At 66.5% G+C, this 57136-nt stretch carries 53 protein-coding genes and 2 pseudogenes (2 of these 55 running past the window's edge); 24 read left to right on the top strand and 31 right to left on the bottom strand.

Annotation, left to right across the window (positions count from 1 at the left end):
- Both pe and BTO20_RS34550 read left to right on the top strand, forming a co-directional pair.
- On the top strand, positions 1–725 hold the 3' portion of the coding sequence (gene pe, locus BTO20_RS34555; protein WP_198344175.1) for an acyltransferase PE. 397 nt of this gene lie to the left of the window's left edge; 725 of the gene's 1122 nt are visible here — the last part of the coding sequence; its start codon lies beyond the left edge, outside the window; the stop codon is at positions 723–725.
- 46 nt (positions 726–771) lie between these two features.
- Positions 772–2541: an AMP-binding protein gene (locus BTO20_RS34550; protein WP_087080758.1), complete on the top strand. Its 1770-nt coding sequence runs from the start codon at positions 772–774 to the stop codon at positions 2539–2541.
- A 14-nt stretch (positions 2542–2555) separates the two neighbouring features.
- Here BTO20_RS34550 and BTO20_RS34545 read toward each other — a convergent pair whose 3' ends face one another.
- Entirely contained in the window at positions 2556–3209 is a 654-nt protein-coding gene (locus BTO20_RS34545) for a GAP family protein (RefSeq protein WP_087080756.1), read from the bottom strand.
- 183 nt (positions 3210–3392) lie between these two features.
- Here BTO20_RS34545 and BTO20_RS34540 point away from each other — a divergent pair, with 183 nt between their 5' ends.
- On the top strand, positions 3393–3878 hold the full coding sequence (locus BTO20_RS34540; protein WP_087080754.1) for a flavin reductase family protein: 486 nt from the start codon (positions 3393–3395) through the stop codon (positions 3876–3878).
- Between the two features lie 3 nt (positions 3879–3881).
- Here the strand turns inward: BTO20_RS34540 and BTO20_RS40010 are convergent, their stop codons facing one another.
- The 5 genes from BTO20_RS40010 to BTO20_RS34515 all read right to left on the bottom strand — a co-directional run bounded on the left by BTO20_RS40010 (position 3882) and on the right by BTO20_RS34515 (position 8072).
- On the bottom strand, positions 3882–4043 hold the full coding sequence (locus BTO20_RS40010; protein ID WP_087080752.1) for a hypothetical protein: 162 nt from the start codon (positions 4041–4043) through the stop codon (positions 3882–3884).
- Between the two features lie 150 nt (positions 4044–4193).
- Positions 4194–4943, bottom strand: a complete 750-nt coding sequence (locus BTO20_RS34530; RefSeq protein WP_087080750.1) for a succinate dehydrogenase/fumarate reductase iron-sulfur subunit — start codon at positions 4941–4943, stop codon at positions 4194–4196.
- A 1-nt stretch (position 4944) separates the two neighbouring features.
- On the bottom strand, positions 4945–6855 hold the full coding sequence (locus BTO20_RS34525) for a fumarate reductase/succinate dehydrogenase flavoprotein subunit (protein WP_087080748.1): 1911 nt from the start codon (positions 6853–6855) through the stop codon (positions 4945–4947).
- Between the two features lie 37 nt (positions 6856–6892).
- Positions 6893–7723: a hypothetical protein gene (locus BTO20_RS34520; RefSeq protein ID WP_087080746.1), complete on the bottom strand. Its 831-nt coding sequence runs from the start codon at positions 7721–7723 to the stop codon at positions 6893–6895.
- A 58-nt stretch (positions 7724–7781) separates the two neighbouring features.
- Entirely contained in the window at positions 7782–8072 is a 291-nt protein-coding gene (locus BTO20_RS34515) for a hypothetical protein (RefSeq protein WP_087080744.1), read from the bottom strand.
- Positions 8073–8181: 109 nt separating this feature from the next.
- Between BTO20_RS34515 and BTO20_RS34510 the strand changes: the two genes are divergently transcribed.
- The 3 genes from BTO20_RS34510 (at position 8182) to BTO20_RS34500 (ending at position 10172) form a co-directional block, all read left to right on the top strand.
- Positions 8182–8955, top strand: coding sequence for an isocitrate lyase/PEP mutase family protein (locus BTO20_RS34510; protein WP_087083097.1), 774 nt, complete (start codon positions 8182–8184; stop codon positions 8953–8955).
- A gap of 82 nt (positions 8956–9037) precedes the next feature.
- Positions 9038–9505, top strand: coding sequence for a hypothetical protein (locus BTO20_RS34505; protein WP_232490951.1), 468 nt, complete (start codon positions 9038–9040; stop codon positions 9503–9505).
- 208 nt (positions 9506–9713) lie between these two features.
- Entirely contained in the window at positions 9714–10172 is a 459-nt protein-coding gene (locus BTO20_RS34500; protein ID WP_087080740.1) for a hypothetical protein, read from the top strand.
- A gap of 48 nt (positions 10173–10220) precedes the next feature.
- On the opposite strand, the gene BTO20_RS34495 is transcribed toward BTO20_RS34500, so the two are convergent.
- Entirely contained in the window at positions 10221–11102 is an 882-nt protein-coding gene (locus BTO20_RS34495; protein WP_232490950.1) for a DMT family transporter, read from the bottom strand.
- A gap of 25 nt (positions 11103–11127) precedes the next feature.
- Here BTO20_RS34495 and BTO20_RS34490 point away from each other — a divergent pair, with 25 nt between their 5' ends.
- Complete coding sequence (locus BTO20_RS34490) at positions 11128–12540, top strand: aminotransferase-like domain-containing protein (RefSeq protein ID WP_087080736.1); 1413 nt, start codon at positions 11128–11130, stop codon at positions 12538–12540.
- A 4-nt stretch (positions 12541–12544) separates the two neighbouring features.
- Here the strand turns inward: BTO20_RS34490 and BTO20_RS34485 are convergent, their stop codons facing one another.
- Genes BTO20_RS34485 through BTO20_RS34460 form a run of 6 tightly spaced genes read right to left on the bottom strand, consistent with a single transcriptional unit; the run spans position 12545 to position 19439 of the window.
- A complete protein-coding gene (locus BTO20_RS34485; RefSeq protein ID WP_198344173.1) occupies positions 12545–13117 on the bottom strand; it encodes a HutD/Ves family protein in 573 nt (190 codons plus the stop codon).
- Positions 13114–14307, bottom strand: coding sequence for an imidazolonepropionase (gene hutI / locus BTO20_RS34480; protein WP_087080734.1), 1194 nt, complete (start codon positions 14305–14307; stop codon positions 13114–13116). Before hutI ends, BTO20_RS34485 begins: the two co-directional genes overlap by 4 nt.
- Positions 14304–15635 carry a formimidoylglutamate deiminase gene (locus tag BTO20_RS34475; RefSeq protein WP_087080732.1) on the bottom strand — a complete coding sequence of 444 codons (1332 nt, stop codon included), beginning with the start codon at positions 15633–15635 and terminating at the stop codon, positions 14304–14306. The genes hutI and BTO20_RS34475 overlap by 4 nt, the downstream gene beginning before the upstream one ends.
- Positions 15632–16873, bottom strand: a complete 1242-nt coding sequence (locus BTO20_RS34470; protein WP_087080730.1) for an allantoate amidohydrolase — start codon at positions 16871–16873, stop codon at positions 15632–15634. Before BTO20_RS34470 ends, BTO20_RS34475 begins: the two co-directional genes overlap by 4 nt.
- Positions 16873–18528: a urocanate hydratase gene (gene hutU / locus BTO20_RS34465; protein ID WP_087080728.1), complete on the bottom strand. Its 1656-nt coding sequence runs from the start codon at positions 18526–18528 to the stop codon at positions 16873–16875. Before hutU ends, BTO20_RS34470 begins: the two co-directional genes overlap by 1 nt.
- A 41-nt stretch (positions 18529–18569) precedes the next feature.
- Positions 18570–19439, bottom strand: coding sequence for a MurR/RpiR family transcriptional regulator (locus BTO20_RS34460; protein WP_087080726.1), 870 nt, complete (start codon positions 19437–19439; stop codon positions 18570–18572).
- A 266-nt stretch (positions 19440–19705) separates the two neighbouring features.
- On the opposite strand from BTO20_RS34460, the gene hutH reads away from it, so the two are divergent.
- The 3 genes from hutH to nirD all read left to right on the top strand — a co-directional run bounded on the left by hutH (position 19706) and on the right by nirD (position 24316).
- A complete protein-coding gene (gene hutH / locus BTO20_RS34455; protein ID WP_087080724.1) occupies positions 19706–21277 on the top strand; it encodes a histidine ammonia-lyase in 1572 nt (523 codons plus the stop codon).
- A 103-nt stretch (positions 21278–21380) separates the two neighbouring features.
- The gene (gene nirB / locus BTO20_RS34450) at positions 21381–23948 is read left to right on the top strand and encodes a nitrite reductase large subunit NirB (protein ID WP_087080722.1); all 2568 of its coding nucleotides are present in this window, start codon (positions 21381–21383) and stop codon (positions 23946–23948) included.
- Positions 23945–24316, top strand: coding sequence for a nitrite reductase small subunit NirD (gene nirD, locus BTO20_RS34445; RefSeq protein ID WP_087080720.1), 372 nt, complete (start codon positions 23945–23947; stop codon positions 24314–24316). Before nirB ends, nirD begins: the two co-directional genes overlap by 4 nt.
- Positions 24317–24862: 546 nt before the next feature.
- On the opposite strand, the gene BTO20_RS39640 is transcribed toward nirD, so the two are convergent.
- The 9 genes from BTO20_RS39640 to BTO20_RS34400 all read right to left on the bottom strand — a co-directional run bounded on the left by BTO20_RS39640 (position 24863) and on the right by BTO20_RS34400 (position 32632).
- Positions 24863–25024 carry a hypothetical protein gene (locus tag BTO20_RS39640; protein WP_157680402.1) on the bottom strand — a complete coding sequence of 54 codons (162 nt, stop codon included), beginning with the start codon at positions 25022–25024 and terminating at the stop codon, positions 24863–24865.
- Positions 25025–25235: 211 nt separating this feature from the next.
- Positions 25236–25946: a sirohydrochlorin chelatase gene (locus tag BTO20_RS34435; protein WP_087080718.1), complete on the bottom strand. Its 711-nt coding sequence runs from the start codon at positions 25944–25946 to the stop codon at positions 25236–25238.
- Entirely contained in the window at positions 25943–27112 is a 1170-nt protein-coding gene (locus BTO20_RS34430) for a uroporphyrinogen-III synthase (RefSeq protein WP_087080716.1), read from the bottom strand. Before BTO20_RS34430 ends, BTO20_RS34435 begins: the two co-directional genes overlap by 4 nt.
- Positions 27113–27147: 35 nt before the next feature.
- Positions 27148–28563, bottom strand: coding sequence for a nitrate/nitrite transporter (locus BTO20_RS34425; protein ID WP_087080714.1), 1416 nt, complete (start codon positions 28561–28563; stop codon positions 27148–27150).
- Between the two features lie 98 nt (positions 28564–28661).
- A complete protein-coding gene (locus BTO20_RS34420) occupies positions 28662–29192 on the bottom strand; it encodes a GNAT family N-acetyltransferase (protein ID WP_087083091.1) in 531 nt (176 codons plus the stop codon).
- 131 nt (positions 29193–29323) lie between these two features.
- Positions 29324–30205: a 5-oxoprolinase/urea amidolyase family protein gene (locus tag BTO20_RS34415; protein ID WP_087080711.1), complete on the bottom strand. Its 882-nt coding sequence runs from the start codon at positions 30203–30205 to the stop codon at positions 29324–29326.
- A gap of 16 nt (positions 30206–30221) precedes the next feature.
- Positions 30222–30884: a 5-oxoprolinase subunit B family protein gene (locus tag BTO20_RS34410; RefSeq protein WP_198344171.1), complete on the bottom strand. Its 663-nt coding sequence runs from the start codon at positions 30882–30884 to the stop codon at positions 30222–30224.
- A 74-nt stretch (positions 30885–30958) separates the two neighbouring features.
- The gene (locus BTO20_RS34405; protein WP_087080709.1) at positions 30959–31642 is read right to left on the bottom strand and encodes a queuosine precursor transporter; all 684 of its coding nucleotides are present in this window, start codon (positions 31640–31642) and stop codon (positions 30959–30961) included.
- 36 nt (positions 31643–31678) lie between these two features.
- Positions 31679–32632, bottom strand: coding sequence for an ABC transporter substrate-binding protein (locus BTO20_RS34400; RefSeq protein WP_087080707.1), 954 nt, complete (start codon positions 32630–32632; stop codon positions 31679–31681).
- 126 nt (positions 32633–32758) lie between these two features.
- On the opposite strand from BTO20_RS34400, the gene BTO20_RS34395 reads away from it, so the two are divergent.
- From BTO20_RS34395 to BTO20_RS34385, 3 genes are all read left to right on the top strand, one after another.
- Positions 32759–33043, top strand: coding sequence for a hypothetical protein (locus tag BTO20_RS34395; protein ID WP_064945139.1), 285 nt, complete (start codon positions 32759–32761; stop codon positions 33041–33043).
- A 122-nt stretch (positions 33044–33165) separates the two neighbouring features.
- The gene (locus BTO20_RS34390) at positions 33166–34728 is read left to right on the top strand and encodes an amidohydrolase (protein WP_087083087.1); all 1563 of its coding nucleotides are present in this window, start codon (positions 33166–33168) and stop codon (positions 34726–34728) included.
- A 63-nt stretch (positions 34729–34791) separates the two neighbouring features.
- Positions 34792–36084, top strand: a complete 1293-nt coding sequence (locus BTO20_RS34385) for an APC family permease (RefSeq protein WP_269770311.1) — start codon at positions 34792–34794, stop codon at positions 36082–36084.
- Between the two features lie 81 nt (positions 36085–36165).
- On the opposite strand, the gene BTO20_RS34380 is transcribed toward BTO20_RS34385, so the two are convergent.
- Positions 36166–36585: an organic hydroperoxide resistance protein gene (locus tag BTO20_RS34380; protein ID WP_064945098.1), complete on the bottom strand. Its 420-nt coding sequence runs from the start codon at positions 36583–36585 to the stop codon at positions 36166–36168.
- A gap of 117 nt (positions 36586–36702) precedes the next feature.
- On the opposite strand from BTO20_RS34380, the gene BTO20_RS34375 reads away from it, so the two are divergent.
- Positions 36703–37146 carry a MarR family winged helix-turn-helix transcriptional regulator gene (locus tag BTO20_RS34375; RefSeq protein ID WP_087080705.1) on the top strand — a complete coding sequence of 148 codons (444 nt, stop codon included), beginning with the start codon at positions 36703–36705 and terminating at the stop codon, positions 37144–37146.
- Here BTO20_RS34375 and BTO20_RS34370 read toward each other — a convergent pair.
- From BTO20_RS34370 to BTO20_RS34360, 3 genes are all read right to left on the bottom strand, one after another.
- Positions 37143–39137, bottom strand: coding sequence for an MFS transporter (locus BTO20_RS34370; protein ID WP_087080703.1), 1995 nt, complete (start codon positions 39135–39137; stop codon positions 37143–37145). The two genes, BTO20_RS34375 and BTO20_RS34370, sit on opposite strands and share 4 nt — an antisense overlap.
- A 140-nt stretch (positions 39138–39277) precedes the next feature.
- Complete coding sequence (locus BTO20_RS34365; RefSeq protein WP_087080701.1) at positions 39278–40303, bottom strand: alcohol dehydrogenase catalytic domain-containing protein; 1026 nt, start codon at positions 40301–40303, stop codon at positions 39278–39280.
- A 2-nt stretch (positions 40304–40305) separates the two neighbouring features.
- Entirely contained in the window at positions 40306–42228 is a 1923-nt protein-coding gene (locus BTO20_RS34360) for a flavin-containing monooxygenase (RefSeq protein WP_087080699.1), read from the bottom strand.
- Between the two features lie 68 nt (positions 42229–42296).
- Here BTO20_RS34360 and BTO20_RS40835 point away from each other — a divergent pair, with 68 nt between their 5' ends.
- A complete protein-coding gene (locus tag BTO20_RS40835) occupies positions 42297–42467 on the top strand; it encodes a hypothetical protein (protein WP_232490949.1) in 171 nt (56 codons plus the stop codon).
- Here BTO20_RS40835 and BTO20_RS40830 read toward each other — a convergent pair.
- Positions 42420–42670 (bottom strand): annotated as a pseudogene (locus tag BTO20_RS40830) (MMPL family transporter); the annotation flags it as partial. The gene BTO20_RS40835 and the pseudogene BTO20_RS40830 overlap by 48 nt on opposite strands.
- A gap of 34 nt (positions 42671–42704) precedes the next feature.
- Here BTO20_RS40830 and BTO20_RS34350 point away from each other — a divergent pair.
- Positions 42705–43301 carry a helix-turn-helix domain-containing protein gene (locus BTO20_RS34350; RefSeq protein ID WP_087080697.1) on the top strand — a complete coding sequence of 199 codons (597 nt, stop codon included), beginning with the start codon at positions 42705–42707 and terminating at the stop codon, positions 43299–43301.
- Positions 43302–43425: 124 nt separating this feature from the next.
- The gene (locus tag BTO20_RS34345; RefSeq protein WP_087080695.1) at positions 43426–44280 is read left to right on the top strand and encodes a class I SAM-dependent methyltransferase; all 855 of its coding nucleotides are present in this window, start codon (positions 43426–43428) and stop codon (positions 44278–44280) included.
- Positions 44281–44605: 325 nt separating this feature from the next.
- Here BTO20_RS34345 and BTO20_RS34340 read toward each other — a convergent pair whose 3' ends face one another.
- A complete protein-coding gene (locus BTO20_RS34340; protein WP_087083082.1) occupies positions 44606–46831 on the bottom strand; it encodes a S9 family peptidase in 2226 nt (741 codons plus the stop codon).
- An 82-nt stretch (positions 46832–46913) separates the two neighbouring features.
- Here BTO20_RS34340 and BTO20_RS34335 point away from each other — a divergent pair, with 82 nt between their 5' ends.
- A complete protein-coding gene (locus BTO20_RS34335; RefSeq protein ID WP_087080693.1) occupies positions 46914–48107 on the top strand; it encodes an MFS transporter in 1194 nt (397 codons plus the stop codon).
- Between the two features lie 204 nt (positions 48108–48311).
- Here BTO20_RS34335 and BTO20_RS34330 read toward each other — a convergent pair whose 3' ends face one another.
- Positions 48312–48992, bottom strand: a complete 681-nt coding sequence (locus tag BTO20_RS34330) for a DUF3159 domain-containing protein (RefSeq protein WP_232490948.1) — start codon at positions 48990–48992, stop codon at positions 48312–48314.
- A 63-nt stretch (positions 48993–49055) separates the two neighbouring features.
- Here BTO20_RS34330 and BTO20_RS34325 point away from each other — a divergent pair, with 63 nt between their 5' ends.
- The gene (locus BTO20_RS34325) at positions 49056–49820 is read left to right on the top strand and encodes a helix-turn-helix domain-containing protein (protein ID WP_087083080.1); all 765 of its coding nucleotides are present in this window, start codon (positions 49056–49058) and stop codon (positions 49818–49820) included.
- A gap of 318 nt (positions 49821–50138) precedes the next feature.
- Positions 50139–50306 (top strand): hypothetical protein, encoded by a 168-nt coding sequence (locus tag BTO20_RS40005; RefSeq protein WP_087080689.1) that lies wholly within the window; start codon positions 50139–50141, stop codon positions 50304–50306.
- 57 nt (positions 50307–50363) lie between these two features.
- On the opposite strand, the gene BTO20_RS34315 is transcribed toward BTO20_RS40005, so the two are convergent.
- Both BTO20_RS34315 and lysE read right to left on the bottom strand, forming a co-directional pair.
- On the bottom strand, positions 50364–51242 hold the full coding sequence (locus tag BTO20_RS34315; protein ID WP_087080687.1) for a crotonase/enoyl-CoA hydratase family protein: 879 nt from the start codon (positions 51240–51242) through the stop codon (positions 50364–50366).
- 79 nt (positions 51243–51321) lie between these two features.
- On the bottom strand, positions 51322–51921 hold the full coding sequence (gene lysE, locus BTO20_RS34310) for an L-lysine exporter (protein ID WP_087080685.1): 600 nt from the start codon (positions 51919–51921) through the stop codon (positions 51322–51324).
- Between the two features lie 616 nt (positions 51922–52537).
- Between lysE and BTO20_RS34305 the strand changes: the two genes are divergently transcribed.
- From BTO20_RS34305 to istB, 4 genes and pseudogenes are all read left to right on the top strand, one after another.
- Positions 52538–53566 (top strand): SGNH/GDSL hydrolase family protein, encoded by a 1029-nt coding sequence (locus BTO20_RS34305; protein WP_087080683.1) that lies wholly within the window; start codon positions 52538–52540, stop codon positions 53564–53566.
- A 344-nt stretch (positions 53567–53910) separates the two neighbouring features.
- The gene (locus tag BTO20_RS34300) at positions 53911–54873 is read left to right on the top strand and encodes a GlxA family transcriptional regulator (protein WP_036425205.1); all 963 of its coding nucleotides are present in this window, start codon (positions 53911–53913) and stop codon (positions 54871–54873) included.
- Between the two features lie 597 nt (positions 54874–55470).
- Positions 55471–56833 (top strand): annotated as a pseudogene (locus BTO20_RS41445) (Mu transposase domain-containing protein).
- A 25-nt stretch (positions 56834–56858) separates the two neighbouring features.
- On the top strand, positions 56859–57136 hold the 5' end (the start) of the coding sequence (gene istB / locus BTO20_RS34290; RefSeq protein WP_087072468.1) for an IS21-like element helper ATPase IstB. 511 nt of this gene lie beyond the right edge of the window; the window shows 278 of its 789 coding nt (coding positions 1–278); it begins with the start codon at positions 56859–56861; its stop codon lies off the right edge, out of view.

Here is a 57136-nt window from a genome sequence, read left to right as displayed (position 1 = left end):
GCCAAGGCAAGGGCACCGCGATGGGGCTGTCCGAGGGCGCGCTCGTGCTCAACGCTGTGAAGGCGCGGCTGGCCAACGATCCGACTGCTCCGCCGCCGGACCAGTTGACCTTCGCGACGTTCGGCGACCCGATCGCCAAGCATCCGTTCGGGGAGAGTTTCCTGACCCAGAATTTCCCCGTCGGCAGTGTCGTGCCGTTCATGGACTACCGCATACCGGCTCCGGTGGAGAGCCAGTACCACACCGACCAGTTCATCTCGGCCTACGACAGCATCGCCGACTGGCCGGACCGGCCCGACAACTGGATGAGCGTCATCAATGCGATCGCCGGACTCGCGACCGGTCACACCGCGATCGCGTTCACCAATCCCAGCAATGTTCCGCCGCAGAACATCAGGACGACGGTCAACTCCAAGGGCGCGACGACCACGACGTATCTGGTCCCCGAGGAGCACTTGCCCCTGGTGTTGCCCTTCAAGTACCTGGGGTATGACCAGAACACGCTCAACCAGCTGGACCGGGTTTTGCAGCCCCTGGTGGATGCGGGTTATTCGCGTAACGACGATCCGGCGACCGCTCCGGTCACGGTCGACCCGGTGCACGGCTTCGATCCCGCGAAAGTCACCGCACCGGCCAACGAGGCCACCTTCGGTGGTGGCGCGGACCCCATGTCGGAGATCGTCAACGGCGCGATGTCCGTGCTGAACCCCAAGAGCGCAGGCTGACGGCGATACCGAACCGACGGATTCGACTAGTTATGGACGTGATGTGATGTCGACCCAATCATCCATTCTCTCGATGCTGCATGGGCGCGCCAGCCTGCGTCCTGACGATGTGGCCTTCACGTTCACCGAGTACGACCACGACCCGGCAGGTGTTGCGCACAGCCTGACGTGGGCGCAGCTGTCGCGTCGGACCATGAATGTGGCACGCGAGATCCGGCTCCACGGCGAGGTCGGTGATCGGGCGGTGATCCTCGCTCCCCAGGGCCTCGAATACATCCTGGCTTTTCTGGGCGCCATGCAGGCGGGGCTCATCGCTGTTCCGTTGCCGTTGCCGCACCGCGGTTCCAGTCATGATCGCGTGAGTGCGGTCGTCGCCGATACGCACCCGGCGGTGGTTCTCACGACGTCCGCCGTCGCGCAGGATGTCGGCGATTATGTCGACCAGTCGGTCATGGAGACCGCGCCGAAGATCGTGGCGATCGATGCGCTGAACCTTGATGCCGATGGCGAACCGAGCGTCGAGACGGCCGAGTTCCCCAGCACGGCGTACCTGCAGTACAGCTCCGGTTCGACTCGGCTGCCGGCCGGGGTGATGATCTCGCACCGCAACCTGCAGGCGAATTTCGAGCAGTTGATGCGCGGCCTGTTCTCGGATGCCAACGCCCAGTCCGCAACCGAACGGACGATCGTGTCGTGGTTGCCCTTCTACCATGACATGGGTTTGGTGCTCGGTGTCTGCGCGCCGATCCTCGGTGGTTATCGCGCGGTGCTGACGAGCCCGGTGGCCTTCCTGGAGAAGCCGTCGCGATGGGTGCGGGCACTTGCCGAGAGTCGCGGCGCCTTTTCCGCCGCTCCCAACTTCGCGTTCGATCTGGCCGCCCGCAAGACCAAGGACGCCGACCTCGCGGGACTCGACCTCGGCGGGGTGCAGGGCATCATCAACGGTGCCGAGCGGGTCGAGCCGGCGACCCTGGAACGCTTCGCAGATCGGTTCGCGCACTTCAATTTTCGCGACCACATGCTGCGGCCTTCGTACGGGTTGGCGGAAGCGACCGTGTACGTGACGAGCGGTGTCTGGAACGAGTCCGCGGAGGTCGCCGCGTTCGATGTCGACGAACTGTCGGCGGGCCGTGTGCGGCGGTGCGCACCCGAGGAGCTGCGCAGCGGGCGTGCGGCCGGAACCAGCTCCGCGCTCGTCAGATACCAGCTGCCGCAGTCGCCGGTACTGCGCATCGTCGACGTCGAGACGCACCGGGAATGCGGGCAGGACGTGGTCGGTGAGATCTGGGTGCACGGCGACAACGTCGCGACCGGCTACTGGAACCGGTCACCCGAGGAGCAACAGTGCTTCGGCGCCACCCTTGTCGACCCATCACCGGGGACGGCGGCCGGACCCTGGCTGAAAACCGGTGATCTGGGCTTCGTTTCCGGTGGTGAGCTGTTCATCGTCGGCCGCATCAAGGATCTGCTGATCATCCGCGGGCGCAATCACTATCCCGAGGACATCGAGGCGACGGTCCAGCAGATCACGGGTGGCCGGGTCGCGGCGATATCGGTTCCGGTGAACAGCACCGAGAAGCTCGTCACCGTCATCGAAGTGAAGAAGCGAGGGGAGTCGACGGTCGAGGCCGGACAGTGGCTCACCGCGGTCAAGAGCGACGTCACGTCCGCGATCTCCAATGCCCACGGGCTCAATGTCGGGGACCTCGTGCTCGTTCCACCGGGCTCGATACCGACGACGACGAGCGGCAAGATCAGGCGTGCCGCCTGTGCAGAGCAATACCGGCAGGACGAGTTCATCCGCCTGGATGCCTGACCGGTAGGCGATCGCTACAGCCCGGTACAGCCCGCGACGAGCAGGACACAGCCGACGGTGGCCAGTAGGGCCGCGACCTCGAGGCGGTGCCGGGCCCGTAGCCAGTCGTGCAGCCCCGAGAGGGCCGCGCGGGTGCGGTCAGGGGCGACGAGGTAGCAGATCAGCGGGATCTCGACGAGCCCGAACGCCACCACGTTGAACAACAGCAGGGCGCCGACTTGCGTGGCGGCCGCCGTGCCGGACGCGACGATGAGTGTCAGCGCGGCGAGATAGTCCACGGACGGCAGTGCGATGCCGAGTCCGGCGACGCCTGCTGTCCACAGCGAATGACCGTTGAGGAGCTGCCGGGCGCGCAGCGCGAGCTGACCGGGTTCTCGGTCGGCTTTGGGCCCTACCAAGCCGGAACCGACGGCTGCCGCGACCACCAGCACGATCGCCCCTGCCACCAGCTGCGCCCGGGGCAGGGTGAAGTGCGCTGAACCCATGGCCGGCCGCAGAACGAAGAGCACCACCACACCGACGGCGGAGCCCATCGCGAAACCACCGGTGAGGAAGGTGAGCAGTTGTAGCAGCGGTCGGGGCCGGTTGAGCATCAGGACCGTCATACCGATCCGGAACGGCTCCAGGCTGACTGCGATGGCCATGACCAGCAGCGGCGTGATCCACATGTCGACTGGGCGGTTGTCCGTCTATACGCCCGGACGAACACGTTCACGCAGCGCGGACAGGTTCGGCGTGTTGGGCATGGCGTCAGGCTACTCAAACCGGTGCGCGACGGCGCGGCCAAGTTCTGTTCACGGCGAGCCTGACGGTGGCCGCCGTCGGCGACCCCGTGTGAAGATGGAGGTGATATGAGCGCAACAGAATTGAGCCCGACGTCTCTGCGTGAAGCATTCGGCCATTTCCCCACCGGCGTGGTGGCTATCGCCGCCGAGGTGGAGGGCATTCGCGTGGGCTTGGCTGCCAGCACGTTCGTCCCGGTGTCACTGGATCCTCCGCTGGTGTCCTTCTGCGTGCAGAACAGCTCCACCACGTGGCCCAAGCTCAAGGGTCTTCCGGCTCTGGGCATCAGTGTGCTGGGTGAGTCCCACGACGACGCGGTGCGGGCACTGGCGGCCAAGACCGGCGACCGGTTCGCGGGTCTGGAGACGGAATCGCGCGATTCGGGCGCGGTGTTCATCCACGGCACCAGCGTGTGGCTGGAGAGCGCCATCGCACAACTGGTGCCCGCGGGGGATCACACCATCGTGGTGCTACGGGTCAGCGAGATCACGGTGCACGCCGATATCGCACCGATTGTCTTCCACCGCAGCACTTTTCACCGGCTCGGCGACTGAGGTTCAGGGGCGCTCGGAGAGTTCCTTGCGGTAGCCGTCAACGCGCTGCTCGAGTTCGGCGGCGTCGTCGGGGCGGCCTTCCTTGCGGGCCAGTTCCGCGCGCGCGGAAAGCTCGCGGATTGCCGTGCGAATGTCGTTGACGCTGTGGGTGTGTCCCATTGTCATCGGCTGCCTTTCGTCGCTGATTGGCTGCTTATGCCGAGCCTACGCGTTGACGCTGCGGTCAGGGCAGCGTCTATTCGTACTTTCGCGCCTTACCCGCAGAATCAATGGGTTGTCGTCGCTAGCGCCGCTGTTTGCTCTTCGCGCAAGCGCTCATCGGCGGAACAGCTTGTTGCCCAGCCACACGATCGGGTCGTACTTCCGGTCCACGACGCGCTCCTTCATCGGGATCAGCGCGTTGTCGGTGATCTTGATGTTCTCGGGGCAGACCTCGGTGCAGCACTTGGTGATGTTGCAATAACCCAGGCCGAACTCGTCCTGGGCCATGTCGCGGCGGTCCACGGTGTCAAGCGGATGCATGTCCAGCTCGGCGATGCGCATGTGGAACCGGGGGCCTGCGAAGTTCTGCTTGTTCTCCTCGTGGTCGCGCACCACGTGACAGACGTTCTGGCACAGGAAGCACTCGATGCACTTGCGGAATTCCTGGCTGCGGTTCACGTCCTCCTGCTGCATCCGGTACTCACCGGGCTGCAGGTCTTTCGGCGGGGTGAACGACGGGATCTGGCGCGCCTTCTCGTAGTTGAAGGACACATCGGTGACCAGGTCACGCATCACGGGGAAGGTGCGCAGCGGCGTCACCGTGACGGTCTCGGCCGGGTCGAATGTCGACATCCGGGTCATGCACATGAGCCGCGGACGGCCGTTGATCTCGGCCGAGCAGGATCCGCACTTGCCGGCCTTGCAGTTCCACCGCACGGCCAGATCCGGGGTCTGGGTGGCCTGCAGCCGGTGGATGATGTCGAGCACCACCTCGCCGTCATTGACCTCGACGGTGTAGTCCTGCAAGTCACCGCCAGTGTCGTCTCCACGCCAGACCCGCAGGTTCGCGTTGTAGGCAGCCATCTCAGCCCTTCCGATCGGGGTGCTCGGCCAGTTCTTGCTCGGTGTAGTACTTCTCCAATTCGGACAGCTCGAACGTGGCCAGCAGGTCGGCCCGCATGGGTAGCTGCGACTCCGGCGTCACCGTCACGTCCGGCACTACCTGGTCGTCGTCGCCAACTGCGCGGCACACCAGCAGCGTGTTGCGCCAGTTGGCGTCCATCTCCGGGTAGTCGTCGCGGGTGTGCCCGCCCCGGCTCTCGGTGCGGGCCAGCGCGGCCTTGGCGACGCACTCGCTGACCAGCAGCATGTTGCGCATGTCGATGGCCAGGTGCCAGCCCGGGTTGAAGGCGCGGCCGCCCTCGACGGTGACGCTGTGCACGCGGGTCTTGAGTTCGGCGAGCTTGGCCAGGGCCTCCTCGATCTCGTCGGCCTTGCGGATGATGCCGACCAGATCGTTCATGCACTGTTGCAGCTCGGCGTGCAGGGTGTACGGATTCTCCGGATTCGCATGCTTTTCGAACGGGTCCAGTGCCAGCTGGGTGGCCTCGACGATGGCGGCCTCCGACACGGCCGGCCGCTCGGCAAGGGCCTGCACGTAGTCGGCGGCCCCGAGTCCGGCGCGGCGGCCGAACACCAGAAGGTCACTCAACGAGTTGCCGCCCAGCCGGTTCGAGCCGTGCATCCCGCCCGAACACTCACCCGCGGCGAACAGCCCGGGCGTGACGGCCCCGCCGGTGTCGGGGTCGACTTCGATACCGCCCATCACGTAGTGACAGGTCGGCCCGACCTCCATCTCGTCCTTGGTGATGTCGACCTCGGCGAGCTCCATGAACTGGTGGTACATCGACGGCAGCCGCCGCTTGATCTCCTCGGTCGGCATCCGCGAAGCGATGTCGAGGTACACGCCGCCGTGTGGCGAGCCGCGTCCCGCCTTGACCTCGGAGTTGATGGCGCGGGCCACCTCGTCGCGGGGCAGCAGGTCAGGGGTGCGGCGCGCGGAATCGTTGTCCTTGAGCCACTGGTCGGCTTCTTCTTCGGTTTCGGCGTACTGCCCCTTGAACACCGCGGGGATGTAGTCGAACATGAACCGCTTGCCTTCGGAGTTCTTCAGCACTCCGCCGTCACCGCGGACACCTTCGGTGACCAGGATGCCCTTCACCGACAGCGGCCACACCATGCCGGTCGGGTGGAACTGGATGAACTCCATGTTGATCAGACCGGATCCGGCGCGCAGAGCCAACGCATGGCCGTCTCCGGTGTACTCCCACGAGTTCGACGACACCTTGAAGGACTTGCCGATGCCTCCGGTGGCCAGCACGATCGCGGGGGCCTCGAACAGCACGAAATTGCCGGTCTCGCGGTAGTACCCGAACGCGCCCGCGATGCGGTCACCGTCTTTGATCAGGTCGGTGATGGCGGTTTCGTGGAAAACCCTGATGCGGGCCTCATAGTCACCGAGTTCGGCCTTGTCCTCCTGCTGCAGCGAGACGATCTTCTGCTGCAGGGTGCGGATGATCTCCAGGCCGGTACGGTCGCCGACGTGGGCCAGCCGCGGGTAGGTGTGCCCGCCGAAGTTGCGCTGGCTGATCCGGCCGTCCTTGGTGCGGTCGAACAACGCGCCGTAGGACTCCAACTCCCACACGCGGTCCGGGGCCTCTTGCGCGTGCAGTTCGGCCATCCGCCAGTTGTTGAGGAACTTGCCGCCGCGCATGGTGTCACCGAAGTGCACCTGCCACGAGTCCTTGGTGTTGACGTTGCGCATCGCCGCGGCGCACCCGCCCTCGGCCATCACTGTATGTGCTTTGCCGAACAGCGATTTGGTCACCACCGCCACCCGCAGACCCCGCTCACGCGCCTCGATCACCGCACGCAGCCCTGCACCGCCGGCACCGATGACGACAACGTCGTATTGGTGCCGTTCCAGTTCAGCCATCTATAACCCCACTACTTCGTTATTAGGAATCAGGTTGTCAGCCAACAAATCTCAAGTCGGAGATGGTTCCGCTGGCGACCAGCATGATGTAGAAGTCGGTGAGCATCAGGGTGCCCAGCGTGATCCACGCGAACAGCATGTGCCGGGTGTTCAGCTTGGACACCTGCGTCCAGATCCAATAGCGGACGGGATGTTTCGAGAAGTGCTTGAGTCGCCCGCCGGTGACGTGCCGGCACGAGTGGCAGGAGATGGTGTACACCCACAGCAGGATCACGTTGACCAGGAGGATGAGGTTCCCCAGGCCGAATCCGAAACCGCTGGCCGTCTTGTCGGAGTGGAACGCCACGATGGCGTCGTAGGTGTTCACCAGTGAGATCAGCACCGCGACGTAGAAGAAGTACCGGTGTGCGTTCTGCACGATCAGCGGAAGTCGCGTCTCCCCGGTGTATTTCGCGTGCGGCTCGGCCACCGCGCAGGCGGTCGGGGACTGCCAGACCGACCGGTAGTAGGCCTTGCGGTAGTAGTAGCAGGTGAGCCGGAAGGCGAGTAGGAACGGCAGCGAGATGAACGCCATCGGGATGAACCACGGCAGGGCGCCCACCCAATGCCCGAAGTGGCTCGCGCCCGGCGCGCACGCGGTGCTCACGCACGGCGAGTAGAACGGCGTCAGGTAGTGGTACTGCGGAACCCAGTAAGCGCTGCCCCAGAACGCCCGGATCGTGGCGTAGATGACGAACGCGGCCAGTCCCAGGTCGGTCAGCAGTGGCGCCTGCCACCACCGGTCGGTCCGCAGCGTGCGCTCCGGAATCTGGGCGCGCGTGGGGGAGAAGACCCCGGTCGCACGACGGTCATCGGTGGGTGCGCTCACGGTTCCCTTTCGTCAGGTTCAGTTGTTTGTGTGAGGCGTCAGATGCCCCGGCGCCTGGCTAGCCGCTGACGCCGCCATCGCTGATGTCGCCCCAGAACTCTCGGTCGTATTGGGTGTCGGGGATCGCGATCTTCTCGCCGACGGACGTCTGCGGCGTGCAGCCGTGGCGCATCGCGAGTTCATCGGCGTCGATGTTCAGCCGGTCGACGTCGAGCAGGATGCGCTCGACATCATTGGTGATGCGGCGGGTGGCCGGCGAGTCACCGTATTTGGCCGCCAGTGCCGTGACAGAGCGACGCATATCGCCGATCAACTTGTGCAGTTCGGCGAATTCGGTTGTGGTGGACATGTGACCTCCTTGGGCTGAAGGGTGTCATGAATCACAGTACGACAACCGATGCTAGCCACATCACCAGTTGAGAGTGACGCGGGTCACGTTGAGAGTCGGAGGTATGCGGGTGCCCCAACAAGCTCTGTCCCAACAGGTTCTGCAGGACCGTGCGACGGCCCTGCTGGCATTGCACCAACCGGGCAACCCGGTGGTGCTACCCACGGTGTGGGATGCCTGGTCGGCGAAGACCGCCGTCGAAGCGGGGTTCGAAGCGCTCACCCTCGGCAGCCATCCGGTGGCCGATTCGGTCGGGAAGGCCGACGGCGAGGGGATGACCTACGACGAACTGACGGCGCGGGTAGCCCAGATCTGCGCTGCGGTCGACGTGCCGATCTCGGTCGACATCGAATCCGGTTACGGCGAGACGCCGCAGCGGCTCATCGACGGGCTGCTGGCCGCGGGTGCGGTCGGGCTGAACATCGAGGACACCGTGCACAAGGAGGGCAAACGCCTGCGTAGCCCCGAGGAACACGCCGCGTTGGTCGGTGAACTGCGCAAGGCGGCTGACGCCGCAGGGGTGCATGTCGTGATCAACGCCCGCACTGATCTGTTCCTGCGCGAAGACGGTTCGGAGGCCGATCGCGTCGAACGTGCCGTGGCCCGGCTGAAACTGGCTGCCGACGCGGGTGCGGATTGCCTGTATCCGGTGGGACGCCATGATCCGGAAACCATGCGACGCTTGACATCTGAGCTGCCGCTGCCGGTGAACGCGATTGCGTTACCCGAGGCCGACGATCCTGCGTCGTTCGGACCGCTCGGGGTCGGCCGGATCAGCTTCGGGCCGTTCCTGCAGCGGGCCCTGACCGGAACGGTGAACGAGTTGCTGGTCCGCTGGCGCTGAACGTTCGCTGTGCGTCCATAATGTGACCAAGGGGTCGCGAGAAACGGTAGGGCGCATCATGGGTCGGGGTAAAAGTTGTGCGATGACGGCGCCCGTCGTGGCCGTCGCGATGCTCGGCGCTGGTGTCGCCGCAGCGGATTCGGGCCTGACGATGGTGCCGCTGCAGGCGCAGATCAGGCATTGCGACTTCGCTGCGGCGGAGCACCTGACCGGCTATGGCTCGGGCACCGGCTCAGGCTTCGTCGATGTCGGCGCGGACGGTTCGGGTTCGGTGCGTGCCGATGTGCGCATGCAGACGGCCGCGCCCGATACCGCCTATCAGGTGCGGCTCATTCAGCTGCCGCGCTTGTCGTACGCCACGTGCAATCCCGGTGATCCGGGCGTGGCGACCGGGGTGATGCACACCGATGCGGTGGGCACGGCCTCGACCACCGTGACCGGGCCGCTCATGCAGGGTGCAACGGGCGCGTATGTCGTCATCGAGGGTCCGCCTGCGACCGGCAAGTTCATGCCAGAGACCTACAGCTCGACCTTCATCGCCCGGATCTGAGTGGTAGGCGGCGCAAACCGGTGGAACTCCGTGAGTTCCACCGGTTTTCGTATGCGTCAGCCAGTTTGAGTCGACTTCTGGGATCGTCGCGTGCGGTTCAACCTGGCGCGGAGCCCTCTTGTGCGCGGATAATGTGACCACGATCACACAACGAGCATGTGAGGCGCAGATCATGGCCAGGCATGGGATTTGTCCAGCAGCAGTCGTCGTGCTTGCAGTCGCGGCAACCGGCGGTGCGGGTGCCGCGGTCGCCGGTGCGGGTACGGCCATGACGATGGTGCCGCTGGACAACCAGACCAAGGACTGTGACCTTGTCACCGCCACGTACGACCTGACCTACGGCAGTGCCTCGGGCTTCGTCGATGTCGGCGCACCGGATTCGGGTTCGGTGCGTGCCGAGGTGCATATGCAGACCGCGATACCCGACACCACCTATCAGGTCCGCTTGGTTCAGGAGCCGCACTCCTTGGCGGTCCCGTGCGACGCCGGTGACGCTGGGGTGACCACCGGGGTGATGTACATCGATGACCTGGGCAATGGTTCGACAACCGTCACGAGCCCGCGGATGCCGGGTGCTACCGGAGCGGGCGTCTTTGTCGAGGGCCCGCCCCGCCCGGGCCGACTGCACGGCGACATCTACACCTCGTCGTACATCGCCGCCATCTGACCGCCGATCTAGCCGAATTTGCCTGAGCTCCAGCGGCGTTCGCCGTCGTCAGCCGAGTCGGATGCGCACGGCCAGGCCCGCGCACGCGATCACGGCGGCTCCGCCGAGCGCCGTCAGCCAGGTCAGTTGCTCGTGCAGCAGTAGCGCGGCCCAGCAGATCGTCATGACGGGCTGGACGAGTTGCACCTGGCTGACCTGAGCCATCGGACCGATGGCCAGGCCCCGGTACCACGCGAAGAAGCCGAGGTACATGCTGACCGCGGCGAGATAGCCGAAGGCCGCCCACTGGGCCGTCGTCGCATGCGGTGGCTGTTGCACGACGGAGATGGCGGTCAGCACCAGCATCGCCGGGGCTGCCACCACCAACGCCCACGACACGGTCTGCCACGCCCCGAGTTCCCTGGCCAGCAGGCCGCCCTCGGCGTAGCCGATGGCTGCGGCCGCCACGGCGCCGAACAGGAGCAGATCCGCCCAGCTCAGGTGGCCGATCCCGCCGCCCTGCACCATCGCGAACACCACTGCGGCGGCCGCGCCGATGGCGGCGGTGGTCCAGAACGCCGCGGGCGGATGCTCGCGGCTGCGGAGGACCGCGGTGACTGCGGTGGCCGCAGGTAGCAGTGCGACCACGACCGCGCCGTGGCTGGCCGGCACGATCGTGAGCGCGTACGACGTCAGGAGGGGGAAACCTGCGACGACGCCCGCCGCTACCACCGCCAGGCGGACCCACTGGGTGCCGTGGGGCAGCGATTGCCGCGTGCAGGCCAGCGCTGCGGCGGCCAGGGCGGCAGCGACGACGGCTCGCCCCGCACCGATGAACAGCGGGGAAAGCCCGCCGATCGCGAATCGGGTGAAGACGATGGTGAACGAGAACGCGACCACGCCCAGGAGGCCCCAGAGCACACCGGCTTGGGATAACGGTGGTCGCACCATCACGGTAGCGCTACTCTTATCCGACATGGATAACGATAGCACCGAACGCATCGTGGCGGGTCTGCGGCAGTGGATCGCCACCGCGGCGCCCGGTGCGCAATTGCCGTCCAATCGGGCGCTGGTGGCCCAGTACGCGGCCAGCCCGGTCACCGTGCAGAAGGCGATGCGCGCACTGCGCGGCCTCGGGCTCGTGGAATCCCGGCCCGGGGTCGGCACGTTCGTCCGGGCCGTACGCACTGCCCGGCCACCCGACTATGCCTGGCAGACAGCGGCTCTGGGTTCACCACAGGTTCGCATACCCGGCCTGTCGACGCCGATGCGCAGCGCGGCACCCGATGTGATCGGCCTGCATTCGGGTTATCCGGACCGGGAACTGCTGCCCCAGCGCTTGGTTCGCGCCGCCCTGGCGCGAGCCGCCCGCGCCGACGCTGCGTTGACCCGGGCCGACGCCGCGGGACTGCCCGAGTTACGGGCCTGGTTCGCCACCGAACTGGCCGAGTCGTGCCCCGTGGGCGTGACCCCGCCGGCACCTCGCGATGTGATCGTGTTGCCCGGCAGTCAAAGCGGATTGAGCTCGACTTTTCGGGCCCTGGTCGGCTTCGGGCAGCCGATGCTCATCGAGTCCCCCAGCTACTGGGGAGCGATCCTGGCCGCCGCGCAGGCCGGCGTGCGGTTGGTCCCCGTACCGAGCGGATCGAGCGGTCCTGATCCCGACGAGCTCGCGCGTGCTTTCGCCGAGACGGGCGCCCGGCTGTTCTATGCGCAACCAAACTTCGCCAATCCTACCGGGGCGCAATGGGATTCCGAGTTGACGCGACAGGTGCTCGACGTCGTACGGCGCCACGGTGCGTTCCTGCTGGAAGATGACTGGGCACGCGATTTCGCCATCGACGCCGCTGCCAGCCCGGTCGCCGCGCTCGACGACGCCGGCCACGTCATCTACCTGCGCTCCCTGACCAAGAGTGTGTCGCCGGCGATCCGGGTGGCGGGCCTGGTGGTTCGCGGACCGGCACGGGAACGCATCCTCGCCGACCGGGGCGCCGAATCCATGTACGTCAGCGGGCTGCTGCAGGCCGCCGCGCTGGACGTCGTCACGCAGCCGGCCTGGCACTCCCATGTGCGAGAGTTGCGCCATCAGTTGCGGCAACGGCGGGATCTGCTGGTCTCGGCGGTGACCGAACACGTCGCCGCGGGGCACCTGGACCGCGTGCCCCGCGGGGGCTTGCACCTGTGGCTTCGGCTTCCCGATTCCACCGACCTCGATCGGCTGGTGCGGGACTGCGAGACCGACGGTGTTCTGGTGGCGGCGGGCGCGGAGTGGTTTCCGGCCGAACCGGCGGGCGCTTTCCTGCGGCTGAACTACTCCGGGCCCGACCCGGCGCGGTTCGCGGAGGGAGCCCGGGTGGTCGGTGCGGCGCTGGCCAGGCAGGCCGGGTAGCGCCTCAGCGCTGCGCCGACCGGACCCGCACCACCGCCACCGCGGCGCACCCGCTCATTGCGAGCGCCGGTCCGGTCCAGCGCAGGGCGTCCAGTGCGCCCAGTTCGACGCGGTCCTGCGCGGCCGACGACACCGCGACGGTGCCCGACAGCGCGACCAGCACCAGCGGTTCGGCCGGGCCCACCGACACCTCGGTGCCGTCGCGCAGCCGGATCACGTCGAGTTCCGCTGTGGCCCGACCGCGCCGGGTCATCACGTTGAGATCGCGGGTCGGGGTGGGAACTTCCCCTGCGGTGTCGGCGCCGCCGTCAAAGGCGAACGGCTCCAACGGTTGCAGGCGGTGCCGCACTCCGTCGACGGTCAGCACCATGTCGGTGCCCTCGATGAGCGTGATGATCCGGTCGACCCCGGGGAACGCCGAGAAAGCGCCGGAGGCCGATACCTCGGCAATGCTGATACGCCAGTCGAATTCGTCGCTCGCGGCGGAAGGATTGCGGGCCAGTTCGTAGGTGACCCCGCCGCCGTTGCGCCACGGCATGCGCTGGTGCGTGGCGAACCGTTGCACCCGCAGTGTCACGAGGAGCGGTCCCCGACGCTACCTGCCACCAGCTCGCCGCCCCGCCACACCGCCCCGACCAACGGCACGCCGGGCCGGTACGCCAGGTGCACATGCGAAATGGCGTCCAGCAGAACCGCATCCGCGCGGGCGCCGACGCCCAGATGCCCGACGTCGGTGCGGCGCAACGCCCGCGCCCCACCCATGGTCGCCGACCATAGCGCTTCGTCGGGGGTCATGAACATGTCGCGAACCGCCACTGCGATGCAGAACGGCAGGTTGGTGGTGAAGCCGGAACCCGGGTTGCAGTTGCTGGCCAGCGCCACGGTGACACCGGCATCGAGCAGCCGCCGGGCATCCGGATACGGCGTGCGGGTCGCGAACTCGGTGGCCGCGAGCAGGGTCGCGACGGTGGTGCCGGAAGCCAATGCGGCGATGTCGTCGTCATCGAGGAACGTCGCGTGGTCGGCAGACGCCGCACCGAACTCCACCGCGATCTGCACACCCGGCCCCGGCCCGAGCTGGTTGGCGTGCACGCGCGGGATCAGGCCCCGCTCGACCCCGGCGGTCAGGATCTTCCGGGTCTGATCCCCGTCGAACGCCCCCCGCTCGCAGAACACGTCGATCCATTTGGCGGCGGGCGCACACGCGTCGACCATGGCCGTACACACCAGGTCCACGTAGTCGTCGGGCCGGTCGGCGTACTCCTGCGGAACCAGATGGGCCCCGAGGAAGGTGATTTCGTCGGTGAACTCGGCGGCGAGCTGCAGGCTCTGCACCTCGGTGTCGACGGTGAGCCCGTATCCGGACTTGCACTCGTTGGTGGTGGTGCCCGAGCGTCGCGACTCGGCGATCAGGCGCGCGACGTTTGCGCGCAGCTCGTCGGTGCTCGCCGCACGGGTGGCGTTGACCGTCGTGTTGATTCCACCTGCGCTGTAGGGCTTTCCGGCCATCCGGGCGGCGAACTCAGCGGAGCGGTCGCCGCTGAACACCAGGTGGCTGTGGCTGTCGACGAATCCGGGGATGACGGCCCGCCCGTCGGCGTCCACCCGGTCGTCGGCGTCCGGCGCACCGGTGCGCGGTCCGACCCAGGCCACCACGCCGTCGTCGAAAACGATTGCGGCATCCTCTATCAGGCCGACCAGCCCGGACTGCTGAGCCGGATCGTTGGTGACCAGGGCGCCGATGTTGTCGATCAGAAGACTACTCATGAGGTCAATGTCCTAATCGAATCATGAAGTGCTGCAGGAACGTCGTCGATCTGAGTGTGTGAACGTCGGTTGACCACCCGGCGCCCACCGACCACCACATCGGTCACGTCAGGAGCGGACGCGGCGAATACCAGCGTTTCCAACAGCGTTCCGGAATCCCAGCCGGCCATCCGGACCGAATCGAGCCCGACCGTGACGAAGTCTGCGAGCGCACCCGGTTCCAGCCGGCCGGCCTCGGGCCAACCCAACGAAGCATGCCCGTCCGAGGTTGCGGCGCGCATGAGCTCCGCCGCAGGCCAGTGTCCGCGCCGCTCGGTGCGCAGCCGCTCGTCGAGCTCCATGCCGCGGGCTTCTTCGAAGATGTCCACGATGGCGTTGCTGTCGCTGCCCAAGGTCAGCGGGGTGCCCGCCGTCGCGAGATCCCGCGCCCGGCCGATGCCGTCCGCGAGGTCGCGTTCGGTGGTCGGCGTCATGCACACGTAGGTGCGCGAATCAGCCAATGCGGCGACATCGCCATCAGTGAGGTGGGTGGCGTGCACTGCGGTCGACAGCGATCCCAGCGCGCCGTGTTCACCCAGCAGCTGGGTCGGCGTGCAGCCGTGTGCGGCCATGCAGGCCTCGTTCTCGGCCCGCTGTTCGGACATGTGGAAATGCAGCGGCACGCCATGCTCCCTGGCCCAGTCGGCGACGGTGCCCAGCTGCTTTGCCGGAACCGCACGCACCGAATGGATCGCGGCGCCGATGCGGGCCTGCGGTGTCGCGGTGAGCCGCTCGACCCGCTCGGCCCACGCGGCGGCGGTGCCGTCGGTGAACCGCACCTGCGGGCCCTGCAGCTCGGTGCCGAAACCACCTGTCAGATAACAGGCATCGAGCAGGGTGATACGGATACCGGCGTCGGTGGCCGCGGCGATGAGTGCCTCGCCCAACGCATTCGACTCGGGGTACGGCGTGCCGTCCGGGCGGTGGTGCACGTAGTGGAACTCTCCGACGCAGGTGATGCCGGCGAGAGCCATCTCGGCGTATGTCGCGCGTGCCAGTACGTAATACGAGTCCGGGTCCAGCCGGCCGGCCACGGCGTACATGTCCTCGCGCCAGGTCCAGAACGTGCCGCCACCGCGGTGGGTGCGCCCGCGCAGCGCGCGGTGGAACGCGTGGCTGTGGGAGTTGGCCAGGCCCGGAACGGTCACGCCCGTCAGGTGGGTGGCGTCGGCCGGGCGGTCCTGCCCGGCCGATACCGACGTGATCCTGTCGCCGTCGACCTCGATGAGCACGCGGTCGCTGACCTGATCACCACCGAGCCAGGCATAGTCCGCGAAATACCGCGTCACTGGCTCACCAACTCCTTCAGCACCTTGGTCAGCGCCACCACTCCGGCCACGCAGTCGTCGTCAGAGGCGTCTTCGACCGGGCTGTGACTCACCCCGGTGGGGTTGCGCACGAACAGCATCGCTGTCGGCACGTGTGCCGAGAGGATCCCGGCGTCGTGGCCTGCGCCGGTGGGCAACTGCGGTGCGTCGTCGAGCAGCGCACTGATCCGGTCCCGCAGTGCGTCGTCGAAACCGACGACAGGAGAATAGGATTCGCGGGTCACCGTGCACGTGGCGCCGTGCGCGGCGGCCGCATCCTCACCGGCGGCTGTGACCTCGGAAACCAACTTCTCCAGCACGGTGTCGTCGGCCGCCCGGGCATCCAGCCAGCCGTGCACCGCCGAAGGAATCGCGTTGACGCCGTTGGGGATCACCAGGACCTTGCCGAAGGTGGCGAGTGCCCCGGTGCGGGTGGCGGTTTCCCGGGCAGCCAGCACACTGGTCGCGAACGGCAACATGGGGTCGACGCGATCGTCCACCCGGGTGGTGCCGGCATGGTTTGCCTCGCCGAGGAATTCGAACCGCCACCGGCCGTGCGGCCAGATGGCTGTCGCCACCCCGACCGCGGCGTCCATGTCCACCAGTGCCCGGCCCTGTTCGACGTGCAGCTCCACGAACACGCCGATGCGCTCGAGTGCCTGCTCGTCACGGCCCAGCCGCGCGGGATCGACGCCTGCGGCCTGCATCGCGTCGCCGAGGGTGACGCCGTCGGCGTCCTTGAGCCCGCGGGCCCGGTCGGGTTCGATCGCGCCGGTCAGCAGCCGACTACCCATGCACGCGACGCCGAACCGGGCGCCCTCCTCGTCGGCGAAGTTGGTCACCGCCAGCGAGCGGGTGGGCTCGACGCCCTGCGCGCGTAGCTCATCGACAGCCAGAAAGGCCGAAACCACGCCCAGCGGACCGTCATACGCGCCGCCGTCGGGCACGCTGTCGAGATGGCTTCCGGTCACCACGGAGTCGGGGCGGGGTTCGCCCCACCACGCCCACTGGTTCCCGTTGCGGTCCTCCTCGTAGGTGAGGCCGCGCTGCTTGGCCTGGTCGATGAACCAGGCACGCAGCTCGCCATCGGCCGCGTTCCAGGCGAACCGGCGGTACCCGCCGCTGCCCGGGTCCCTGCCGATGGGCGCGAGCGACGCCCACAAGGAGACGAACCTGTCATTCAGCTGGTGTATTTGGTCCTCCTCGCGTGCGGGGCTCATCAGCTCTCCTGCATGGGGATCCGGACGCCGCGTTCCTTCGCGACTTCCTCGGCCCGCTCGTAGCCGGCATCGACGTGACGGATCACGCCCATGCCGGGGTCGTTGGTCAACAGGCGGGAAAGCTTTTGTGCCGCAAGCGGAGTCCCGTCGGCGACGCCGACCTGCCCGGCGTGGATGGACCGGCCGATACCGACGCCGCCGCCGTGGTGGATCGACACCCACGCCGCCCCCGAGGAGGTGGCGGTCAGGGCATTGAGCAGCGGCCAGTCGGCGATCGCGTCGGATCCGTCGAGCATCGACTCGGTCTCGCGGTAGGGGCTGGCCACCGAGCCGCAGTCCAGGTGGTCGCGGCCGATGACGATCGGCGCCGACACCTTGCCGCTGGCCACCAGATCGTTGAACAGCACGCCGGCCTTGTCGCGTTCGCCGTAGCCCAACCAGCAGATCCGGGCGGGCAGACCCTGGAACGCGATGCGCTCACGGGCGCCGCGCATCCACTTGTGTAGGCGGTCGTCGTCGGGGAACAGGTCCATGATGGCCTTGTCCGTGGTGTAGATGTCCTCCGGATCGCCCGACAGCGCGACCCAGCGGAACGGGCCCTTGCCCTCGCAGAACAGTGGGCGGATGTAGGCGGGGACGAAACCGGGGAATTCGAAGGCCCTTTCATAGCCGCCGAGGCGGGCCTCGTCGCGGATCGAGTTGCCGTAGTCGAAGACCTCGGCACCGCCGTCCTGGAACTCGACCATGGCCTGGACCTGGGTGGCCATGGATTCGCGGGCGCGGTCGGTGAATTCGTCGGGCTTCTTCTCGGCGTAGTCGTGCCAGTCGTCGAGGTCGATGCCCTCCGGCAGGTATGACAGCGGGTCGTGTGCGCTGGTCTGGTCGGTGACCAGGTCGATGGGTACGCCGCGCCGCAGCAGTTCGGGGAAGATCGTGGCGGCGTTGCCGACGACGCCGACAGACCAGGCCCGTTTGTTGGTGCGGGCGTCGACGGCCTTCTTGATGGCGTCCTCGAGATCGTCGGCGACCTCGTCGAGGTAGCGGTGCTCGACGCGGCGACGCAGGCGCGCCTCGTCGACGTCCACGATCAGGCAGGCACCGCCATTGAGGGTCACCGCGAGCGGTTGCGCACCGCCCATGCCGCCGCACCCGCCGGTCAGCGTCAGGGTGCCTGCCAGCGTGCCGCCGAAGCGTTTTTCGGCTGCGGCAGCAAAGGTTTCGTAGGTGCCCTGCACGATGCCCTGGGTACCGATGTAGATCCAGGACCCCGCGGTCATCTGCCCGTACATGGTCAGCCCGAGGTTCTCCAACCGCCGGAACTCGGGCCACGTGGCCCAGTCGCCGACCAGGTTCGAGTTGGCGATCAGTACGCGGGGCGCCCATTCATGGGTCTGCCACACGCCGACCGGCTTGCCGGATTGCACCAGCATCGTCTCGTCGGGGGCCAGGGTCTCCAGGGTGCGCACCATGGCGTCGAAAGAGGCCCAGTTGCGCGCGGCGCGTCCCGTGCCGCCGTAGACGACGAGATCGTCCGGGCGTTCGGCGTTCTCGGGGTCGAGGTTGTTCATCAGCATGCGCAGCGGAGCTTCGGTATACCAGCTGCGTGCGGTGCGGGTGGTGCCGCGAGGGGCACGTACGGGACGGGCGCCTTCCATTGGATCTCTCCCTTGAATATCGAAATGGGTTGGTGGAGTGGCTAATCGAGAAACAGATTGCGATCTGCCGCGCGCTGGTCGAACTCTTCGAGCCAGCGTTGGCCGTGTTCGGGCAGCGCCTCTGTGACCGCGTGAAGCAGGCTCATGGTCAGCGCCATCGGCGCGACGGTGGAATCGAAGGTCAGTGTCGAGGCGACGGGCGCGGCGAGCAGGTCGTCGACTTCGCCCGCCAGCGGGCACAGCGGGCTGTCGGTGACCAGGGCGACCCGCAGTCCGAGGGTGCGGGCGAACTGAATGGATTCCTGCAGGGCCCGTGGATAGCGCGGCAGGCCGAAGGCCAGCAGCCACGTCGCACCTGCGGCGCGGGCGTTGACCAGTACGTCGTCACCGTCAGAACCGGCAGGAACCGACCGGACATCCGGGTGCACCTTCGCGGCGAAATGCACGAAGATGTCGGCGAACGGCTTGGACACCCGCAGCCCGAGCACCGGCAGCGGGCGCGATTCGGCGAGGTAGCTGCCGACCCGCTCGATCCGCTCGCCTGCCCATGGGCTGGATGCGAGCTCGGCGAGGTTCGCGGTCTCGGCCGCGATCAGGCGGCGTAGGGCACTGACCGAGTCGGCTTCGGTACCGGTGCCGCGTAGTTCTTCCTGTACCTGCGCTCTGGCCTGTTCGCGCAGCTCAGGGTAGCCGTCGAAGCCCAGGGCGGAGGCGAAGCGGCTGACCGTCGGCTGGCTGACGCCCGAGCGGCGGCCCAGCTCCTCGGCGCTGAGCCACACCGCTTCCTCGGGGTGGTCGAGCAGAAAGCCCGCGACGCGTCGCTGTGCCGGCGACAGCTGACGGCCTTCGATCAGCATGTTGAGCCAGCGGCGCACGCTGGCGGCAGCTGCTGGTGTCTGCCCTATCGGCATCGTCCCTCGATTCGACGGTGTTAGCCCAAAATGTGCTCTCTGAATGAAGTCTTGTCAAGACTGGTCATTAATATCAAGTGAATAGTCACACTAACTGCAAGATGAATACTTGCTGTATGCATTCATCGCGATGTAGCGTGCCCTCGCAGTACCCGTCGGGGGACCGGCGACCAAAATCGCCCGCAACTCTCCGGTGCCGGTCATCGTGGTTTCGTGACGACGCCTCAAGCCCGTCGAGTCTTCAGCAGCACAGTAGGGAGAATCAGATGAACAGCACGCCGCCCCGGGTCACCGTTGGCCGGGGACCGGTTTCGGAAGCTGATGTCGTTGCCGTGGCCCGGCACGGGGCCGGTGTGGAGCTCGGCAGCGACGCACTCGCCGCGATCGCGGAGGCGCGCGCCATCGTCGACGCACTGGCCCACGACGTCAAACCGCACTACGGAGTGTCGACCGGATTCGGTGCGCTGGCCAGCGTGCACATCCCGCTCGAGCAGCGGGTGCAGTTGCAGCGCTCACTGATCCGCTCGCATGCGGCCGGATCCGGGCCCGAAGTGGAACGTGAAGTGGTCCGCGCGCTCATGCTGCTGCGGCTGTCCACGCTGGCCACCGGCCGGACCGGCGTGCGGACGGAAACCGCCACGACCATGGCGGCCCTGCTCGATGCCGGGATCACGCCCGTCGTGCGTGAATACGGTTCGCTGGGCTGTTCGGGTGATCTGGCGCCGCTGGCGCACTGCGCGCTGGCGCTTCTCGGGGAGGGCGACGTGCGGGACGCCGCAGGCAATCTGCGCGAATCCGCCGACGCGATGCGTGAGGTCGGCATCGAACCGATCGAGCCCGCGGAGAAGGACGGTCTGGCCCTCATCAACGGCACCGACGGCATGCTCGGCATGTTGCTGTTGGCCTGCCATGACTTCGACATGCTGCTGCGCTGTGCCGATCTCACGGCCGCGATGAGCGTCGAGGCCATGCTGGGCACCGACCGGGTGTTCGCGGCCGATCTGCAGGCGCTGCGCCCGCAACCGGGCCAGGCCGTGGCCGCCGCGAATATGCGCGCGCTGCTGGCGAATTCGCCGATCGTCGCGAGCCACGTGGGTCCCGACTGCACGTATGTCCAGGACGCCTACTCGATGCGGTGCGCACCCCAGGTCGCAGGCGCCGCCCGCGACACCCTCGCCCACGCCCGCACCATCGCCGGCTACGAGCTGGCGTCGGCGGTGGACAACCCGGTCGTCACGATCGACGGCCGCGTGGAATCCAACGGCAACTTCCACGGTGCGCCGGTCGCCTACGTGCTGGACTTCCTGGCCATCGCCGTCGCCGATCTGGCGTCCATCAGTGAACGCCGCACCGATCGCATGCTCGACGTTGCGCGGTCGCGCGGGCTGCCGCCGTTCCTCGCCCACGACGCGGGCGTCGACTCGGGGCACATGATCGCGCAGTACACCCAGGCCGCGATCGTCTCGGAGCTCAAGCGGCTGGCAGTGCCAGCCAGTGTGGACTCGATCCCGTCGAGCGCGATGCAGGAGGACCACGTCTCGATGGGATGGTCGGCGGCCCGCAAACTGCGGCTGGCGCTCGACGGGCTGACCCGCGTGCTCGCCGTCGAACTGCTCACCGCGGCGCGGGCCATCGACCTGCGGGCACCGCTGCAGCCGGGACCCGCCACCGGCGCCGTCGTCGCCGCGCTGCGCGAAACCGTGCCGGGGCCGGGGCAGGACCGCTTCCTGTCTCGCGAGGTGGAGGCGGCCGTGGAGTTCATCCGCAGCGGGGCCGCGGTGGCCGCGGCGAACTCGGCGCTGCCGCAGCCGTTGCAGGGCGTCTCGGCCGAACACTGAGGTCAGGCTCCTCACATACCGCCGGTCAGGGCCGTGAGCACACCGTGATGGGCGCTTCACACAGCGCGACATTTCGGCAATATCGCGTCCCTAACCTCGCGGTATGTCTGGAACACGAAACGTCGTCGTGGTCGGTCACGGCATGGTGGGACACCGCTTTGTCGAGGCGCTGCGGGCCAGGGACACCGCGGGGGACTGGCGCGTCACAATCCTGGCGGAGGAGTCCGACGCGGCATACGACCGGGTCGGGCTGACGGGATACACCGAGCACTGGGACCGTGCCCAGCTGGCGCTGCCCGGCAACGGTTACCTCGGCGACGACCGCGTCGAGCTGCGGCTCGGCAGCGCGGCCACCGAGATCGACCGCACGGCCAAGACCGTGCGCACCGGCGACGGGCGCTGCATCGACTATGACGCCCTGGTGCTGGCCACCGGCTCGTACGCGTTCGTGCCGCCGGTTCCGGGACACGATCTGCCCGGCTGCCACGTCTACCGCACCCTCGACGACCTCGACGCGATCCGCGCCGCCGCCCAGCGGGGCGCCGCCACCGGCCTGGCCGGCGTGGTGATCGGCGGTGGCCTGCTCGGGCTGGAGGCCGCCAACGCGTTGCGCCAGTTCGGCCTGCCCGCCCACATCGTCGAACGGGCCCCGCGTCTGATGAACCAGCAGCTCGACGAGGCAGGCGGGGCACTGCTGGTCCGGATGATCGGCGAGCTCGGCATCGCCGTGCACACCGATGTGGGCACCGACTCGATCGAGTCCATCGACGGCGGGGTGCGGGTGTGCCTGTCCGACGGCAGCCTGATCGACGCCGGCGTGGTGATTTTCGCGGCGGGTGTGCGGCCGCGCGACGAGCTGGCCCGCGCGGCCGGCCTGGCCACCGCCGAACGGGGCGGCGTGCTCACCGACTTGGCCTGTGTCACTTCAGATCCCAGTGTTTTCGCGGTCGGTGAGGTGGCTGCGATCGAAGGCCGCTGCTACGGCCTGGTCGGCCCCGGCTACACCAGCGCCGAGGTGGTGGCCGACCGGCTGCTCGGCGGGGCGGCGGAATTCCCCGAGGCCGACATGTCGACCAAGCTGAAACTGCTGGGCGTCGACGTGGCGAGCTTCGGCGATGCCATGGGCAGCACGCCGGACAGCCTGCAGGTGGTGGTCAACGACGCCGTCAACCAGACCTACGCCAAGCTGGTCCTCTCCGACGACGCCAAGACCCTGCTGGGCGGCATCCTCGTCGGTGACGCGTCCGCGTACGGCGTGCTGCGGCCGATGGTCGGCGAGCAGCTGCCCGGCGACCCGATGGCGTTGATCGCCCCGTCCGGATCCGGCTCCGGCGCAAGCGCTCTCGGCGTCGGCGCGCTGCCAGACGCGGCCCAGATCTGCTCGTGCAACAACGTCACCAAAGGCGATCTCACCGAGGCCATCGCCGGCGGCTGCTGCGACGTCGCGCAGCTCAAGAAGTGCACGCTGGCCGGCACGTCGTGCGGCTCCTGCGTGCCGTTGCTCAAACAGCTGCTGGAGGCCGAGGGTGTCGAGCAGTCCAAGGCACTGTGTGAGCACTTCAGCCAGTCGCGGGCCGAGCTGTTCGAGATCATCGGCGCCACCGAGATCCGCACCTTCTCCGGGCTGCTGGCCCAGTTCGGTACCGGAAAAGGTTGTGACATCTGCAAACCCACGATCGCCTCGATTCTCGCGTCGACCAGTTCGGAGCACATCCTCTCCGGGGAGCAGGCCTCGCTGCAGGATTCCAACGACCACTTCCTGGCCAACATCCAGAAGAACGGCAGCTACTCGGTGGTGCCGCGGGTGCCCGGCGGGGACATCACCGCCGAGCAGCTGATCCTGATCGGGGAGATCGCCAGGGATTTCGACCTGTACACCAAGATCACCGGCGGCCAGCGCATCGACATGTTCGGCGCGCGGGTGGAGCAGTTGCCGGAGATCTGGCGGCGGCTGGTCGAGGGCGGCATGGAATCCGGGCACGCCTACGGCAAGTCGTTGCGCACCGTGAAGAGCTGTGTCGGCAGCGACTGGTGCCGGTACGGCCAGCAGGATTCCGTGCAGATGGCCATCAACCTGGAGTTGCGGTACCGCGGGCTGCGGTCCCCGCACAAGCTCAAGATGGGAGTGTCGGGCTGCGCCCGGGAGTGCGCCGAGGCCCGCGGCAAGGACGTCGGCGTCATCGCCACCGAAACCGGCTGGAACCTCTATGTCGGCGGCAACGGCGGGATGACGCCCAAGCACGCGCAGCTGCTGGCCAGTGATCTCGATGACGAGACGCTGGTGCGCTACATCGACCGGTTCCTGATGTTCTACATCCGCACCGCCGACCGGCTGCAGCGCACCGCGCCGTGGGTGGAGGGCCTCGACGGCGGCATGGATCACCTGCGCGATGTCATCTGCGATGACTCGCTGGGACTCGCGGCGGAATTCGAGGCCGCGATGGCGCGCCACGTCGACGGGTATGCCTGCGAATGGAAAGGCGTGCTGGAGGACCCCGAGAAGCTGTCGCGGTTCGTCTCGTTCGTCAACGCCCCTGACGTCGCCGATCCGACCGTCACCTTCACGCAGCGCGACGGGCGCAAGGTACCTGCCGCCGACGCGCGGAGCGCACCCTTGACCGCGACAGCGCTGGGCATGCCCACGATCCGACCCATGGAGGACTCGAAATGACACTGCTCGATGACCGCAACGATGTCTACTCGCGGCAGCTGTGGGATTGGACGACCGCGTGCCGGTACGACTACCTGATGCCGTGCCGTGGAGTGGCCGTGCTGCTGCCGGACGGGTCGCAGGTGGCGCTCTTCCGGCTCGACGACGGCACGCTGCACGCCGTGGGCAACATCGACCCGTTCTCCGGGGCGGCCGTGATGTCCCGCGGGATCGTGGGCGACCGGGGCGGCCGGGCGACCGTGCAGTCGCCCATCAAGAAGCAGGCGTTCGCGTTCGACGACGGCAGCTGCCTCGACGACGCCGAGATGTCGGTACCGGTCTATCGGACCCGCGTCACGCCCGGCGGCTTCGTCCAGATCGCGCGGTAGTGCCCGCAGCCGTCCAGTAGGCGTCACGGCCCGGCCCGTCACAGCGACGGACGTCGCCGCGCCGTTCCAACACCGTCAGGTTCCGGTACACCGCCTCGATCACGACCGGTTCGGCGAAGTGTTCGTGAACATGGTCACGAAGTTCCGCGGTGGTCATCGACCGTCGCGTGCCCGCCAGCGCGCTCAACAGGCGCAGCCGCAACCGTTCGGCCGGCTTTGGGTTAGTTGCTGGCACGAATGAACTCACCGTCGGGGCGACGAGCGCCGCCCAGCGTTGTTACCTGCACCGTTACCCAAGCTCCCGCAAACAAAGACCAGCTATCGGACATACGATAGCTGAGTACAACCCAAATCCCCGCAGCGCCGTGATCAGCTCGAATGCTGGTGCGCATGTTTAGCAGGTCGAAAACCCGGGTACAAGCGATTTTCACGCTGCAGATCATCCAGATGAACGGCAGTTGAACAGGTACCAGTGGGTCTTGGCGGTTTGCTCTGGCTAACTAGAAAAGTTCGCTGAGCGTCGCTACTATCCCGTTGGGGAGTGCTTCAAAAGGGGCTGACGAGGATGATATTTGCACGTTCGATGGTCAAGCTGGTGGGTTTGCTCGGTGCAGCGGCGATGCTGGGCTCGGTTATTGCGTTGATGTTGCCGCTCGGCCTTGATGTGGTCGACCGCACGGGTGCGCCGATACCGTGCGGCACCGGCATGCGCCCGTCCTACGACGTTGCGGCCAAGCAGGATCTGCTCAATCTGGACCAACACACCCTGGCTGGGCCGGCGTACGCGACGAGTGACTACGCCGAGCAGTGCGAGGGGCTGGTCACCGAGCGTCGGACGGCTGCGCTGTCGGTTGGTGGCGGCGGTGCAGTGCTGTTGCTGGCCGTACTGGCTGGGCCGTACGCCGTCCGCGCGCTGGCCTCACGCCGCGACCGGCAGGCCCAGCACGCCCGCGCGGCGGAACCGGTTGGCGATCAGCCGGACCATGCCGGGGTGCAGGCCGAGCGGTTCGCTGACGATATCCCCACCGGCGTCACGCAACCGATCCTGGAAGAGCCCATCGGCAAGCAGGTAGGACGCCACTGCAATGCGGCGGTCGCCGCGTTGGCGCTGCGCGGCAATGACATCCGTGAGGCCGGCTTCGGTAATACCGGGCGCGCCGGTGGCGGCATAGGCCAGTTCTACGCGATCGCCGGTAACGGCTGACAGCAGTGCGGCGGTGCGGCGCAGATCGGACTGAGCGCCGGGGTCTGATGTGCCTGCCGCCGCGAGGATCACTGAAACACCTGGGCGCCAGCCTGATTCGACGAGCCGATCGGCCAGCACCCGGACCGTGCCTGGGCACGGGCCCAGCGGCCGGGTGACGGTCACCGCCGGGTGACCGCTCGCGGCGACGTAGTTGGGCACGTCGACGCGGACGTGATAGCCGCTGGCCAAAAACGCGGGCACCACCACCGCGGGTGCATCCGCAGGCAGCGCGTCGAGTACCTCGGTGGGTGTCGGCCCGAGCACGTCGACGAACGAGACGTGGACCGGTCGGCCGAGCAGCTGTGCCACCCGTTCGGCGAGCTCGTTGATCATCGCCACACCGCCTGGCTTGCGGGTGCCGTGCGCCACCAGAACCAGGCTCATCGCGCGCCGGCGAGGTCGGCGTCCACCGCGGAGTGCGGCTCGTCGACGGCCAGCCGGTAGCCACGCTTCACCACGGTCGACACGATGTTCTTGTCCCCCAAGGCTGTTCGGAGCCGGAGCACTGCCGTCTCCACGGCGTGGGTGTCGGTGCCGCTACCGGGCAGGGCGCCGAGCAGATCGAATCGCGACACCACCGCGCCGGGCCGGTGGGCCAGCGCGCGGATGGTCGCCATCGATGCCGGGGACAGCGGCTTGACGACGCCGTCCACCAGCACGCAGGTGCCGCGGATCTCCAGGACATGCCCGGCCACCCGGACGGTCCGGGCTTGCAGCAGGGGCAGTTCGTCGGTGATGTGGCGGGCCAGTGCGCCCAGCCGCATGCGTTCGGGCGCCGACACCGGTATCCCGAGCCGCACCAACGGCCGGGCCGTCACAGGACCCACGCACATCGCGTGGACATCAGTGCGCAGCGCCGACACCACCTGATCGGCGATCCCCATCTCGGCCGCCCGCATCAACACCGAGGCCACCGCCGGGGCCGAGGTGAAACTGACCGCGTCGAAACGCTGTTCGGCGATACCGGTGACCAGCTGGTCGAATTCGCCGTCGCGGGGCGCGGGATGCCAGCGGTACACCCGGATCGGGATCACATCCGCACCGGCGCTTCGCAATTCGTCGAGGAATTCCGGGAACGGGTCCCATTCGTCGGTGGCACCGTGCAACTGCACGGCGATTCGCAGGCCGGCGATTCCGTGCTCGACGAGATAGTGCAACACCTCGCGGGAGGATTCCGAATCCGGTGACCATTCCTCCGGCAGACCCGCCGCCCGCAGCGCGCCCGTGGCCTTCGGTCCGCGGGACACGATGCGGGCCTGGCTCAGGGCGTGCGTCAGCTCGGCGGCCAGGCCCCAGCCGTCCGCCGCCGCGATCCAGCCCCGAAAGCCGATCCCCGTCGTGGCGACCACGATGTCGGGCGGTTCGGCGATCAGGGCCTCGGTGTTGGTGCGCAGTTCGTCGTCGTCGGGTAGCGGAACCATCGTGATGGCAGCCGCGCTGGTCACCGTCGCGCCGCGGCGCGTCAGCAGCGTGCTCAGCTCATCGGCGCGTCGGGCGGAGGTCACCGCCACGCGGAAGCCGGTCAGCGGTGCCCAGTCGGGCTCGGTCATGGGGTCCAGTGAAGGCACGTCGTGTTTCCAAGTCATTACCCGGCCATTGCCGAGGCGTGTCGGTCTGTCGGGACCATTGTGACGCCTGCCGCGGCGGGCCGGCGGACATAGCGGAACCAGGTGACTGCCGAGGCCAGCACGTAGAAGGCCAGGAAGATCCACAACGCGGTGCTGGCCGAGCCGCTGGCCAGGTAGGACTGCCGCAGCGCCAGGTTGATGCCCACCCCGCCCAGCGCGCCGATCGCGCCGGCGAAGCCGATCAACGCCCCCGACATCGATCGCGACCACTGCTGCCTGGTCTCCTGGTCGACCTGCAGGGAGTGACTGCGGGCCTCGAAGATGGACGGGATCATCTTGTACACCGAGCCGTTGCCTAGTCCGCTGAGTAGAAACAGGGCGACGAACCCGACGACGTAGCCGGTCATCATCAAGCCTGTGGCCGCGCCGGCGCTGTGGTCGTCGATCATGCTGATCGTCACCAGTAGCCCGGCGGCGAGGATCATGCCGCCGAAGACCGGGAGGGTCACCCGGCCGCCGCCGATCCGGTCGGCCAGCTTGCCGCCGTAGACCCGGGACAGCGAGCCGAGCAGCGGGCCGATGAACGCGATCTGTGCGGCGTGCAGAGAAGCCTGGGCCGCGCTCTGCCCGCCCGCGGCGAAGTTGATCTGCAGTACCTGGCCGAACGCGAACGCGAACCCGATGAACGATCCGAAGGTGCCGATGTAGAGCAGCGAGATCACCCACGTATCCCGTTCGCCGAGAATGGCTTTCATCGCGCCCAGATCGATCTTGTGCTGTTCGAGGTTGTCCATGTAGAGCGCCGCGCCGATTCCGGCGACCGCCAGCGCCACCAGGTAGACCGCGCACACCCAGTAGGGCGCCCGGTTCCCGGCCGTCGCGATGACCAGCAGTCCGATCAGCTGGATCATCGGCACCCCGATATTGCCGCCGCCGGCGTTGAGTCCCAGCGCCCACCCCTTGAGCCGCTGCGGGTAGAACGCGTTGATGTTCGTCATCGACGACGCGAAGTTGCCGCCGCCGAATCCGGCGAGCGCCGCGCACACCAGATACGGCCACAGCGGCAGGCCGGGATGGGCCAGCAGCACCATGGTGCCCACGGTCGGGATCAACAGCACGAAAGCCGAGAACGCGGTCCAGTTGCGACCGCCGAACGTGGCCGTCGCCAGCGTGTAGGGAATGCGCAGGCATCCGCCCACCAGGGTGGCGGTCGCCCCCAGCAGGAACTTGTCGCCGGCGGTGAAGCCGTAGACCGACTCCGGCATGAACAGCACCATGACCGACCAGATGGACCAGATGGAGAACCCGACGTGCTCGGCGAACACCGACCAGATCAGGTTGCGCCGCGCGATGTACTTGTTCCCGTTCTCCCAGGCTTCGGTGTCCTCGGGATCCCAGTCGGTGATGTGATTCGGCTTCAACAGTTTCGGCATGGCCCGAACGGTAGAAACCGTTTATTGCCCGAACGCTCCCCGCGATGACCCGGCCGTGAAATTCCGCTCACTGCCTGCGGGGCCTGCGTGTGAGGCGGCTACCAGACGTCGCCGTCACGCCAATCGCAGGTCAACTCCGCGGTGGTGTCCAGTTCGACGCCGTTGGGCAGGTCGATGGGCAGCACGAACAGCGACCGGTCGTCGTCGGGGGTGCGCGCCAGGCCCGCGGGCTGCAGCACCGACGTCGGCCCCTGCCACGCCAGCCAGCCGCGTGAGGTGTACATCGGCCGGCCCTCTTCGGACGCGCTCAGCGCACCGATCTGATACGCCCCGCGCAGCACCTGTTCCAGGGCGTCCATGACCGCGGTGGCCAGGCCCTGACCCCGCCAGTCCTCGCGCACCGCGACACCCTCGAGGTAGCCGCAGCGCAACGCGGTGTCGCGGTAGAGCAGCCGCCGTTGAACCACCGCACCGTGCGCGATCAGGGCCCCGTGATGGCAGATCAGCGCATGCATGCCGCCGAGGGCGTGCTCCCAGTCCGCATCGGTGAAATCCCCGCCGAACGCCTCGATGACCATGCGGCGGGCACCGTCACGGGTCTCGTGATCGAGATCGGAGGTGTGGACCAGCCGCGCGGTGTAGACGTCACGGAGACGGGCACCGAGGTCTCCGCGGACATGAGGAGCACCGGGATCGCGCGTAAGCACACCCTTTTTCTACCAGCGATGCCCGACGGTGTCTCGGTTCGGTCCCGGGTGGCTCAGTCGAACGGCCGCCGGGGGTGGGCCCAGTGCAGCCGGACGGTCTGGCCGGGCCGCACCTGACCCAGCTTGTCGATGTCCTCGTCGGTCACCACGCCGATCACCGGATAACCGCCCGTGACCGGGTGATCCGGACCGAGGATCACCGGAAAACCGTTGGGCGGCACCTGAATGGCCCCACGGGTGGCCCCTTCGCTTGGCAGTTGCCGGTCGGGCCAGCGGTAGTCCAACGGCATGCCGACCAGACGCATGCCGACCCGGTCGCTGCGGTTGGTCACCAGCCAGTTGGTGCGGATGAGCACGTCGGGGTCGACGAACCAATCGTCGCGGGGACCCGGTACCACCTGCAGCTCGACCACCTCGTCGGTGATCGAGGCCACCGGAGCCTGCTCCAGCTCGGGAAACTCGTCGGTGTGTTCGCCGATGGGAAGGATGTCGCCCGGCTGAAGCGGGGTAGGCCCGATCGACGACATCACGTCGTAGCTACGGGAACCCAGCACCGGTTCGACGTTGATGCCGCCGCGCACCGCGAGATAACTGCGCAGCCCCGAGTGCGGCGCGCCCAGCGAGATCACCTGACCGTCGTGCACGTAATGGATGCTGTTGGTGCCGAACGGGATTCCGTTCACCGCGGGATCGGTGTCGGCACCGGTGACGGCGATGGCGACGTCGCCGCCGCGCACGCGTGCCGAGAACCCGCCGAAGGTCACCTCGATGGTGGCGTGCTCACCCGGATTGGCCACCAGCCGGTTGGCCAGCGTGTGAGAGCGACGATCGGCGGCGCCCGAGCGGCTGACACCCATGTGTGCCAGGCCGGGACGGCCCAGATCTTCCAGCAGTGCCAGCGGGCCCGTGCGCAGCACTTCCAGTGTGGTGGTCATGTCTTTCCTGCCTCCCTCAGCCGATCGCCCGGAACTGGACTCGCATGCCCGGCGTCAGCAGCGCCGGTTTCTCGCGGTCGACGTCGAACAGCACGGCGTCGGTGTGCCCGATCAATTGCCAGCCACCCGGTGACTGCCGCGGATAGATACCGCTGAACTCGCCGGCCAGCCCGACGGCTCCGGCAGGCACGCTGGTGCGGGGTTCGGCGCGGCGGGGGACCTGCAGTCGCGGGTCACCGTCCACCAGGTAGGCGAAACCCGGTGCGAAACCGCCGAATCCGACCCGCCACGGGGTGCCGATGTGCGCCGCGATGACGCCGGCAGGCGTCAGCCCGGTCAGTTCCGCCACCTCATGCAGGTCGGCGCCGTCATAGACGACGTCGATGGTCACGTCGACCTGGCCGCTCACCGGTGCGGTGGCGAGCGGTTCCGGTGCCGGGCCGAGCTTGCTCAGCCGCTGCCGGGCCCCGGGTTGATAGCGCGGACTGGCGAGCTTCACCAGGATGGTGCGCGACGCCGGGACGATGTCGACGACGCCGGGCAGGTCGGCCTCGTGCAGGTGGGCCGTCCACGCCAAAACGTCGGCCGTGCTGTCGAACTCGAGCAGCAGCGCGTGATTCCCATATTCGTGGACGTCGGGCATGACCACCGCGTCCACCACATCAGATGCCACACTCATATTCCGAAACTACCCGTGAGTAGCTAGGAAATGGGTGGCTCTATGAGCCTTGCCAGAACTGCCTTACCGAAGCCTCACACCGCGAGCTGGTACGTGGGTTCGCGACGCTTGATGTAGGCGATCACCCGGTAGGTGACGGGCAGCATGACCACCTCGACGGCGGTCTTGTAGAACCAGCCGAGCGCGGTGTAGACGGCGAAGTCCTTGAAGGTCGAGATGCCGATGGCGCCGGCGGCGATGCTGCAGAACACCAGGGTGTCGCCGAGCTGTCCGGCGAACGTGGAACCGACCAGGCGGGCCCACAGGTGCTTCTCCTTGGTCCGCTGCTTGATGGCGACGACGACCCAGGCGTTGATGGTCTGCCCGACGATGAAGCCGGCCAGTCCGGCGATGATCAGCTGGGTGTACGCGTGGACGACGTTCTCGAAGTGTTCTTCGTTGGTATAGAAGTCGGCGGCCGGCAGGTAGATGGTCACCCAGAAGGTGAACGCCGCCAGGATGTTCATCGCGAAGCCGAGGAAGATCGCGCGCCGGGCGGCCTTGAATCCGTAGACCTCGGAGAGCACATCCCCGATGACGTAGGTCAGCGGGAAGACGATGAACCCGCCGTCGGTGATGATAGGACCGAACGCGACGCCCTTGGTGGCCGTGACGTTGGAGATGATCACCAGCGCCGTGAACACCGCGACGAGCACCGGATAGTAGGCGGAGCCGATGGCCGCCGTGCCGCGATGCTGGTGCTCTTGGGTGCTTGTCACGCGGCCATTTTGTCAGGCCGTTCTTGGTCGGGCCTGTCAGGCCAGCGCGCGGGCCAGCAGGGGCGGCAGCTGATCGGCCACCAGCGGGTAGGACAGCGTCGAGGCGAAGGCGATGGCCCCGGCCAGGTCCTTGGTGGTGAAGACGTGGCGGTTGCGGGCGGTGGCCCGCAGGCCGGCGATGGTGGGGTCGGCCAGCAACGCGTCACGATCCTGATCGCTCTCGGTGGTCCAGACGAGCACATCGGCACTGTCCAGGACGGCGGCCATCTGGTCCCGGGGAATCAGTTTGTCGACCGGTGGGACGGTGAAGCCGAGCTGGGTCAGGAAGTCGGTGCGCCAGCCGGGCGGGGTGGCCTGAACACTGTCGCGGAACAGCGTGCCGCCCAGCAGCACCGCCTTCTTGCCGTTGAACTGCGGATTGTTGGTGGCCGCGGCCTTGAACTTGTCGTCGACGCCGTTGATCAGGCCGGTCATCTGGTCGTTCTTGAACACGGCCTGGCCGATGGCGGTGGCCTGGTCCTTCCATGGCTCGAAGAAGGCGTCCTGGCCGGATTGCGCGACAGTGGGGGCGATCTCGGAGAGCTTGGCGTACGTGTCGGAGTCGAGCCCGGCGTCGGTGGCGATGATGAGGTCCGGTTTGAGCCCCTTGATCTGGTCGACCTGGATACCGTCTGCCAGGCTCAGCACCGTCGGTTGGGCGCCTGCGAGTTGTGGCTGCGCCCAAGGCCATACCGCGAACGGTTCCTCACCGAACCACTCCGTGACGGCAATCGGCACCACGCCGACGGCCAGCAGATCGTCCTGGCCGGTGAAGCCGGCGCTGACCACGCGCTGCGGCGGGGCAGGGATCTTGGTCTCGCCGAAGACGTGCCGGACGGTGACCGAACCGTCCTTTGCGACTTCGCCAGGCTTCTCGGTGCTGCATGCGGCCACGAGCGCCATACCCGCGGTGATAGCCAGAAACCCCCGCCGGGACACAATTGTCGGCACTTAGCCAGAGTAACTGCTTTGCAGCGGTGTCGTCACCGAACACCGTTGCCGCGCGCCGTGTCACGGCACGCGGCCAATTGTCGATAGCGAATATTTGTGTCCCGGTGGCCGTATCCTCATCCCATGATGCGGCGCAGCGTGCTGTTCGCCATGTTCGGGCTGGCTCTTCCGTTTGCCGTCACGGTGGCTCCGCCTGCCGCGGCCGACTGTGTGGACGCCGGCGGTTCCACGGTGTGCGCGCAGGGCACCGTGCGCGGCGGCGGCCCGGAACCGCCGACCGCAGGCCCCTACTACCCGTACCCGTGCGAGCTCGACTGGTACTGCGACACCGGTGGTCTGAACATCATCATCGGTGGCGGTGACAACGGGTGGGACGGCGGAGGCATCCGCCCGATTCGTCCGGGCCGGTAGCCCCGGGTAGCGGCGTTCCACGCAGCGGGCGGCCGTCTCGATAACCCCGCGCGCACGGCACGGCCGGGCGTAGTGTGCCGTCCGTGCCGACCCTGTTCCACGGTGGAGCGATCTGGACTCCCATGACGACGACCGATGCGCTGCTGGTTTCCGACGGTGTGGTGCAGGCGGTCGGGGACCGGGCGCGGGAACACGCCGCCGACGAGCAGATCGACCTGGAGGGCGGCTTTCTGATGCCGTCGTTCGGTGACGGCCATGCTCATCCGCTGTACGGAGGTCTGGAATCAGCGGGGCCTGCGGTGCGGCCGTGCTCGTCGGTCGATGAGATCGTGGCGGCGGTAAAGGCTTATGCCGCAGCCCATCCCGAGCAGGAATGGATCGTCGGTGCGTCGTATGACGGCAGTCTGGCCTCGGGTGGCCTGTTCGACGCGCGCTGGCTCGACGCTGCCGTAGCTGATCGACCGGTGGTGTTGCGGGCGTGGGACTACCACACCATGTGGGTCAATTCGGTGGCACTGCAGCGGGCCGGCATCACCGCCGACACCCCGGAGCCGGTGCTTGGCGAGATCCCGCGCCGCGACGACGGTTCCCCGCTGGGCACATTGCGCGAGTGGGGCGCCACCGATCTGGTCGCCGCGGTGATGCCTGTCCGTGACGAGGCGGTGCGGGTCGCGGCGCTCGGGACCGCCGCCGACTACTACCTGGCTCGTGGCGTCACCTGGGTGCAGGATGCCTGGGTCGAACCCGCCGACGTGGACACCTACCTCGCGGCGGCCATCCAGGGCGCGCTGCGGATGCGGTTCAACCTCGCCTTCTACGCCGATCCGCGGTATTTCGATTCGCAGGTAACGCATTACGCCGACGCCATGGCCCGCGTCCGGGCTGCCGGCTCGCCGCTGCTGACGGCACAGACCGTGAAGTTCTTCGCCGATGGGGTCGTGGAGAACGAGACGGGGGCGTTGCTTGAGCCGTATTGTTCTGGCCTGCATAACCACGGCATGCAGTTGTGGGAGGGCGATTCTCTGGCGGAGGCTGCCCGCCGGGTCGATGATCTGGGCCTGCAGATCCATATCCATGCGATCGGTGACGCCGCTGTTCGGCAGGCCCTCGACGCCGTCGAATACGTTGTGCGGCACAATGGCCCGCGCGACCGCCGGCCGGTCATCGCGCACGCACAGTTGGTGGACGACGCCGACATCGGCCGGTTCGCGGAGCTGGGCGTCATCCCGAACATGCAGCCGCTGTGGGCGCAGATGGATGCGCTGATGACGGTGCTGACCATCCCTCGGCTCGGTCAGAAGCGCTCAGATCAGCAGTACCGCATGCGCACGCTGGAAAACTCCGGTGCCGCACTGGCATTCGGCTCGGACTGGCCGGTGTCATCCGGTGCCCCACTGGACGGCATCGCCATCGCGGTGTCCCGGCGCACCGCGGCAGGAGAGCCCGCGGGGGGCTGGACGCCCGAAGAGATCCTGCCGCTGGAACCGGCGCTGGCCTCGTACACCGCAGCGGTGGCGTATCAGGCCTTCGCGGAGGAAGATTGGGGCCGGATCGCACCCGGCGCCAGTGCTGATCTGGTGTGGCTGGAGCGTGATCCACGGACGGTGTCGCCGCTGGATCTTCCGGCAGTGGGGGTACGCGCCACCTATCTACAAGGCCGGCCGGTCTATTCGGCCGCGAAGTGAAAGGCAACGCGATGACCCCCAACGACCTCCGAGGCGGAGGACCACCTCAACCGCGTTCTGGGCTTGCCGTCGCTGGTGTTGTTCGGCCTGGTGTACATGGTGCCGCTGACGGTGTTCACCACCTATGGCATCGTCACGCAGACCACCGGTGGCCGCGTCCCGCTGGCGTACGTGGTCACGCTCGCGGCCATGGTGTTCACCGCCCGGTCGTACGCCAGGATGTCCTCGGCGTACCCGGTGGCCGGTTCGGCATATACCTACGCGCAGAAGACTTTCGGTGCCCCCATCGGCTTCCTCGGTGGCTGGTCTCTGCTGCTCGACTACCTGTTCCTGCCGATGATCAATTATCTGGTGATCGGCATCTACATGGAGCAGGCCCTGCCCGCCGTTCCCGCGTGGGTGTGGGTGGTGGTCTCGATCGCTGTGGTGACCGTGCTCAACATCATCGGCATCGTCTCGGTCAACCGGACCAACTTCGTCATTATCGCCGCCCAGACCATCTTCATCGTCGTCTTCGTGGTGCTGTCGACGGTGGCGGTGACCAAGGCCGGCTCGATCGATCTGGCGGCGCCGTTCCGTGGTGACGGCACCGCGCCCGGTGCCGGTCCGATATTCGCCGGTGCTGCGGTGCTGTGCCTGTCGTTCCTTGGTTTCGATGCGGTGTCGACCCTCGCGGAGGAGGCCAAGGATCCGAAACGGTCTGTGCCACGGGCGATCATGATCGCGACGCTGGTCTCGGGCGTGATCTTCATCGTGCTGTCATATCTGTCGCAGCTGGTGTTCCCGTCGAACCAGTTCGCCGACGTCGACTCCGGCGCACTGGACGTGGTGTCGGCCGCCGGCGGCAAGTTCCTCGTGGTGTTCTTCACCTCGGCCTATGTAGCGGGAGCGCTCGGCTCGGCGCTGACATCGCAGGCGTCGGTGGCCCGCATCCTCTACGCGATGGGCCGCGACGGCATCCTGCCGCAGCCGGTGTTCGGCAGGCTGTCGCACAAATACCTGACCCCGATGTACGCGATCCTGGTGGTGTCGGCGGTGTCGCTGCTGGCCGTCGTGATCAAGCTGGAGACACTCGCGTCGCTGATCAGTTTTGGTGCGCTGGTGGCCTTTTCGGCGGTCAACCTGTCGGTGATCAAGCATTACTTCCGCGATCAGGGCGAGCGCAGCGGCGGCGCGGTGATCAACAATCTGGTGCTGCCTCTCATCGGTTTCGGGTTGACGGTGTGGCTGTGGACGAGCCTGTCCGCGACCGCCCTGATCATCGGGCTGTGCTGGCTGGCCGTCGGTTTCGTTTGGTTGCTAGGAGTGACCCGGGGCTTCACCCGGCCCACGCCCGTGATGGACATGAAGGAGTAGCGCCCCGATACGCCGAATGGCCACGTGCTGCACACGCATGACGAAAAAGCGTGCAGCACGTGGCCATTTGATGTTATGAGATCAAACGACGGTGATGGTGACGTCGATGTTGCCCCGGGTGGCCTTCGAATAGGGGCAGACCTGGTGTGCCTCGTCGGCGATGGTTTGGGCGAGCTCACGATCGATCCCGGGAACACTCACATTGAGCCGCGCCTGCAGGGAGAACCCGCCGTCGGAATTGAGCAGGTCGACCTCAGCGTCCACCGCGGTGTCGGCGGGCAACTTGACCTTGTGCTGACCGGCGACCAGACCCATGGCGCTCAGGTAGCAGGCCGACCACCCTGCGGCAAAGAGCTGCTCGGGATTGGTGCCCGCACCGTTGCCACCCGGAGGGGTCAGCTGGATGTCGAGGTTGCCGTCCGAGCTGTAGGACTCGCCCTGGCGTCCGCCGGTGGTGTGGGTCTTGGCAGTGTAGACAACGTTGGCGGTCTGTGCGGTCATGAAAGTCTCCCGGTTCTTATTGATCGGACCCGATCTAATCGGACTCGCCTGATATTAACGACCGACGCGGCGTTTGTCATCCCATCCGATTGAATCGGATCCGATATAATCGGGATCGTGAGGAAAGACACTCCGCAGCTCTCCGACTTCCTGTGCTTTGCGATCTACTCGGCCAATCTGGCCTACGGCAAGGCTTACAAGCCGATCCTGGAGAAGCTCGGCGTCACCTACACCCAGTACATCGCGATCGTTGCCCTGTGGGAGCAGGACCGTCAGACCGTCGGCAGCCTCGGTGAGAAGCTGTTTCTCGAATCCAACACACTGACGCCGATCCTCAAGAAGCTCGAATCGATGGGATACCTGACCCGCGAACGTGATCCCGACGACGAACGGCAGGTGGTCGTGAGCCTCACCGATGCCGGCCGCAAGCTTCGTCAGCAAGGGCTGGAGATGGATCTGGTCGCGGCCACCGGGTTGGAGCCCGAGGAGTTCCGCGCCATGCAGCGTGGCGTCGTCAAACTCCGGGACAACCTGCGCAAGCACGCGCAGGACAACACCTAGGCGCGGCTGCGCTCGAGTTCGGGACTGAGCCAGGCGCCGGTCTGTTCGGGGACGACCAACACGGGTGTGGGGGAATGTGCGACAACCGAGGCCGCGACGCTGCCCTCCAGATGTCCCAGCCATCCGCTGCGCCGGTGCGGGCCGACCACGATCAGGCTGGCGTGGTGCCGGTCGGCCGCCTCGATGATGCCTTTCCACGTCGGCGCCGCTTCGATCGCCGCGCCGCGTGCTGTGAATCCGGCCGTCTCGGCCAGCCGCGCTCCGTGGGCGGCTGTCTGCTCGGCGGCGCGTCGCACCTCGGTGGCCTGATCGGCGTCGAAATGCCCGGCCCCCGTGGGGATGAATCCGACATCGACGGGCTGCCAGACGCAGACGACCACCGCATCGCGCAGAGTCGACAGCTGGGCTGCGGCTTGCCGGATCGCACATGCCGCGCGCTCTGAGCCGTCGTAAGCGATCAGCACCGGACCCCCCGATTCCGACGCGCCCTGGTGCTCGGGCACTGACGCGGCCGCACGTTCGGTAACGACGGGCGAAGGCACGCCGCGACGGATCCGGGCGAGAAGCGGCGGCGAATACCAGGCCGGAGACTCGCCGTCGAGGAACCTGTCCAGGTCCGGGGTCTGGGGCCGGGCTCCGCTGAGCACGTAGACGACAACCCCGAAGGCCGCACCACCGACGGCGAGCCAGAATCCGATCCACAGTGCGTCGTCGGTCCCTTGGGTCAAACCGCCCGAGGCCGACGCTGCGAAATACGCGAAGATCGGGGCGACCATGAAAGCGGCTACAGCACGCAACAATTCGATGATCGCGAACACGCGTTGCAGGCTGTTGGACTGCAACGAGAAGCCTGCGACAAACAATGCCGGGGCAACGGTGGCGCCCAACGCGAGCCCGGTCAATGCCGACGCGACCAGCGCCAGCGGCTGATTGGCGGGCAGCGCCATCCGGAACAGCAAGATCCCGGCGGCGAGCAAGGCCATGCCCACCAGCGGCAGGTAGTGCATCGCCTTGCGCGAGATGACGAATCCGAACACAAAAGCCATGACGACGGCTCCGCCCAGTTCGGGCAGATAGATCAGCCCGACCTGCACCGGGCTGAACGTCTGGAGGAAGACCTCGGCGGTCAGCGCGGTGGCCGCCACCGATGCGGCTGCGGCGAACAGTGCGACTCCGACGCCCGCGACCGGGATCGAACTGGTGAGCATCGTCCGGATCGTCAGCAATGGCCGGCGGGCCCGGAACTGATAGACGATCAAGACCACGATCAGCGCCAGCCCGCCCAGCATCGGTGCGCTCACCGCCAAGTCGCCGAAACCATGGCTGGTCAGTTGCGACGCGCCGACGAAGGCTGCGGCACAGCCGACCGAGGCCAGACCGATCGCCGTCATGTCGCGCGGCGCATCGAGGTCCGCCGGTGGCGCGTCTTCGAACGTCAAGGCGGCCATCACCAGAGCCACCAGGGCGATCGCGGCGATGATCCAGAACAGTGGCCGCCAGGCGTGGGATTCGGCCTGGACGCCGCCGATGAACGGGCCGAGCGCCACCGCCCCGAACACGCACATGTTCATGATCACCGCGGTATGCCGGAGGTTCTCCCTCGGGAACCCGATGGTCAGCGGGGGCGCAGCGGCGATCAGCAGCATGCTGGTGGCCAGACCTTGCAATACGTGCCCGCAGATGAACATGCCGCCGTTCTGCGCCGCCGCGGCCGTCACCGAACCCACGACAAGCAGCACCGCATACACGAGCATCATTCGGCGCTGGGGCAGGTGCTGGGCGAACTGGACCGCCAAGACCGTTCCGACGGCGTACGCGGCGTTACCCAGGCCCGAACTCAGGCTCATGGCCTGCGCCGACATGTGCAGTTGCGCGGAAATGATCGGCACCAGCGGATCCATCGCCGCTGACAACGCCAGATAGGGGATCAGTGCCAGGGTGACCATCGCGGCCACCGCGGGATAGCGCCCCGCCAGCGGACCCTGACGCATCAGCCGAGCCCGTCCGTGTCTGTCGTCTGGCGAGTTCGCACCGGGCGCAAGCAGTCAGCAGTCGGGTTCGGTTTACACACGACCCCGTGGAACCAATCGGGGTGCCCGATTTATTCCCGTGTGGTGCGGATCACGCGCAGTTACGGGTCGAGCCGGATCTTCAGGTGCTCGCCGGAGCGGGCGAACGCTGCCGCGTAGCCGTCGGCCGCCGCGTCCAGCGGGAAGGATGTGGTGAAGATGCCGTCCACGTCGAGACGGCCGGCCTGCAGCAGCGGCACCAGCTCAGGCCAGGTCTGTTGCACGGGTGCGGTGGTCAGTCGGAGGGTGAGGCTACGAATCAGGCAGGCCAGCGCCGGCATCGGATACGGCTGCAGATCATGCACGCCGACGATCGAGACCGTGCCACCGGTGCGCACCGACTCGATCGCATCGTTGATCGAGGCGTCGGAGCCGACGGCGTCGATCACCGCATCGGCGCCGAGACCGCCGGTGGCTTCCCGCACGGGTTGCGCCGACGGCGGTGTCACCCCGGTCGCACCCCACGATTCCGCGCGCTCGCGCCGCGCCTGCACCGGGTCGACGGCGAAAACCCTTGCCGCCCCCAGGGTTAGCGCGCTACGCACGGCGCACATGCCGACCGCGCCCAGACCGATCACCGCGACGGTACCGCCAATGGGGATGTCGGCGCGTTTGGCAGCGGCCCAGCCGGTGGCCAGATTATCGGTGAGCAGCAGGGCCTGCTCGGTGCTGATGCCCTCGGGCAAGGCGAGGAGCTGGAACTGCGCGGCGGGCACCGCGAGAAAATCGGCCTGCGCGCCGCCGAGGACGCCGCTGCCGAAGATCTGCGGGCCGTGGACGCACCGGATGGGATCGAGCGTGGCGCATCCCGCGCAGTGGCCGCAGCCGGCCACCGAGGACACCAGTACCCGGTCGCCGACGGCGAAAGTCGTGACGTCTGAACCCAGTTCGACGATCGTTCCCACGGCCTCGTGCCCGATGCCGACCGGTTCGAAGATCGGGTAGTGGCCCTCCAGGAAGTGCAGGTCGGAGCCGCAGATCGAGGCGGCGTCCACCTTGACGACAGCACCGTCGGGGCCGGGCAGCACCGGATCGGGTCGGGTGGTGACACTGACCTGACCGGAGCTGTCGACGACAACTGCGCGCATACTCACGCCTCCTCAAATCTGAAGTCCGACCACACGGGTTTGTCGATGGCGCAACGGTATTCGCTGAGCCGCCAGGGGCTCACCGTGTGGATCTCGCCGTCGGCGTTCTTGAAATACGAGTGCTTGATCGACGGATGCGCCCACACGGTCCGCCGGATGGCTTGCTGCGACCGCTCGTGCCAGGCACGGGTGGGCTCGGGGAGCGGCTCCATGGTCCGCACGCCCGCGTTGACCAGGTGCGCCAGGCATTGGTCGATGTAATGCATCTGCAGTTCCGAGTTGAGAATCAGGCTGCCGCCGTGCGCGAGATGCGTACCCGGGCCGTACGTCATGAAGAAGTTGGGGAAGCCGGGGACGGTGATACCGCGGTAGGCATAGGGACGCTGCCCCCAGATCTCGTGCAGAACGATGCCGTCGCGGCCGGTGACGGTGATCGGAAACAGCACATCCGTGGCCCGAAACCCGGTGGCGTACACGATGATATCGGCGTCATGTGTCGTTCCGTCTGTGGTGACGACCCCGCTCGGCGTGATCTTCTCGATCGGGGTGCGCACCAGCTCGACGTTGTCGCGCTTGAGCGTGCTCAGCCAGCTGCCGTTGTCCTGCAGGGTGCGCTTGCCGGTGGCCGGATAGTCGGGCAACACCTTGGCCAGCAGGTCGGGGTCATCCCCGACCTGGGTGGTGATCCAGTCGGTGAACATCACCCGGGCGATGGCGTTGATGTCGCTGACGGCGTTGGACTGGTCGGCATAGTCCGGGTCGACCCGCGCGGCGTCGAGGCCCTTGTCCGCCCCGGGCCACATCAGCAGGAAGCGGTACCAGCGGCCGTAATACGGCAGGTGTTCCATGGCCCAGCGGACGCCGTCGCTCACCGGTTCGTGGTACATCGGGTTGGGGAACATCCATTGCGCGGTGCGCTGGAACACCGTGAGATGAGCGACCTTGTCAGCGATCGCGGGAGCGATCTGGAAGCCGCTGGCGCCGGCTCCGATCAGCGCGACCCGTTTGCCGGTGATGTCGACGTTGTGATCCCACGCCGCGGAGTGAAACGATGGGCCGTCAAACGTTGCGGCGCCGGGGAACTCCGGTATTCGGGGCCGGTTCAGCTGGCCGACCGCGGTGATGACCGCGTTCGCTTTCACCGTCTCGGTGCCGTCAGCAGAGCGCACGGTGAGGTTCCACACGTCGCCGTCCCATGCTGCGGACAGCACTTCGGTGTTCCACCGGATACGCGGCCGCAGCTCATGGCGCTCCACCACGCTTTCGAAGTACCGGCGCAGCTCCGGCTGCTCGGCGAAGAAGTGATCCCAGTGGTTGCTGGGTTCGAAGCTGTAGCAGTAGAAGTGGTTCGCGACATCCACTCGGGCGCCCGGATATCTGTTCTCCCACCAGGTTCCACCCGGGCCGGCGTTCTTCTCCACGATGGTGAACCGCAGGCCCGCCTGTTTGAGCCGCACCCCGGCCAGCACCCCCGATTCTCCACAACCGATGACGATGACGTGAAAGTCCTTGGCTTGCTGCGGATCCAAGGTGGCGGGTCGGCGGGGGTCGGTGCCCTGCAGGTCGAGTTCTTCGAGGACCAGCGGCAGGTTGTCGGCATCTACCGGCTCGCAGGCCGCCCAGTCGAGCATTTCCCGGACCAGTTCGTCGGGAAGCGGTTCGGGGACCGGGCAGCCGCGGTCGCGGTAGTCGACGATCACCGGCAGTGCTTCGGCACGCGCCCGGGCCTTGTCCTCCTCGCTCATGAAGCCCTGGACTTCATTGAGGAACAGGCCGGCCTGTTTGAAGTCTCGGATGTAGCGCGGGTCGCCCGTGAGGTGCACCAGCGACAGCAGCAGTGTCGGAATGCTGACCTCTTCGAGTGCTGCAGCGATGTCGGCCGTTGGGGTGTTGAAGGGCCGGCCGACATGGAAGCTTCGCGTCACGGCGAGTTACGCTACTTCTCGTAGCGTTATAGGACAAGGGTCGTTCTCTGTGCATCGACTCTGCGGTCATGGCCAAGGCCTACGATGTGGAGGCGTCGACGCGGGCCTCTGTACCGCTCGTCGGTCCCGAGACCGTCGTCCAGACCATCCAGAACATGCTGAGCTCGCCGCAGACCGTGTCGAAGTTCGTCGACCCAGACTGCATCGCCGTCGGGGCTCTGCGCACCCCCCGCGGTTAGCGGATCACCCCAGAAGTCGTGGACGTGCTCGACATGCGTGGTGTCGGCTTCGAACTGCTTGATCAGACCGTCGTAGTAGCGATGTGCTTCCTCGCCGAGTGGCTGTCGCTCTCCAAAACGATCATCGCCGAGGTATTAGAGTCGGACTCCCCAAATGCCTTGCCCGCCAACATCGTTGCCTGTAACGACGGCGCATCGTCTGGAGGCGAGCGTAGGCACGCCTTGCTGTTGCGTCATATGCTCATGCTTATGACGCAAGAAAGTGGGGATCTGGACAGCCTGGTGCGCAAGCGCATCCGGGCGCTGCGTGTTGCACAGGGTTGGTCCTTGGACGAGTTGGCCACCAGAGCGCGAATTAGTCCGTCGTCGCTTAGTCGCATCGAGACCGGCTCACGGCGCCTCGCCTTGGATCAACTCGTCACGCTCGCTCGAGCATTGGACACTTCCCTGGACCATCTGGTCGAAACCGAGACCGACGACGTCATCTCCCACCCGACAATCGATGCGGCCCACGGGATTATGCGGTGGCCGATCAAGGCGAATGCGGGCATGACCGTGATGCGCGCGCGCATGACGAACCCGCCCCCGGAGAATCCCGCACGCATGCGTGCCCACCCGGGGCAAGAGTGGCTCGTCGTCTTGTCCGGCACCGCGGTGCTGATGCTGGGCCATCGTCGCCTGCGGGTCGAGACCAACGAGGCCGCCGAATTCCCGACCATGCTGCCGCACGCGATCGGCGCCGAGGGTGGACCGTGCGAAATCTTGGGCATCTTCGACCGCGACGCCCGCCGGGCGCACCAATCCGACAAGGAGATGAGCGCAGAGAAAAATTAGCTACGGTTACTGACTCGCTCACGCGTTTCGCGGCCGCTTGCGTATTCGTCCGCTCGAACAACCTTCGTCTTGCCGCATACGCAAGGTACGGTGCGTGAAACGCATTTCGACTTATCGTCGAGACATGACGTTATCCGCCCACGACCGCGGCGCACACCGCCCAGGTAGTTGTGAAGTTCAGTGCCAAGCGCAGATCCTCGAACTCGACGCCGAACTACTCTCCCGGCACACTGCATCCCTCACCGCCTGGCTGTCCCTCAAAGCGAGCCCCCGCCATGTCCTGGATTTAGGCTGCGGCACCGGCACGGGCACCTTCGCCCTGCTCGCACGCTTCCCCGAGGCGCACGTCACCGCCGTAGACTCCTCGGTCAGTCACCTGCACCGCGTGCGAGAAAAAGCCTGCGAGGCTGGAGTGGCCGACCGTGTGAGTATCGTCCAGGCGGATCTCAACGCGACATGGCCGAATCTCGGCGAGCCTGACTTGGTGTGGGCGTCGGCCGCCCTGCACCACATGGCCGATCCCGACGACACGTTGCGCCGGGTTCATGACACTGCCGCTCCCGGCGGACTCTTCGTCGTTGTCGAACCTGTCGGCCTCCCCCGGTTTCTGCCCGACGATGCCCCCGTGGGTCGACCCGGACTGGAGCAACGCTGCCACACCGCGATTGACCGCCGCAACGCCGTCCAATTACCCCACCGAGGCGCCGACTGGGGACCGAGGCTCACCGCTGCCGGATTCACCATCGAAGGGCAACGCATGATCACCGTCAACGCCGAGCAATCGCACTTCGAGGCAGTCGGCCGCTATGCACAGCTCAGTCTCCGCAGCATGCGCAGGGCCGCAGCCGACGCACTCTCGGCCGATGACCTCATTGCGATGGATCAGCTGCTCGACATCGACGGCCCGCTAAGCATCTTGGGCCGCAACGACCTAGCGGTACGCACTCAACGCGCCGTGTGGGTCGCCCGTCGGACGTGAGCGCCGAGATTGTGCTTACAGACCGGCAGAGCCGCACTGTCGCCGCAAAGTTGTTCCATCCGATCCAGCATTGGTATTCGGCGGTAGTGGCGAGCCGAAAATGATGCTGTGCCATTGAATTAAGGGTCTTTCTCGTGCCTGTCGGCTGTTGAATCGCTGGACTGGGCGCCGACCAAAGGGACTTCACCGAGGTGACGTGGTGTCGCTGGCGCGAGCACCACGGGGAAATAGGTACGCGGACAGGGCGATAGACCTGGCCATGTCCGATCTCCACAACCCGGCGCAGCTGGATGTGCTGAAGCGGTCCGGTGAGTTCGTGCGCCGGTCAGCCGAGGGAGGGTAGCAGCAGCGGCTGTAGTCGGTAACCGGGCGGCTCGCTGCCGTGCAGATGCCGCACAAAGTAATCCCAGGTACGACGTAGCGAATAGTGCAGCCAACCAATCAGCGAGTGCTCGGCACCCGGAATCATGATCAGGTCGAAGTCCTTGTCCGCCTTGATGAGTGCATCGGCGAGCCGCATCGTCATATACGGGTGCGCGTTGTCGTCGAGTTCGCCGTGGATGAGCAGTAACTTGCCTTTCAGGTTGGCGGCCAGCGTGACGTTCGAGATCGCCGCTTTGCCTTCGGCGCTGACATCGCCGTGGTAGTGCTCAGCCCACATCGCCAGGTTGAGGGCGTTGTCATGATTGCCTGAGATAGCGACGGCCACCGAGTAGAAGTCCGGATAGAGCAGCACGGCACGCGCCGCGGCGAATGCGCCAGCGGACTGTCCGGTGATCCCGACTCGGGCGGTGTCCAGCCACGGATACTGCTGTCCGAGTTCGCGGATTGCGGCGATATGGTCGTCCAGCGCACCGGCGTTGCCGAGATCTCCATACGAGTGGTCATGAAATGCCTTGCTGCGCCCCGCACTTCCACGACCGTCGATGGCCACCACCGCGAATCCGAGCGCGGCGAAGGCCTCCGGCTCGCCATAGTGCGGCGGGTTGAACATCGGTCCGGCGCGGTAAAGCTGCGGCCCGGGATAGATGTGTTCGATGATCGGGTACGTTCGGTCCGGGTCCAGATCGTGCGGTCGCCAGAGCAGGCCGTAGATCGGGGTCTTACCGTCCGCTGCGGTCGCTCGGAACCGCTCCGGGGGTTGCCAGCCAAGGATCTTGAGGTCTTCGGTGTCGGGTGCCTCCAGCTCGACCACCACTCGGCCTTCACCGTCGAGTACCGCCGTGTGTGGTGGCTGGCTCGGGCTCGAGGCTCGGTCCACCAGGTAGCCGCCTTGCGGTGGGCTGACCGTGTCATGGTCCAGGTGGTCATCGGTGAGGCGGGTGAATCCGTTGCCGTCGAGTCCGATTCGACAGAGCTGCCGCAGATAGGGGTCGGCCTCGATGAGACCGTTGGCCGTGAAGTACAGCTGTCGATCTTTCTCGTCGACCCATAACAGACTGCTCACCAGCCACGGCCCGGCGGTGATTCGGCTGACCTGGGCGCCGTCGGCCGAGTAGAGGTACAGGTGGCCCCAACCGTCGCGCTGCGACCACCATACGATCTCGCCGGTGTCCAGTACCCGCACCATGTGCGGGTCGCCGAGCAGCACGGTGGGGTCGACCCGGGTTTCGCCGGCTTCTGTGATCAGCGTGCTGACCGCACCTGTCGACGGGTCGAGACGACGCAGTTCCAGGGTGCGGGCATCGCGTGATTGGTGCAGGAAGTGTACGTCTTTGCCGCTCCACCAGGCGTAGACGAGTGCGACATTGTGCATGATCGGTGTCGGCTCGGTCTGCTGCCGGACGATCGTGCGTTGCTCGACATCGAGCACGTTCCAGGTCATCGTCGCGACGGTGTTCTCGCCGGGCATCGTGTAGCGGGTGCGGTGTTCCACGGGCCGACCGCCGTCGGCCGGGCTTGATTCCACGAGCACCAGTTCGGGTACCTCGCGTTGATCGATGTGCGCCACCAGGATGCGGGTGGAATCGGGTGACCAGTGCAGGATCATCGGCGGCGGTAGGCCGAGCGCACGGGTCAGCGCCCGTGCTCCGGTGGTGCCGGGCAGGCCGCCGTAGTCGAAATACGGTTCGGCGTCCTCGGTAAGGGCATGTTCGGTGCCATCCGCCCGGTTTTGGACCCAGATGTTACCGTCACGGCGGAACGCAACGTACCGCTCATCGGGTGACAGAATCCCACCCGGAATGGTTGTAGCCGTTTGGGATTCAGTGCAGGCGCCGTCCGCCCACTTCCAATTCCGGCCGAATGCACTGAACAGCACCGTGTCGTCGGAGCGGATATCCACGGCCAGAATCGGTAGATCGTCACCGGTCACCGCCTGCCCGGCCGCCACCGACAGTGCGGCGGCCAGCGCGTCGTGGTCGAAGGCGGCGCCACGCGTCTTCGCATCGGGATCGACCGCGACGTAGCGGGTCCCGATCCGGTACCAGAATCGGGCACCGTCGGCGAACCACTGGGGTGTCAGCACCGTGCCCGGCACTCGCCGGGCACGGTGCGGGAATAGCATCTGCTCGGCGCGCGCGTAATCGGAATCGGTCAGTAATGTCGTCACACTGGCCATGCAACACCCGGACGTAGCGGCACAGTCAAGAGTGACTTGACCGTGCCGCAGCGGCACAGCGTCTCGTGGACGAATGCCGTTGATTGCCGTCGCCTACCTGAGTTCTCATTTTCTGAGCTTCCTCGGCAACGGAATCCTGGCGGTGGCACTGCCGTTGATCGTGCTGCAGACCACCGGGAGCCCGCTCAGTGTCGGCGCGGTGTCGACAGCGACCGCGGTGCCGGCGTTGTTGGTCGGACTGTGCGCCGGGGTACTGATCGACCGGGTGAACCGGCGTACCTGTTCGATCATCTCGGATCTGGTGTCGGCCGCCGCAGTCGCAGCGATCCCCTTGGTAGACATGGGGAACGGACTGACCATCGGTTGGCTGGTGGCGCTGGCGATCCTCGGATCGTTCGGCGACGTCCCCGGTATGACGGCCCGGCAGGTGATGGTGCCGGCGGTGGCCCGGCATTCCGGGGTGCCATTGGAGCGGCTGATCGGCCTGCGTCAGTCGATGACCTCGGCGGCACTGGTGATCGGGCCGGCCGCGGCGGGCGCACTGCTCACTTTGTTTGGCGGCAGCACGGTGCTTTTCGTGACGGCGGCGACATCTGCGGCAGCAGCTCTGGTCACCGCGACCCTGCCACGCCGTCTCGGATCCGTGGAAAGTGATGCCGCCGAACATGATTCGATGCTGGGTCGACTGACCGTCGGCGCGACTGCCCTGCGGGGCAGCCGATTCCTGATCAGCACCGTCGCCCTCACCGTGGGGCTGGCGGTCGCGCTCGGCGGACTGCAGGGCCTGGTGTTACCGCTGTACTTCAGCGGGTTGTCCCGACCCGATCTACTGGGTTTCGTACTGACTGCCCTGGCAGTCGGCATGCTGGTCGGCACCACGGTGTTCGCCGGCGTGAGCGCGCGGATGTCGCGGCGGCGGTGGCTGATGTGCGCGCTGACCGGGACGACGGCGGGATTCCTGCTGCTCGCCACACTGGTCGGTCCGGGCTGGGTGTTCGCGGGCGCCGCGCTGTTCGGTATCGGCAACTCGGTGCTGGGGGCGGTCCTGGGTGTGCTGCAGGCTCAACGCATCCCGGACGGAATCCGGGGCCGCGTGTTGAGCCTGCAGAACGCCTGTCTTCAGGGGGCCGTACCGGCCGGGGTCGGACTGGCGGGCCTGGTGGCCGAGTGGCGCTCGCCCGTCGCGGCTGGGCTCGCCCTGTTCGCCTTCTGGCTGTCGGTGCTGGTCCTGGCGGGCGCGGTGTCGCGCCAGCCGGCCGGAATCTAGTCGAACAACGTGAGCAGCGGCGCAGGATTCCGCCACAGTCGAGAACGTCAGAACGCGGCGGCAGGCTCGGAGATAACAATCCACGCTCGCCTGCGGTCTTCGTCGACGCGCCTGTGTGCACGTGGTCGATATACAAGGACCGCGCGACGATCCCCGATTATGCCTACACCAGTGTGGGATTCGAGGCCCAGGTCCAGTGGGTGCTTAGATCCGTCGCCCCGGTCGTGACTCTGAAGGCCCTGGCTTGTGTGGAGGGGCGACGCGCACGCCGGGGCGCCGGTTCGCGCGACGGACGGCCCAGGACACCACCACAAGCGCCAGGCCAAGCAGCGGATAGCCCATTGCGATCCGCGCGATCGCCAACCATCCGGTGCTGCCGGCGTCGTAAAGCCACTGCTGGACAATGAATCTCCCGGCGAACACGGCGACGAACACCAGTGTCGCCACATCGAAGCCGCGCAGGACGACCTTGTCGGCGCGCCACGCTGGATCGGGCCCGCCGCTGCGCATCAGATTCCACACCACACCGACCAATGGGCGCCGCACCACGAGCGAAACGGTGAACGCCGCGGCCACGGCCAGGCTGATCCAGATTCCCGGCAGGAAGTAGCCCTCGGCAGAGCCGGTGTAATGCGCGATCAACCCGGCGATGACGACACCGAGCAGTCCGGACACGGCTGGTTGAACGGGCTCTTTTCGCTGGCGTCTGAGCAGGATCAGGCCGACGCTGGTGCCGACGGCGACCGCGACCGCTGCGTTCAATCCCGCGATCGCGTTGACGATCACGTAGGTGAACGTCGGCACACTGGCGTACACCAGCCCGGACACACCGCCCATGCGCTCGAGGAGCGTCGGGGTCCGCTTCTCAGTCGGTTCAGTCGTCACGCCTACATCGCACACTCGGACGTAACGTCATAGTCAAGTTCGAGCCTGGCAGGATAGGGGATGATGGCCTGGAGCACACGTGAAATCGCCGAACTCGCGGGCGTCAGTCTGCGCGCAGTGCGGCACTATCATTCCGTCGGGCTGCTGACCGAGCCTGAACGCCGCTCCAACGGCTACAAGCAGTACGGTGTTGCACATCTGGTCAAGTTGGTGCGCATCAAAAGGCTGACCGAACTTGGGTTTTCGCTGCCGCAGATCGCCGCGATGGGTGACTCTGACGAACATCCCGAGCAGGCCCTACAGGAGCTCGACGCTGAGCTCGCCACGACGATCGAACGGCTGCAGCGCGCCCGCGACGAACTCGCCGCGCTGTTGGAGCACTCGGCGCCCACGGACCTGCCGCACGACTTCGTTCCGTCGGCTGCGGCGGCCAAAATGACAGACGCCGATCGCTCCCTTGTCGTCGTGCTGAGCCGGGTTCTTGGGCCACGCGGGATGCGCGTCTACGCCGACATGATGAGGGACGCGCCCGACGACCCCGCTTCGGCAGAGTTCGACAATCTTCCTGCGGATGTCGATGAGGCGGCGCGGCAGGATCTCGCACAACGGCTGGTCCCCTACATCCGGGCGGTAAACCAAGCTCATCCCGGGCTTGCCGAGTCCCGATCGGATGCTCCGCGTGGGAAACGCTTCGCCGACAAGGCGATCAGCGGCGCGATGGCGGACTTGTACAACCCGGCACAGCTCGACGTGTTGCGCCGGGCTAGGGAGATCCTGCGATCTCAGTCCGAGAAGGCGCCGGGCAGCGACAGCGGCGAAACCCGGTAGCTCGACGGTTCGGTGCCGTGCAGATTGCATCGACTCTGCGGTCATAGCGCAGAAGTGCGAGTGACGTGCGCCGCTACGGCAGGATGAACGGTGAACCGTTTGCCGGTGTATGCGTGTGGCGCGTGGCGGCGGTCACAGACAGAGGCGCGGGAACGACCGATTGCTGCTAACCACCGGTCAATTTCTGCCAGTGGAATTAAGCCGCTGACCACTGCGTTATGGCATTCAGACCGGCGAGAAACCCCTCAACCCGGTGGACCGACATCCGAACCGCGACATCACCGCCACGGCTCGAACTCTGAACAGAAGGGCTTCGACATGAAGAAGTTTGGATTTGCCAGTGCCATCGTTGCCGGTTTTGCGACCGCGGTCTTCGGGCTGGCCGCGCCGGCTCAGGCTGACGTCACTCACAACCAGTGGGTGCACGACATTCAGCATCAGGCCACCGTCGGCAGCGTCACCTCAGTGTTCGGCGACGGACGCTGACCCGCGACACAGAAGAGGGGCACCCACGCCGGGTGCCCCTCTTCTTTTTGGTGTCGACTAGCCGCCCTGAGTCCACTCTTGGTAGAACGGCGGCATTTCGGACGCTTTGCCGGAGAACCGCGGTGCGCGCTTGTCGAGGAAGGCGCGCACGCCGTCGTGGCCGTCGCCGATGCTCGTGTAGAACATCGCCAGGGAGTCCACCCGGTGTGCGTCGACCGGATGCGGCTGGGCTGAATTCCGGTAGAGCATCTGCCGCATGAGTGCCACCGACACCGGCGAGCGCTCGCGCGTCCACGCATCGGCCAGTGCCCGCGCCTCGGTGAGCAAGGCGTCCGGCTCGTGGACTGCTTGCGCCAAGCCGATCTCACGCGCGGCGTCGGCGGTGAGAATGTCGGAGCGGTAGACCAGATCCAAAGCCGTTGGCATACCTACGATCCGGGGCAGGAACCAGGTGGAACACGCCTCCGGGGTGATGCCGAGCTTCCCGAAGACAAGGCCGAAGCGGGCCTTGGTCGACATCAGCCGCGCATCCATCGCCAGCGTCATCGTCGCGCCGATACCCACCGCGGCCCCGTTGATGGCCGCGATCACCGGCTTGCGGCAGCCGTAGATCGCCAGCGTCACCCGACCTCCGGTGTCGCGGACCTTGCGCAGCGCGGGGTTGTCGAGATCGGCCATGTCGGCCAGCGTCGGTGACTTCGACTCGTCGAGGCCGAACACATTGCCCTCACTGGACAAGTCCATGCCGGCGCAGAACGCCCGGCCCTCGCCGGTCACGATGACCGCACGTACCGCGTTGTCGTCGTTGACCGCGACGAAGGTGTGTTCCAGCTCCTCGGCCATCTCGACGGTAAAGGCGTTGAGATTGTCCGGGCGGTCGAGAACGACGGTGAGGACGCCGTCGCTGAGCTCGTGCCGGATTGTCGTGAAGTCCACGGATGCTCCTCCTCGGGTTCGGTTGATACCCAGCTTGCCCAAGGAGCGGTTCACCGCGTCGGCGACCCCCGCGTATGCGTCAGGACATCAGCATCCACACACCCAGTGCCGCCATCGTCACGGCGATCACACCGTCGAGGACGCGCCACGTCGACGGGGTTGCGAACAGGCCGGCCAACCGGCGCGCACCCAACCCCAGGCTGACGAACCACACCACGCTGGCGGTGACCGCACCTACGCCGAAAAGCCAACGCTGCTCGCGTTGTTCATTGGCCAGCGAGCCGAGCAGCACCACGGTGTCGAGGTAGACGTGCGGGTTGAGCCACGTCAGCGCGGCGCACGTGATGAGCACCTCGGCCAGGCGGGCCGGCGCCTTCTCCGATGGGTTCAGCGTCGACGGTCGGTAGGCGCGTTTGGCCGCCAGCGCGGCGTACCCGATGAGGAACGCCGCCCCGCCGAACTTGGCGACCAACACTGCATCGGGGTGGGCGGTGATCAACGCGCCGACACCTGCGATACCGGCGGCGATGAGGATCAGATCCGAGATCGCACATACCGCGATGACCGGGATGACATGCTCACCACGGATGCCCTGACGCAGCACGAAGGCATTCTGTGCGCCGATCGCGGCGATCAGCGTCATCGCGGTCAGGAAACCGATCAGCACAGGTGAGGCCATGCGTATGACGGTATGGATGCCAGCTGGTTCAGTACAGCTAATGATTCTTAGTTTGCATTAGAGATACTCATCTAGCGGTACCTGAGCGAGACCCACCTCGGCTGTGCGCCGGCGGCGGCAACATTAGTGCACTGAGACGGTCGGTTTCCGGCATCATGCCCCACGATCCTGCTTAGTTGCTCCGGTTCGACGGTAACGAACTCGATGTCTCTAGAACGGGAGGATTTGTTAGCAGTTACTTACTGCGGCAATTGGATTGGGGGAGAAGTGTCTGAGGAGATATCGAGCCAGTTTCGGGCATTTAATCATGCGCACGCGGTGGTGAGTAGTTGCGGCACGGACAACCGCGCGAACACCCGAACAACCGGAGCTGGCGGGTTGTCGGCGACCGACGAGAGTACGGGACGTACCGCTCACCGTGTCCGACCGCCCACTCGGCGCAGGCGCGCCCGGCTTCGGCGCATTACCTCGAGTGTGACCCCCATCTCATCTAGGTTCGATTCTCCAACGCCGAAATGGAGGTGCGGTCGCTTGACCGGGGTCGGTGCCGAGAGGGCCATCGCCGACATCCAGCACAACCAATCGCGGAAAACTCTCCACCGTAAAGGAATTCAGAATGCCGATGTCAGTCCATGTCCGAGCAGCGGTGGCCGCGGCGGTCACGGTCAGCGCGCTCACGGCGTGCGGTTCCTCTGGCACCTCCTCGGACACCAGTGCGGCGCCTGTGAAGCTCCGCGAAGCCGTGTTCTTCGGTGACAGCCTGACCGACGCTGGCACCTACGGAATACGCTTCACCACCAATCCCGGCATGACCTGGGCGCAACATGTCGCCGAACGCCTCGGTCAATCGAGGGAACCGAATGAGCACACCGTCAGCTACAGCGATGTCTACCAGGGGAAGCCCGGTCTCAGTGGCCCCGGCGGGCTGAACTATGCCGAGGGTGGCGCCCGGGCCAACAGCGCCTACTCGACGGTTTCGCAGAATCCGGAGGGCACCCCGATATCCACCGCGGTCCAACTTCAGCACTTCCTGAACCAGCACGGCTCCTTCAATCCCGACCAGCTCGTCACTCTCTACATCGGCACGAATGACGTTGCATATAACTACGATCCGACGAAGGACCCGGCGCTGGCCCAAGCTCTGCGCGACAACCACAGTCCGACACCGGAAGTGATGGCCGCCGAGCGGGCGCGGGTGCAGAAGGCTGCCGAGGACGAGGCGAAGACCGCCGCGGCGATCCTCGACAAGGGCGCCCAGCACCTGCTCGTATTCAAGCTCGCCGACCTCAAGGTTCTTCCGTGGTTCGAGTCCGACGCGTCGCGCCGCTACGTCAGCGAGCTGACCGACGTGTACAACACACACCTGGTGGATTCGCTGCCCAAGGACGCGAAAGTTCAGATACTCGACACGGGGGCGTTCATCGATGACCTGTTGAAGAATGCCAAGACGTACGGGTTCACTCACGGGGCCAACGAGGACGCCTGCGCGCAACCCGGACAGGACTTCTGTGCTGCCGCAGCGTGGAAGTCTCCCGACGCCGACCGCACCTACGTATTCGCCGCGGCCGAACACCTCACCACCCACGCCAACGAACTGTTGGCCGACTACGTGATGAAACAGGTCGGCATACCCGACGGACACTAGCCCGAGTCCGGGCCCGGACATGTTGAGGGCCTCAATCAGTCGGTGCCGTCACTTCGCTACCGGCGGCCGTGCAGTCTTGTGACGTTTCCTCCGCATCTTCTTGGGGTGTGTTTGAGGAACTTGATCAGCGATCTCCTGTGAGAATCGGCGTAAGGCGGCTGGCGCCCGAATCGAATCGATGGGGCGGCCGCCTGATTAGCTGGTCCGGCGTTGAGGGTGGCCGGGACTTGGGAAGCGGCGCTGGCTGTCTGGAGCCGTCCGCCTCCAGAATGGCTGGATCCTTGCGATATTAGGCAGAATGGCCACTGTACATGCGGGTGCCGGTAGGTCAGTGTCAGTAAGTGATGGAGAAACAGCACCGTATTGCAGTTGTGGCCCTTGACGGTGTCACGGCATTAGACATTGCGATTCCGGTCGATGTATTCACAGTTGATTCTGATGTCCCGTATGACTTGAAACTCTGTGGGATGTCGGATCGCGTCAGTACTGCATCGGGCCTGGTCTTGGCGGTCGGCCACGGACTTGATGCAGTGGGTGAGGCCGATACCGTGATCGTCCCGGGGTATCAGCCGGTGGATCGACCCGTTCCTGCCTCAGTTCTCGACGCTCTAGCAGCGAGTGTGGCGCGAGGTGCCAGGGTGGCGTCAATTTGTACTGGGGCGTTTGCTTTGGCGGCTGCTGGCGTCCTCGACGGTAAACGAGCCACCACCCATTGGCAGCATCTTGGGGAATTCGAGGCGCTGTTTCCATCGGTGCAAATCGATCGGGATGTCCTCTATGTCGACAACGGTGATGTCCTTACTTCCGCCGGAATGTGCTGCGGGATCGACATGTGCTTGTACATGGTGATGCGGGATCTTGGTGCCGCGACCGCGAATCGGGTAGCGCGTGCACTGGTCGCCCCGCCCCATCGCGATGGGGGGCAGGCGCAGTACGTTCCCGCGGCGGTTGCGATTGTCGGGGATACGTCGTTGGGTGCCACTCGGTCCTGGGTATTGAGCCGTCTCGCCGAGCCAATCACTGTCGCAGAGATGGCCCAGCACGCCAGGATGTCAGTGCGAACCTTCATGCGTCGTTTCACCGACGAGACCGGAACGACTCCGTTGCAGTGGCTGGTCAACGCACGCGTTACCGCTGCACGCGAACTACTTGAAACCACAGACTATTCGATCGACCGGGTAGCTCAGGACTCCGGCTTGGGGTCGGCTGCCAATCTGCGCCTCCATTTCCGCCGCAGCCTGGCTACAACGCCAACCGCGTACCGTCAAGCCTTCTCGTGTGACTACGCCACAGCGACTGCAGTCTGAACGGTCGAACCTAGCGATCCAAAAGTTGATCCGATTGGAGCGCCATGCGACAGACCTGACGTCTGGTGTCGTCTTGCCGGTTGATTCCGCCGCTGCCTGCTTACTCGACGCTCGAAACTGTCGCGGAAGGTGGTGTCTCTGTCACCTATTCATAGAGTTTCGCAGCTGCCACATGTATTGGAACAGGTATCGACACCTACAGACTGCTTTCCGTATCCCGTGTCGACCAGCTGTGAGGCAATTGCTTCGTATACCTCGCTGGAGATTACGCAGCGTCGCGCGCGCCTCGAAACCCGTACCGCCCGCCCCCGCTACACGATCCACGGTGAATTCCATAGCGAACGCGACTCTTTCGGCCAGGCGTCGACAGAACACGTCGGGCGTTCGTCTCACTGGACCAACCTGCCCGCATCAGTCACAACAAAAGGAAAACGCAATGACCATCCACACTGATGGCGCTAAGTGAAAGTGCTCAGTCTCGCTAATTGAAAGTGCCCAGTTGGCAGCGGTGGTTCGGCGTGTCGTCGGACTGCTTGTCGGGGTTCTGCTCATCGTCAGCGGAGTTGTGTTTCCGCTGATGAATGGGAGGGCCGTCGTTTGCTGTCGCTGGAGGGTGATGTGGAAGCGCATGCGCTTCGGGAGCAGGGTTGGTCGATATCGGCGATCGCTCGCCATCTCGGGATCAATCGCCGAACCGTTCGGGCCTATCTGGCTGGGGAACGAGTACCCGGGCAACGCCAACGCTCTGAACCGCTGGTGATCGATCCGTTCGTCGAGTACTGCCGGATCCGCCTGGCTGACGATCCGCACCTGTGGGCCTCAACCCTGTTCGACGAACTCGTCGAGCTAGGTTTTACCGGCTCGTATCCGTCGCTGACCCTGGCAATCCGAAACCTGGGGCTGCGACCGCATTGCGAGCCGTGTCAGTCGGTCAAGGGCCGCGACGTCGCGGTCATCGATCATCCGCCCGGGTCGAGACTCAGTGGGACTGGGTCGAGCTGCCCGATCCACCAGCATCGTGGGCGGCTGACCGGCATGCCCACCTGCTGGTCGGGGCGTTGGCCCATTCGAGCCGCTGGCGCGGGGCGCTGGCCCCGGCCGAGGACTTCGCGCACGTCGTGGAAGCGATCGAGGCGGTCAGCATCCGGTTGGGTGGGGTCACCCAGCGGTGGCGGTTCGACCGGATGGCCACGGTATGTCATCCCGAATCGGGCCGGATCACCGCGGCGTTCGCCGGGGTGGCCAAACACTACGCTGTCGCCGTCGATGTGTGCCCGCCACGACGGGGCAACCGCAAGGGTGTGGTGGAGAAGTCCAATCACGCTGCCGCCCAACGCTGGTGGCGCACCGTCACCGACGACACCACGATCGAGCAAGCCCAGGCGTCGCTGGACCGGCTGTGCGTGAAGCTCGACGGGCGCCGCCGGCGCCGCGACGGGCAGGCCACCACCGTCGGCGCCCTGGCCGATGCCGAACCACTACGGTCACTGCCGACGGGTTCGTATCCGGCCGAGTTGACCGAACACCGCATCGTCACTCCACAAGCGTTGGTGTCCTGGCGGGGCAATCAGTACTCGGTGCCGCCGGGGCTGGCCGGGCCACGGTGACCGTCACCCACCGCCTGGGCTCTGACACCGTGCAATTGACCACGGCATCGGGAGCCGTTGTTGCCGCGCACCGCCGCGCGGTCGACGGCAGCGGCGCGGTGGTGCGCGATGCCGGTCACGTCGTCGCGCTCGAACAGGCAGTGCTATCGGGGTTCTCGACGGCCAGGCCTTGCACTCATAAGACCCGGCGACCGCCCTCGGTGGCCGCCGTTGCCGAGGCCGCGCGGCTGCGTGGTGCCCCGGCGAACGATCCCGCCCAGAAGGTAGTGATCGATCTGGCCGTCTATGCGGCGACCGCAGCACGGCTATCCGTTGTTCCCCAACACCATCCAACCGAACAGAACCAGGAGTAACCCCTTGAGCAAAACCGTCCCACAGATGAGCGAAGCCCGCCGATACCAACAACTCCGGGCACATCTGTCCTATCTGAAACTCGGCGACGCAGCCGAAGCGCTACCCCGCATCCTCGATGCCGCCCGCGCCGAAAACCTGTCCCTGACCGCCGCTTTGGAGCGGCTGTTGGAGATCGAGGTCAACGCCACCGAAGCCCGCCGGCTGACCTCACGGTTGCGGTTCGCCTGTCTGCCCGAACCCTGGACCATGGCCGATTTCGATTTCGCCGCCCAGCCCGGGGTCGACGCCAAACTGATCAACGA

The organism is Mycobacterium dioxanotrophicus, from assembly GCF_002157835.1.
Lineage (GTDB): Bacteria > Actinomycetota > Actinomycetes > Mycobacteriales > Mycobacteriaceae > Mycobacterium > Mycobacterium dioxanotrophicus.
The sequence above is the reverse complement of the archived record's forward strand: the minus strand, read 5'-3'. Positions and strand labels throughout refer to the sequence as shown.

Coding starts and splice junctions, on each gene's coding strand:
- BTO20_RS34425 (WP_087080714.1), bottom strand. CDS start 28,563: ATGCCGAAACTGTTGAAGCCGAATCACATCACCGACTGGGATCCCGAG.
- BTO20_RS34495 (WP_232490950.1), bottom strand. CDS start 11,102: ATGGTGCGACCACCGTTATCCCAAGCCGGTGTGCTCTGGGGCCTCCTG.
- BTO20_RS34325 (WP_087083080.1), top strand. CDS start 49,056: ATGGCCTGGAGCACACGTGAAATCGCCGAACTCGCGGGCGTCAGTCTG.
- BTO20_RS34515 (WP_087080744.1), bottom strand. CDS start 8,072: ATGTCCACCACAACCGAATTCGCCGAACTGCACAAGTTGATCGGCGAT.
- BTO20_RS40835 (WP_232490949.1), top strand. CDS start 42,297: ATGGCCAAGGCCTACGATGTGGAGGCGTCGACGCGGGCCTCTGTACCG.
- BTO20_RS34350 (WP_087080697.1), top strand. CDS start 42,705: ATGCTCATGCTTATGACGCAAGAAAGTGGGGATCTGGACAGCCTGGTG.
- BTO20_RS34345 (WP_087080695.1), top strand. CDS start 43,426: ATGACGTTATCCGCCCACGACCGCGGCGCACACCGCCCAGGTAGTTGT.
- BTO20_RS34370 (WP_087080703.1), bottom strand. CDS start 39,137: ATGCGTCAGGGTCCGCTGGCGGGGCGCTATCCCGCGGTGGCCGCGATG.
- BTO20_RS34380 (WP_064945098.1), bottom strand. CDS start 36,585: ATGACCGCACAGACCGCCAACGTTGTCTACACTGCCAAGACCCACACC.
- BTO20_RS34430 (WP_087080716.1), bottom strand. CDS start 27,112: ATGACCGAGCCCGACTGGGCACCGCTGACCGGCTTCCGCGTGGCGGTG.
- hutH (WP_087080724.1), top strand. CDS start 19,706: ATGAACAGCACGCCGCCCCGGGTCACCGTTGGCCGGGGACCGGTTTCG.
- nirD (WP_087080720.1), top strand. CDS start 23,945: ATGACACTGCTCGATGACCGCAACGATGTCTACTCGCGGCAGCTGTGG.
- BTO20_RS34395 (WP_064945139.1), top strand. CDS start 32,759: ATGCGGCGCAGCGTGCTGTTCGCCATGTTCGGGCTGGCTCTTCCGTTT.
- BTO20_RS34390 (WP_087083087.1), top strand. CDS start 33,166: ATGACGACGACCGATGCGCTGCTGGTTTCCGACGGTGTGGTGCAGGCG.
- BTO20_RS34300 (WP_036425205.1), top strand. CDS start 53,911: ATGGAGAAACAGCACCGTATTGCAGTTGTGGCCCTTGACGGTGTCACG.
- BTO20_RS34470 (WP_087080730.1), bottom strand. CDS start 16,873: ATGAGCCCCGCACGCGAGGAGGACCAAATACACCAGCTGAATGACAGG.
- BTO20_RS34410 (WP_198344171.1), bottom strand. CDS start 30,884: ATGAGTGTGGCATCTGATGTGGTGGACGCGGTGGTCATGCCCGACGTC.
- BTO20_RS34490 (WP_087080736.1), top strand. CDS start 11,128: ATGGATAACGATAGCACCGAACGCATCGTGGCGGGTCTGCGGCAGTGG.
- BTO20_RS34550 (WP_087080758.1), top strand. CDS start 772: ATGTCGACCCAATCATCCATTCTCTCGATGCTGCATGGGCGCGCCAGC.
- BTO20_RS34435 (WP_087080718.1), bottom strand. CDS start 25,946: ATGAGCCTGGTTCTGGTGGCGCACGGCACCCGCAAGCCAGGCGGTGTG.
- BTO20_RS39640 (WP_157680402.1), bottom strand. CDS start 25,024: ATGCCGGTGCCGCACGGTATCGGCGCACCCGTGCGGTCGACCACATCA.
- BTO20_RS34415 (WP_087080711.1), bottom strand. CDS start 30,205: ATGACCACCACACTGGAAGTGCTGCGCACGGGCCCGCTGGCACTGCTG.
- BTO20_RS34530 (WP_087080750.1), bottom strand. CDS start 4,943: ATGGCTGCCTACAACGCGAACCTGCGGGTCTGGCGTGGAGACGACACT.
- BTO20_RS34335 (WP_087080693.1), top strand. CDS start 46,914: ATGCCGTTGATTGCCGTCGCCTACCTGAGTTCTCATTTTCTGAGCTTC.
- BTO20_RS34460 (WP_087080726.1), bottom strand. CDS start 19,439: ATGCCGATAGGGCAGACACCAGCAGCTGCCGCCAGCGTGCGCCGCTGG.
- BTO20_RS34365 (WP_087080701.1), bottom strand. CDS start 40,303: ATGCGCGCAGTTGTCGTCGACAGCTCCGGTCAGGTCAGTGTCACCACC.
- lysE (WP_087080685.1), bottom strand. CDS start 51,921: ATGGCCTCACCTGTGCTGATCGGTTTCCTGACCGCGATGACGCTGATC.
- BTO20_RS34525 (WP_087080748.1), bottom strand. CDS start 6,855: ATGGCTGAACTGGAACGGCACCAATACGACGTTGTCGTCATCGGTGCC.
- BTO20_RS40010 (WP_087080752.1), bottom strand. CDS start 4,043: ATGACAATGGGACACACCCACAGCGTCAACGACATTCGCACGGCAATC.
- BTO20_RS34505 (WP_232490951.1), top strand. CDS start 9,038: ATGACGGCGCCCGTCGTGGCCGTCGCGATGCTCGGCGCTGGTGTCGCC.
- BTO20_RS34540 (WP_087080754.1), top strand. CDS start 3,393: ATGAGCGCAACAGAATTGAGCCCGACGTCTCTGCGTGAAGCATTCGGC.
- nirB (WP_087080722.1), top strand. CDS start 21,381: ATGTCTGGAACACGAAACGTCGTCGTGGTCGGTCACGGCATGGTGGGA.
- BTO20_RS40005 (WP_087080689.1), top strand. CDS start 50,139: ATGAAGAAGTTTGGATTTGCCAGTGCCATCGTTGCCGGTTTTGCGACC.
- hutI (WP_087080734.1), bottom strand. CDS start 14,307: ATGAGTAGTCTTCTGATCGACAACATCGGCGCCCTGGTCACCAACGAT.
- BTO20_RS34545 (WP_087080756.1), bottom strand. CDS start 3,209: ATGTGGATCACGCCGCTGCTGGTCATGGCCATCGCAGTCAGCCTGGAG.
- hutU (WP_087080728.1), bottom strand. CDS start 18,528: ATGGAAGGCGCCCGTCCCGTACGTGCCCCTCGCGGCACCACCCGCACC.
- BTO20_RS34305 (WP_087080683.1), top strand. CDS start 52,538: ATGCCGATGTCAGTCCATGTCCGAGCAGCGGTGGCCGCGGCGGTCACG.